Raw genomic sequence first — 57,671 nt, 5'->3', positions numbered from 1 at the left:
CAGGATGCTGGTTTGCAGGGCGTAAGGCAGTACCTGGGTAGCGGTTTGCAGCAGGGTCTGGTTGCGGATTTCGTCAAAGTCGACGAAGGACCAGCCCTGGTACGGCATGATGCCTTTCATGTACCAGCCGGCGACGATCGTCTGGCCGAGCATCAGCACCAGCAGGATATAGCGACGGATCGAACCGACGGTGCGCCAGCGCGCAGCCGGCAACACGCGTTCATCCTTCGGCGGTGCCGGAGGGTTGGTACGACCGGTCAGGCGACGCCAGCCACGCACCAGGATATTGGTGCGCCATGGCTCAGGCACGACCTTGGTCCGACGGATCGGCGGCGTGGCCTTGAGGCAAACCCGGCCGCTGGCGTCGAGCGCCAGCATTTCGGCGTCTTGCAGCTCTTCGGCGGTGTTGAGGGTCAGCCGGGCGCCCACCGACGCCTGGGCGTCGGCAGGTGCGTCGAACGTGGACGATGACAGGCGCTTGTGCAATTCACTGAAGGAATCGCAGCCCGCCAGTTCGGCGCGCTGCTCATCGGTCATCGGTAGATGCGCCAGATACTCGGCAAGAGTCTCTGGCTGGACTTGAGAATTACTCATCGGCAGGCAACTGATAGCTCCAGGTTTCGGTCAGGACTTGCTCTGTCTTGGCCTGATCCTGGGTAGGGAGTGGTGTGGCTGGGGCCGCAGCTTCCGGCTGCTTGGCGTCCTTGTCCTTGGCGTCTTTCTTCGCCGCCTTCTCGTGTTGCTTAGCCAGGACCTTATCGGCTTTCAGCACTTGGGTCGAAACCTTCTCCGGTTCAGGCGTCACGATATCCTGGACCAGGGCGGCACGCATTTCGGTCGGCTTGCCTGCGTCCTTGATCTTCATGCGCAGGGTCAGGCGCCAGCCTTGGGTGTGCGGGTTGTAGCGCACGCTGTTTTCAACGATTTCAGCGTTGTCGCCCACGCTGACCTGGCTGCGAACCGGTGCGTCAGCTAGCAGTTTCTTCAGGGACGGGCCCTCGAAGTCCACCAGGTAAGCCACGCTGCCGTCTGGCTGACGGATCAGGTTGGACTGCTTGACGTCGCCGGTGGAGCGCAGGGTCTGCTTGACCCAGGCGCTTTCAGGCGAGTGGAACTCGGCGTCTTTCAGTGTCCAGTGCAGGCGATAGGCAACGTCCAGCGGCTTGCCGGGCTCCGGCAGTTTTTCCGGGCTCCAGAAGGCAACGATGTTGTCATTGGTCTCATCGGCGGTCGGAATCTCTACCAGGTCGACGGAGCCCTTGCCCCAGTCGCCATCAGGCTCGATCCAGGCGCTTGGGCGCTTGTCGTAGTTGTCGTCGAGGTCTTCGTAGTGGCTGAAGTTGCGACCGCGTTGCAGCAGACCAAAACCACGCGGGTTTTCCACGGTGAAGTTGCTGACCGACAGGTGTTTCGGGTTGTTCAGTGGGCGCCAGATCCACTCGCCGTTGCCGGCATGGATCGACAGACCGCTGGAATCGTGCAGCTCGCGACGGTAGTTGAGGACCTTGGACGGCTGGTTGGCGCCGAACAGGAACATGCTGGTCAGCGGGGCGATGCCCAGCTTGGTGACCTTGTCACGCAGGTACATCTGGGATTTGACGTCGACGATGGTGTCGGTCCCAGGGCGCAGGATCAGGCGATAAGCGCCCGTCGCCCGTGGCGAATCCAGCAGGGCGTAGATCACCAGCTGTTTCTCGCCCGGCTTTGGACGCTCGATCCAGAACTCGGTGAAACGCGGGAATTCTTCGCCGGACGGCAACGCAGTATCGATCGCCATACCGCGGGCAGACAGGCCGTAGACCTGGTCTTTACCCACGACGCGGAAATAGCTCGCGCCGAGCATGGTCATGATTTCGTCTTGCTTGTCGCCCTTGTTGATCGGGTACAGCACACGGAAACCGGCATAACCCAGCTGTTCGGTGGCTTTAGGATCAAACTTGACGTCGCCGAAATCGAAACGAGCCGGGTCGTACTTGATTTCCTGGACGCTGTCGGCGGTGACTTCGTTGATTTTCACCGGTGTATCGAAGTGCATACCCTGGTGATAGAAGGACAGCTTGAACGGGGTGTTCTGATCGGCCCACTCGGCTTTTTCGTTGCGGAAACGAATTTTCTGGTAATCAGCGAATTTCATTTCGCGGAATTCGTTCGGCAAATTGCTGCGCGGAGCTTCGTATTTCTGCCCGGCCAGCTCTTTTGCCTTGGCCGACACATCATCCAGACTGAATGCCCACAGTTGACCCGCGCCGAACAGGCAAAACAGGGCAGAGCCCGTTACCAGTGCGTTTCGTAACCGTTTGGCAGACAATTTTGGTGCATTACAGGGACTAACAATCACGAGCAACCCTCGCCGAAAACAGATCAAAAAACCAACGGCCAGCTATCTATATGCCAGGTTGGCGAGCATTGTTCCGACTCCCATGGGGCTAAATGATTCCCCAATAGCTATCGGACAAGTCTCTACCTAAGTCAAAAATGGACCAATTAACGCTGATCCCCGTAGCGCGCGATTATCTAGTAGCCCGCGAGACAACGCATCAGGGTCAGCGAAGTATTTGTAGCGAAAACCCGGTTTTTTGGGCATCACAAGTCGTTTTCAGTACATTCACGTCTGTAACAGGAAGGTGACCGGCCCGTCATTGACCAAATGCACCTGCATATCCGCGCCAAAACGCCCTGCCGCTACCGTGCCATGCAATTGTTGCGCTTGTAACAGCAGGTAGTCGAAAAGTGCCTCGCCCAACGCCGGCGGTGCCGCTGTGGAGAAGCTGGGACGCAAGCCGCTCTTGGTATCTGCCGCCAGGGTGAACTGCGACACCAGCAGCAAACCGCCGCCAATGTCTTTCAAGGACAGGTTCATCTTGCCCTCGTCGTCGCTGAACACCCGATAGTTAAGCAGCTTATGCAGCAGCTTGTCGGCGCAGGCTGGGGTATCTGACGGCTCGACGGCCACCAGCACCAGCAAACCCTGGTCTATCGCACCGACCACCTGCCCTTCTACCTCGACCCGGGCGCCGCGCACCCGTTGCAAAAGCCCCTTCATGCTTCTTCAGGCGGTAAATCAAGCAGGCGCCGTGCCATTTCACTCGCCGCACGCACCAGCGCATCGGTGATTCCGGGCTCGGAAGCCGCATGGCCGGCCTCGCGAATGATCTGCAGCTCACTGTTGGGCCACGCCTGATGCAGCTCCCAGGCGTTGTCCAGCGGGCAGATCATATCGTAGCGGCCATGCACGATTACGCCAGGCAGATGGGCGATCTTGTGCATGTCGCGAATCAGCTGGTTGGGCTCAAGGAACGAGTTGTTGGTGAAGTAGTGGCATTCGATACGGGCGATCGACAACGCGCGCTGAGGTTCGGAGAAGCGCTCGATCAACTGCGGGTTCGGGCACAGGCCCAGCATGCGGCCTTCCCACGTGGACCAGGCCTTGGCGGCGTGCATCTGGGCGATCTGGTCATTGCCGGTCAGGCGCTTGTGGTAGGCGCTGAGCAGGTCGTGGCGCTCCTCCGCAGGGATCGGCGCAAGGTAATCCTGCCAGTAATCCGGGAACAGGCGGCTGGCGCCCGCCTGGTAGAACCATTGGATGTCCTGGGGACGGGCCAGGAAGATGCCCCGCACGATCAGGCCATGTACCCGTTCCGGGTGGGTTTGCGCGTAGGCCAGGGCCAGGGTCGAACCCCAGGAACCGCCGAACAGCACCCACTTTTCGATGCCCAGGTGCTCGCGAATCCGCTCAAGGTCGGCCACCAGGTCCCAGGTGGTGTTGTTTTCCAGGCTGGCCCGTGGGGTGGAGCGCCCGCAGCCGCGCTGATCAAAAGTAACAATTCGGTACAGATTCGGATCGAAATAGCAGCGGCTATTGGCGTCACACCCGGCGCCAGGGCCGCCGTGGATGAATACGACGGGCAAGCCTTCCGGGGAACCACTTTCGTCGACGTACAGTACGTGGGTGTCATCGACGGCCAGATCGTGCCGGGCGTAGGGTTTGATCTGCGGGTACAAAGTCTGCATTGCGCGCTCCGTAAGGGGTCGAGTTCATCCCTGGGGGGACGTCTATTATTTTGCCGTCTGGCATCATAAACCCGAATTGTGCAATGAGCATGTCCTGACGGACTTAGACCTGTGTCAGCAGAACTCCACGCAGGTAATCCAGCAGATAAGCGTACAGCCGGTCGACCTCCGGCACCTGGCCCCGGGCCCGCAGGCAGCCGTGAACCAGGCCTTTGCCGGGATACAGCAGGGCCGCCACGCCGGCGGCTTGCAGCCGCTCGGCGTAGAGCATGCCGTCGTCCCGCAGCGGGTCGAACTGGGCGACGGCGATCAAAGCCTGCGGCAACCCGCTGAAATCCGCAGCCAGCAGTGGCATGGCGTAGGGCGACGGTTTGCCCGGCCCCCGCAGGTAGAGCGCCAGGTAGCACTCGGTGTCGGCAGCGCTGAGCAGCGGCGCGTCGACGCAGTCGCGGCGGGACGGCAAGTCGGCGGGGCCGCCCAGGCCCGGGTAGATCAGGATTTGTGCCAGGGGCTGCGGCTGGTGGTCGTCCCGCAGTCCCAGGCACACGGCGGCAGCGAGGTTACCGCCGGCGCTGTCACCGGCCACCACCAGACGTTGAAGGTTGATGTGACAAGGCGCTTCACCCGCCTGGATCGCCCGCCAGACCGCACGGCAATCGTCGAAAGCCGCCGGAAACGGGTGTTCGGGGGCTAGCCGGTAATCGATGGCGATCACCAGCACCTGCAGAGCGTCGGCCAGCTCACAGCAGATAAAGTCGTGGGAATCCAGGCCACCCACCACCCAGCCGCCACCGTGCATATAAAGGATGCATGGCCAGCCGCCATCAGGTGTCGGCGTCACCGGTTGATAACTGCGTACGCCCACGCCGCCCAGGGAAACGTCCGACACCTGCAACCCTCCCGGCCGCGCCGGGGTGAACGCCTGGCACATGCGCTCGTAACCCCGGCGCAACCCAGCCAGCGAGGTGTCGTCGCTGGTGAAAGATTCGGATTTTTCGACAAAGGCGCACATCGGCGCGGAAATCGGGTAGTGGGACATGAAGGTGATCGTCCTGATATGAAGACTCAAAGCACACCACAAGACAAATGTGGGAGCTGGCTTGCCTGCGATAGCGGTGTTTCAACCAACGCCATCGTCGACTGATACACCGCTATCGCGGGCAAGCCCGGCTCCCACATTGGCTCTCTGTTGTTTGATCTATCGTGTTCGCATCAAGGTTTGAGGCTGGCCTGCACCGCCGCCACGCCGTCCTTGCCATCCAGGGTTGTCACACCCGCCAGCCAGCGCTGCAAGTCCTCGGGATTGTCACGCAGCCATTGTTTGGCAACATCCTGCGGCGTCTTGCGGTCCATGATCGGCACCATCAACTGGCTTTCCTGGGCGGCGGTGTAGGTCAGGTTCTCCAGCAGCCGGGTCACGTTGGGGCAACGTTCGGCATAATCCGGCGCCGTCACCGTGGAGACTGTGGCCATGCCCTCGTTGGCACCGAACACATCTTCGCTGCCAGTCAGGTAAGCCATTTTCATGTTGATGTTCATCGGGTGCGGCGTCCAGCCGACAAACACCACGAACTCCTTGCGGTTCACCGCCCGCTGCACTGCGGCCAGCATGCCCGCTTCACCGGACGCCACCAGCTTGAAGCCGCCCAAGCCAAAGCGGTTGCTGTCGATCATTTTCTGGATGTCGGTATTGGCACCACTGCCCGGCTCGATGCCGTAGATCTTGCCGCCCAGCTTGTCCTTGAAGCGGGCAATGTCGGCAAAGGTTTTCAGGCCCGCATCGGCGACGTACTGCGGCACTGCCAGGGTAGCCTGGGCGTCGGACAGGCTTGGCTTGTCGAACACCTTGACTTGCTTGGCAGCGAGAAACGGCGCGATGTTGTTGTCCATTGCCGGCTTCCAGTAGCCCAGGAAGATATCCAGGCGTTTGTCGCGGATACCGGCAAAGATGATTTGCTGCACGGCGCTGGTTTGCTTGCTGTCATAGCCCAGGCCGTTGAGCAGCACATCGGCCATGCCACTGGTGGCGATCACGTCGGTCCAGCTGACCACGCCCATGCGTACGACCTTGCACGAGGCCGGGTCGGCGGCCATCGCGTTGGCGCTCAGAAGGGCGGCGCCGGTGAGAATCAACAGACAACGGTTGAACAGTCTTTTCATCTATGCGGTCTCACTCGGCAGTTTTTATTGTGGGGATGGCGTCTGACGCGCCGTGCCCAACACCTTACCCAGCGAGACCTCGATCAAAGCGACCTGTGGCGACTGTGAGTTGCACTCAGGCGACTTGAGAGGTGTGTGGCTGTTGAGGGCCTCATCGCAGGCAAGCCAGCTCCCACATTTGAATATGTTTGCCATTCAAAAGGTGGGAGCCGGGCTTGCCCGCGATGGCTATCTCAACTGCGCAACCGATCACCGATAGTGCTTTTGCCCCCAGGCCAGGAACCCTTCCAGCAATTCCTTCAACACCACCCGCGTCGGCTCGGCCAGGTCGGCGCGATAACGGAAGGGCTCAAACTCTTCCATGTAGGTGCACTGCCCCAACTCCAGTTGCACCGCGTGGATGTTCTCGGCCGGGTTGCCGTAGTGCCGGGTGATGTGCCCGCCCTTGAAACGCCCGTTGAGCACATGGCTGTACTGCGGATGCCCGGCGCAGATGGCTTCCAACTGGCTGGCCAGTTGCGGGTCGCAGGCGGCGCCATTGAAGGTACCGAGGTTGAAGTCCGGCAGCTTGCCTTCGAACAGGTGCGGGATCACCGAGCGGATCGAGTGCGCATCAAACAACAGCGCATAGCCGAACTCGGCCTTGAGCCGGGCCAGCTCGTTTTGCAGGGTGCGGTGATACGGCGTCCACACCTGCTCCAGGTACGTGGCGCGTTCAGCCTTGGACGGTTCCAGGCCTTCGCGGAACAGCGGCACACCGTCGAACAGCGTCGCCGGGTACAGGCCGGTGGTGGCGCCGACGTACAGCGGCTTGTCGTCTGATGGCCGGTTCAGGTCGATGACGAAGCGCGAATACTCGGCGGCCAGGGTGCTGGCGCCCAGCGCTTCGGCGAAGTCATACAGCATGGGGATGTGCCAGTCGGTGTCCGGCAGGCTTTGCGCCTCGGGGATCAGCCCGGCTTGCACCGCCGGCGTCAGGCGCAGGCCCGCATGGGGCATGCTGATCAGCAGCGGTACGCGGCCTTGTTTGAAATTCAGAACCTTATCCACAGCGCTACTCCTCAAACGGTGACATCGGCGCCATGGCGCACGACGCGTTTATCCAGCTCGCCGCCCAGCCAGTAGGCCAGGTCGGCAGGGCGATCGATCTGCCAGGCCACAAAGTCCGCGACCTTGCCCACTTCCAGCGAGCCGTGGCTGTCACCCAGGCCCAGGGCGGTGGCCGCGTGCTGCGTGGCGCCGGCCAGGGCTTCTTCCGGGGTCATGCGGAACAGGGTGCAGGCCATGTTCAGCATCAGGCGCACCGACAACGCCGGCGAGGTGCCCGGGTTGAGGTCGCTGGCAATGGCGATCTTCACGCCGTGCTTGCGCAGGGCGTCCATCGGCGGCAACTGGGTTTCCCGCAGGAAGTAGAACGCCCCCGGCAGCAACACCGCAACGGTGCCGGAAGCGGCCATGGCGATGGCGTCTTCCTCGGTCATGAATTCCAGGTGGTCCGCCGACAGCGCCTGGTAACGCGCCGCCAGGCTGGAGCCATGCAGGGACGACAATTGTTCGGCATGCAGCTTTACCGGCAAACCGAGTTTTTGGGCGGCGATGAACACACGCTCCACCTGCTCCGGCGAAAACGCCAGGTATTCACAGAAGGCGTCGACCGCATCCACCAGGCCTTCCGCCGCCAGTGCCGGCAGCATCTCGGCGCAGATGTGGTCGATGTAGGCGTCGGCGCGGTCCACGTACTCCGGCGGCAACGCATGGGCCGCCAGGCAGGTGCTGCGCACACTGACGGGCAGATCGGCGCCGAGGCGGCGGATCACCCGCAGAATCTTGCGCTCGCTGGCCAGGTCCAGGCCGTAGCCGGACTTGATCTCGACGGTGGTCACGCCGTCGCGCAGCAAACTGCGCAGCCGTTTGTGGCCGCTGGCAAACAGCTCATCTTCGGACGCCGCGCGTGTGGCGCGCACGGTGCTGGCAATACCGCCACCGGCGGCTGCGATCTCGGCGTAGCTCACGCCTTGCAACCGCTGCTCGAACTCACCGCTGCGATTGCCACCGAACACCGTGTGGGTGTGGCAGTCGATCAGCCCGGGCGTGACCCACGCCCCCTGCAGGTCGTGGGTGGTCGCGTAGTCCGCCTTCGGCAGATCGACGCGCGGGCCGATCCACTCGATGAGCGTGCCCGAGGTAACGATGGCGGCATCCTCGATGATCGAGTAGTTGCCCTGGGCCATGGTTGCAACGTGGCAGTGTTGCCAAAGCGTTTTCATCAACGCCTCCGTTAGGTTATCGATGAGACAAAGCCGGGTCGTAGTGGACCTTGGCCGTTTGCCCGGCGGCGGGCTTGACCCACAGCAGATAGGCAACGATCAGCAGGACGATCCATACGGCGCCGACCATAAGGGCAGCCTGGGTGTCCGGGAAGTAACCCAGCACGCCGAAGATAAACAGCATGAACACGATGGCGGCCGCTGGCGCATAGGGCCAGAACGGCACCGGGAATTTCAGCTCGGCAATCTGCTCCCTGGTCATCGCGCGACGCATCGCGACCTGAGTCACCAGGATCATCAGCCACACCCACACCGTGGCGAAGGTCGCGATCGAGGCGATCACCAGGAACACGTTTTCCGGGATCAGGTAGTTGAGCACCACGCCGCCCAGCAACGCGGCGCCCATCACCACCACAGTCATCCATGGCACGCCCTGTTTCGACAGCTGGGCAAAGCCCTTGGGCGCCTGACCTTGCTGGGCCAGGCCGTACATCATGCGGCCGGCGCCGAAGATGTCGCTGTTGATGGCCGAGACGGCAGCGGAGATCACCACGATGTTGAGGATGGTCGCCGCCGAGCCTATCCCCAGGTTGCTGAAGATCTGCACGAACGGGCTGCCCTGGCTGCCGATCTGCGGCCACGGGTAGATCGCCATCAGCACAAACAACGTCAGCACGTAGAACAGCAGGATACGCAGCGGCACCGCGTTGATCGCCTTGGGGATCACGCGCTGCGGGTCCTTGGCTTCGCCCGCGGTGATACCGATGATTTCGATGCCACCAAAGGCGAACATCACCACCGCGAAGGACGCAATCAGGCCGCCCACGCCGTTAGGCAGGAAACCGCCGTGGGCCCACAGGTTGCTGAGGCCGGTGGCCGGTGCTTCGCCCGCCGAGTGAATGCCGAACAGCATGATGCCGAAGCCACCGAGGATCATCGCGACGATGGCACCGACCTTGAGCAGCGACAGCCAGAACTCCATTTCGCCAAAGACTTTGACGTTGCACAGGTTCAAGCCGCCGATCAGCAACACGATGCCCAGCACCCAGACCCAGCGCGCGACTTCGGGAAACCAGAAGCCCATGTAAATGCCAAAGGCAGTGACGTCGGCGAGGCAGACGATGATCATTTCAAAGGCGTAGGTCCAGCCGAGGATAAAGCCGGCCATCGGGCCCAGGTAGGTGCTGGCGTACTGGCCGAAGGAGCCGGACACCGGGTTGTGCACAGCCATCTCGCCCAGGGCGCGCATCACCATGAACACGGCGGCGCCGCCGATCAGGTAGGCCAGGAGTACGGCAGGACCGGCCATCTGGATCGCGGAGGCAGAGCCGTAAAAGAGCCCGGTGCCGATCGCGGAACCGAGCGCCATGAAGCGAATATGTCGGGCGGAGAGCCCGCGTTTCAAACCTTTTTCCGGGTGCATTTCTCGTCCTTAATTATTTTTATCCTGAGAAAATTCGAATCTGTAGAAGATCAAATGTGGGAGCTGTCGAGCCCCAGCGAGGCTGCGATAGCGGTGGGTCAGGCTACGAAAATGTTGTCTGTTCCGACGCCATCGCAGCCTCGCCGGGGCTCGACAGCTCCCACACTGGATCGGTGTCGCTCTTACAAGCTCGGCAACAACTTCGCCGGCACCAGCTCATTCAGGCAACGCGTCGCCAACAGTTCACTGGCGGCATTGATGTCTGGCGCAAAGAACCGGTCCTTCTCATAAAACGCCACTTTGCTGCGCAGGATCCCCCGCGCCTTTTCCAGCGCAGGCGAGGTTTTCAAGCCGTTGCGCAGGTCCAGGCCCTGGCACGCGGCCAACCATTCCACCGCCAACACACCGCGGGTGTTCTCGGCCATTTCCCACAGGCGTTTGCCCGCAGCCGGCGCCATCGACACGTGGTCTTCCTGGTTCGCCGACGTTGGCAGGCTGTCGACGCTATGGGGATGGGCCAGTGCCTTGTTCTCGCTGGCCAATGCCGCCGCCGTCACCTGGGCGATCATGAAGCCGGAGTTCACACCGCCATTGCCCACCAGGAAGGGCGGCAGTTGCGACATGTGCTTGTCCATCATCAGCGAGATGCGGCGTTCGCTCAGGGAGCCGATTTCCGCGATGGCCAGCGCCATGTTGTCTGCCGCCATGGCCACCGGTTCAGCGTGGAAGTTGCCGCCGGAAATCACGTCACCTTCTGCCGCAAACACCAGCGGGTTATCCGACACGGCGTTGGCTTCCACCACCAGCACTTCGGCCGCCTGGCGGAACTGGGTCAGGCAGGCGCCCATGACTTGTGGCTGGCAGCGCAGGGAGTACGGGTCCTGAACCTTGTCGCAGTTTTCGTGGGACTGGGACACTTCACTGCTTTCACCCAGCAGGGCGCGATACGCGGCGGCGGAGTCGATCTGGCCACGCTGGCCACGGGCCGCGTGGATACGCGCGTCGAACGGCGAGCGCGAACCCAGCACGGCTTCCACCGTCAGGGCGCCACACGCCAGGGCACCGGCGAACAGGTCTTCGCCTTCGAACAGGCCACGCAGCGCGTAAGCAGTGGAGACCTGAGTGCCGTTGAGCAGCGCCAGGCCTTCCTTGGCCGCCAGGGTCAGCGGCGTCAGGCCGGCGACTTTCAGCGCTTCGGTGGCTTCCAGCCATTCGCCCTTGTAGCGGGCCTTGCCTTCGCCCAGCAGCACCAGCGACATGTGGGCCAATGGCGCCAGGTCACCGGAGGCACCCACCGAACCTTTCAGCGGAATATGCGGGTAAACCTCGGCGTTGATCAGGGCGATCAGCGCGTCGATCACCTGCCGGCGAATCCCGGAAAAACCACGGCTCAGGCTGTTGACCTTAAGCACCATGACCAGCCGCACCAGCGCATCGCTGATGGGCTCACCGACGCCGGCGGCGTGGGACAGCACCAGGGAACGCTGGAGATTTTCCAGGTCTTCGCTGGCGATGCGGGTCGAGGCCAGCAGGCCGAAACCGGTGTTGATGCCGTAGGCGGTGCGGTTCTCGGCGAGAATCTGCTCCACGCAGGCGACACTGGCTTCGATCTGGGCCGAGGCGCTGTCATCCAGACTGAGGGTTACCGGCTGCTGGTAGATGGCCCGCAGTTGGGCAAGGCTCAGTTGGCCTGGAATCAGGTTTAGCGCAGTCACATTCATGCTCCTTTTGAGAGTGTTGTTAACTACCAGTCGCTCCGGATGCTTCCGTTATCCGCCGCTGTGCTCTTTTAGAGGATCAGCCGGCTTGGCACGCTGGTTATTGTTGGAAAAAGGTCAGTGCAAATTCGGTAACGTGTGTTGCAGCAAGTCGGTGTCTTTGAGCAGCGCGGCAGTGGCCGCGATGTCCGGCGCCAGCCAGCGGTCCTGGTCGTAGGCCGGGACATGTTCGCGCAGCAATCGCCAGGCGGTGTCGGTGCCGGCACCGAAGCGCTGTTCCTGGAGGAACTCGAACGCCTGGGCCGCCAGCAGGTACTCGATGGCGAGGATCTGGGTGACGTTTTCCAGCACCGAATGCAGCTTCAGCGCGGCGTTGGTGCCCATGCTCAGGTGATCTTCCTGCAAGCCGGAGGTGACAAAGTTGTCGAGCACCGCCGGTTGCGCCAACTGGCGGTTTTGCCCGCACAGCGAAGCGGCGACGTACTGCACGATCATCATCCCGGAGTTGACCCCGGGGTTGCTCACCAGGAACGCCGGCAGGCCACTGACGTGGGGGTTGATCAGGCGGTCCAGGCGGCGCTCGGCGATGGAGCCGATTTCAGCCATGGCGATGGCCAGCATGTCTGCCGCCAGGGCCACGGACTGCCCGTGCGGGTTGGCCTGGGAGACCACGCGGTAGTTGTCTGGCGTACCGAGCACCAGCGGGTTATCGCTGGTGCCATTGAGTTCGGTTTCGATCTGCCGGGTGGCGTGCTCCAGTTGATCGCGAGCGGCACCGTGCACCTGGGGAATCGAACGGATGCTGAGGGCGTCCTGGGTACGAATGCCTTTGCTGCTGGCGATCACTTCACTGCCATCGAGCAGCGCGCGCAGGTTGATACCCACCTGCTGCATGCCCGGGTGCGGCTTGAGGGCGATGATCTCTTCGTCGAAAGCGTCGATCTGACCGCGCTGGCCTTCGAAGCTCATGGCGCCAATCACATCGGCCCACTGCAGCAAACGGTGCGCATCGGCCAGGGCCAGACAGCTGAGGCCGGTCATGCACGGCGTGCCGTTGACCAGGCACAGGCCATCCTTTGCACCCAGCACCACCGCCTGCAAACCTTCTTCGGCGAGGGCCTGGTGCGCCGGGACGATGCGGCCCCGGTAGCTCACATTGCCAACGCCGAGCAAGGCAATGCTGATGTGGGCCATGTGGGTCAAATAGCCCACCGAGCCTTGGGACGGTACTTGCGGTGTGATGCCGTGGTTCAGCAATGCCAGCAACGAGTGCACCACCTGCGGGTGCAGGCCGGATTTGCCGTGGCTGTAGTTGATGATGGCGCAGCAGATGATCGCGCGGGTCTGTTCATCGCTCAGCGCCGGGCCGACGCCGCAGGCGTGGCTGAGCAGGGTGTTGCGCGACAGCCGGCTGAGTTGCTCGCCCTTGAGCGATACGTTGCACAAGGCGCCCAGCCCGGTGTTGACGCCATAGGCGCGCTCACCGCTGGTGACGATGCGCTGGACGATCGCCTGGGCATTGTCGATTCGCGCCCAGGCCTGGCCCGAGAGTTCGAGGACGGCGCCGTGGCGAGCCACGGCGACCACGTCCTGCCAACGCATCGGGGCGTCGGCGATGATGATTTTTTCAGCCTGGGACATCTTTGTACCTTCTCCAATTCTTGTGCAGCTTCACCGGCCGCATCGCAGGCAAGCCAGCTCCTACAGGGGAATGCATTGCAAATGTGGGAGCTGGCTTGCCTGCGATAGCGCCAGCCGGCTCACCACACGATCCGGGTCAGACCACAGCAGCCCGCCGCTGAACAAACCGGTCCACATATTCATCCGCCGGCGAATGCAGGATTTCCCGGGGCGTGCCGACCTGGATCAGCTTGCCGTCCTTGAGAATCGCAATGCGGTTGCCGATGCGCACGGCCTCGTCGAGGTCGTGGGTGATGAAGACGATGGTCTTGTGCAGGGTCTTTTGCAGCTCCAGCAACTGGTCCTGCATCTCGGCGCGAATCAGCGGGTCGAGGGCGCTGAACGCTTCGTCCATCAGGATGATGTCGGTGTCGGCCGCCAGGGCGCGAGCCAGGCCCACCCGTTGGCGCATGCCGCCGGACAGCTGGTGCGGGTATTTGTTTTCGTAGCCTTTGAGGCCTACGGTTTCGATCCAGTGCAGCGCACGCTCGGTGCACACTTGCTTGGTTTCGCCGCGCACTTTCAGGCCGTAGGCAACGTTGTCCACCACGCTTTTGTGGGGCAGCAGGCCGAAGCTCTGGAACACCATGCTGATCTTGTGCCGGCGGAATTGGCGCAGGGCTTCCATGTCCAGTTGCAGGATGTCTTCGCCGTCCACCAGGATCGCGCCGCTGGTGGGGTCGATCAGGCGGTTGAAGTGGCGCACCAGGGTCGACTTGCCGGAACCCGACAGGCCCATGATCACGAAGATCTCGCCCGTGCCGATGCTCAGGGACAGGTCGTTCACACCCACCACGCAACCGGTGTCGGCCAGCACCTGGTCCTTGGTCTTGCCCTGGCCGATCAGCGCCAGTGCTTCCTTGGAACGGTTGCCGAAGATCTTGAATACGTTTTTGACTTCAATCTTGCTGACGGTAGTCATTTGCTCGCCTCATGCCGTGGACGACCATAGGCCTGGGTAATGCGGTCGATGACCACTGCGAGAATCACAATCGCCAGGCCGGCTTCAAGGCCACGCCCGACGTTAAGCGTCTGGATGCCGACGAGTACGTCTTCACCCAGGCCACGGGCACCGATCATCGAGGCGATCACCACCATCGACAGGGCCATCATGGTGGTCTGGTTGATCCCGGCCATGATGCTCGGCAGGGCCAGCGGCAGTTGCACACCAAACAGTTGCTGCCAGCGGTTGGCACCGAAGGCGTTGATCGCTTCCATGACTTCACCGTCCACCTGGCGAATGCCCAGGTCGGTCAGGCGAATCAGCGGCGGCGCGGCGTAGATCACCGTGGCGAAAATCGCCGGCACCTTGCCCAGGCCGAACAGCATCAACACCGGGATCAGGTACACGAAGCTGGGCATGGTTTGCATGATGTCCAGCAGCGGCATCAATACCGAGCGCAGGCGGTTGCTGCGGGCCGACAGAATCCCCAGGGGAATGCCGATCAGCACCGAGATCACCGTGGCCACCATCATCAGCGCGAGGGTTTGCATCAGCTTGTCCCACAGGCCAACGGCGCCCACCAGGAACAGCAAACCGACGATCACCGCCGTGGTGACCACCTTGCGCGTGGCGTGCCAGGCAATGCCGCCGACAATCGCCAGCATCAACCACCAGGGCGCTGCGCGCAGCACGCCTTCCAGGTTGACGATGGCCCACAACAAGGTGTCGGAGATGTGCCGGAACACATCACCGTAGTTGGTCACCAGCGAATCAACCCAACTGTTGACCCAATCGGCGATGGAAAACGTAAAACTCTCAGGAAACATAGTGTGCTCTCGATCCAGTGGATTGTGGCCGGGCGTCCGGTTGCCTGTGAGGGCAACCGGAAACGCTCAACCTACAAGGCCGCGTCGATTTTCTTGGCTGCGTCGTCGCTCACCCATGCGTGCCAGACTTCAGGATGTTCCTTGAGGAAAATTTTCGCCAGTTTTGGTGATTCAATTCGCTCTTTGGTCATGCGTGCCAGGTTCTGGTTCAGCAGGTCGATTGGCAGGTTGACCTTCTCCAATACGGCCACCAGTTCCGGGGCTTGTTCGTGGAACGCCTTGGACAGCCCGACCTTGATGGTCACGCTTTTATCCACACCGGGCTTCTCTTCGAGCTTCACCAGGTCGACCTGGCCCATCAACGGCGTTGGCGACCAGTAGTAGAACAGGATCGGCTCGCCGCGCTTGTAGCTCGACAACACCGCCGCATCCAGCGCGGGGCCGGTGCCTGGGCGGAAGTTGGTGTAGGTGCTTTCCAGGCCATAGCTTTTCAGCATTTCGCTGTTGTCCAGCTCACAGGTCCAGCCGGCCGGGCAGTTGTAGAAACGGCCCTTGGATGGCTCTTCCTGGTCCTTGAACACCGCAGCGTATTTGGCCAGGTCGGCGATGTTTTTCAGGTCCGGCGCCTTGGGTTCCAGCTTGCGCTTGGCATCGCCTTCGATCACGTAACGCGGCACGTACCAGCCTTCGATGGCACCCACGACTGGAGCCCCGACACCAACGACTTTGCCGGCCTTCTCGGCCTTGTTCCAGACTTCGCTGCGGCCAACCCACTCCTCGGCGAATACCTGGATGTCATTGCTGCTCAGGGCGTTTTCCATGGTGATGGAGTTGCCCGGCAGGCTGTCGGTTTTGCAGTCGTAGCCTTTTTCCAGAACGGTTTGCAGGATGTCGGTGAGCAACATGCCGCTTTCCCAGTTCAGGCCGGCGAATTTCACCGGTTTGCCGGATTCGCACCAACCCGCCGCCTGAGCGCCAGCAGAAGCCAGCAAGCCTGCAGAGAACAAAGTGGCCAGCAGGGTCTTATTCATTTTCATTGTTGTGACGCTCCCAATCTTGAAATGGATTACGGCAGTCAGTAGGCATCCTGCCCTGTCCACGTCCCATCAGGCCTGTGCAGCAAGCCCGTTTGTCGTTGGTGCAGCGCCCTGCTCTACCGGCAGGATCAGTCGTTCAGGTATTGCGCTGTGCCACTTTTTCGCGGCCCAGTAGTAAAGCGCAGCCGGCACCACCAGGCCGATGATCCAGGAGATATCGGTGTCGCCGAGGCTGGCAACCAGTGGTCCGGTGTAGAAGTGCGTCGAGATGAACGGCATCTGGATCAGCACGCCAAACACGTAGATGCTGATGCCCATCACGTTCCAGCGACCGTAGCGGCCGTCGGGGTTGGACAGTGCCGGGATGTCGTAGCGTTCTTTGGTGATGCAGTAGAAATCCACCAGGTTGATCGCACTCCAGGGCGTGAAAAACGCCAGCAGGAACAGGATGAACGCAGAGAAATCCTTGAGGAACGAGTCCTTGCCCAGCAACGCCAGCGCGGCGGCAATCGACACCATCACGAAGATGTACAACAGGCGCGTGCCACTGCCGATATGGCGGCTGCCACGGAAGCCACTGATGATCGTCGCGATCGACATGAAGCTGCCGTAGGCATTCAGGGTGGTGACGGTGACCTTGCCGAAGGCGATGCTGAAATACAGCAGCGCCGCGACGATCCCGGTGCCGCCCAGGCCGACGATGAATGACACTTCGTGATGAGCGAATTGCGAGCCGGCCAGGGCCGCCGCAAACACGCCGAACACCATCGACGCCTGCGCACCGATCACCGAGCCCAGGCCCACGGCCCAGAAGGTTTTCGACGCCTTGGTGCTGCGCGGCAAGTAACGCGAGTAATCCGCCACATACGGGCCAAACGCAATCTGCCAGGACGCCGACAGGGAAATCGCCAGCAGGAAACTGCTGAGGGAAAAATGCTTGTTGCCCAGCAACGCACCGATGTCGTTACCGGCCAGCAATTTGTAGAACAGGTAGACGAAAGCCACCACCCCCAGCACGCTGGCAACCCGGCCGATGCCGTGGATGACCCGGTAGCCGAAGATTGTGAAGACCATGATCAGCCCCGCGAACAGCACGATGCCCACCCAGTCTTCAACGTGGAGCAACTGCGCCACGGCCTGCCCCGCCAGCAACGAACCGCTGGCGGAAAAACCGATGTACATCAGGCACACCAGCACCAGCGGGATCACCGCGCCATACACGCCAAACTGCACGCGGCTGGAGATCATCTGCGGCAAGCCCAGTTGCGGGCCTTGCGCAGCATGCAGCGCCATGACGCCGCCGCCCAGCAGTTGACCGATCAACAGACCGACCAACGACCAGAACACATCACCGCCCAGCACCACGGCCAGGGCCCCGGTGACAATCGCGGTGATTTGCAGGTTGGCACCCAACCACAGGGTGAACTGACTCAATAGACGGCCGTGTCTTTCCGCTTCCGGGATGTAGTCGATCGAACGCCTTTCGATCAACGGGGTGGTGCTTGCACGAGCGTCATTTACAGCCATTGTTGTTCAACCTCTGATGGATTGTTTTTTGGGTGGTGCTGGCTTACTTGATCATCGGCAGGTTCAGGCCCTGCTCTTTGGCGCAGTCGATCGCGATCTGGTAGCCGGCATCGGCATGACGCATCACGCCGGTGGCCGGGTCGTTGTGCAACACGCGAGCAATACGCTCGGCAGCTTCGTCGGTACCGTCGCAGACAATCACCATGCCCGAGTGCTGGGAGAAGCCCATGCCGACGCCGCCGCCGTGATGCAACGAAACCCAGGTCGCGCCGCTGGCGGTGTTGAGCAAGGCGTTGAGCAGTGGCCAGTCGGACACGGCATCGGAACCGTCCTGCATCGATTCGGTTTCACGGTTGGGACTGGCCACCGAGCCGGAGTCCAGGTGGTCGCGGCCGATCACGACCGGTGCCGACAGCTCGCCGCTGCGCACCATTTCGTTGAACGCCAGGCCCAGCTTGGCGCGCTGGCCCAGGCCAACCCAGCAGATACGCGCCGGCAGCCCCTGGAAGCTGATGCGCTCGCGGGCCATGTCCAGCCAGTTGTGCAGGTGGGCGTCGTCCGGGATCAGCTCTTTGACTTTGGCGTCGGTCTTGTAGATATCTTGCGGGTCGCCCGACAGCGCAGCCCAACGGAACGGGCCGATGCCACGGCAGAACAGCGGACGGATGTAGGCCGGTACGAAACCCGGGAAGTCGAAGGCGTTTTCCACGCCCTCTTCCTGGGCCATCTGGCGGATGTTGTTGCCGTAGTCGAAGGTCGGGATGCCTTGCTTCTGGAACTCAAGCATGGCTTTGACGTGCACGGCCATGGACTGTTTGGCGGCCTTGATCACGGCGGCCGGCTCAGTCTTGGCGCGGGCGCGGTATTCGTCCCAGGTCCAGCCGGCGGGCAGGTAACCGTTCAGCGGGTCGTGGGCGCTCGTCTGGTCGGTGACCATGTCCGGGCGCACGCCACGCTTGACCAGTTCCGGCAGGATTTCCGCCGCGTTGCCCAGCAGGGCGATGGAGATCGCGCGGCCTTCCTTGGTGTATTTGGCGATGCGCGCCAGGGCGTCGTCGAGGTCTGTGGCTTGCTCGTCGACATAACGGCTGTTCAAGCGGAAGTCGATGCTGACCTGCTGGCATTCGATGTTCAGCGAGCAGGCACCGGCCAGGGTCGCGGCCAGTGGCTGGGCGCCGCCCATGCCGCCGAGGCCGGCAGTCAGGACCCAACGGCCCTTGAGGTCATCGTTGTAATGCTGGCGACCGGCTTCGACAAAGGTTTCGTAGGTGCCCTGAACGATGCCCTGGCTGCCGATGTAGATCCAGCTGCCGGCGGTCATCTGGCCGTACATTGCCAGGCCCTTGGCATCCAGTTCGTTGAAGTGTTCCCAGCTCGCCCAGTGCGGCACCAGGTTGGAGTTGGCGATCAGCACGCGCGGGGCGTTGCTGTGGGTCTTGAACACGCCGACGGGTTTGCCGGATTGCACCAGCAGGGTTTCGTCGTCATTGAGGTGGGTCAGGCTTTCGACGATCTGGTCGTAGCATTCCCAGTTGCGCGCGGCGCGGCCAATGCCGCCGTACACCACCAGCTCTTTCGGGTTTTCGGCAACCTGTGGGTCGAGGTTGTTCATCAGCATGCGCAGCGGCGCTTCAGTCAGCCAGCTTTTGGCGGTCAGCGTGTTGCCGCGTGCGGCACGGATTTCAACGTCACGGTACTTGGTAGGCTTGGTCACAAAAAATTCCTCAACGATCAATGCGCGAACATGATTGGTGCGAAGAGGATGTCCATGGACTCTTACGCACACATCTTTACTTGTACATACAAGCATATGCAATCAAGCGGCCAACTTTGCGCGCAAGGTTTGAAGATTTTTCCGGGATGAGGGTGAAAGCCTTAGAAAATAAGGCTTCGCTGCTTGATGAATTTTCTTACAGAGGATTTTTACAACGCGGGAGACTAGTCACCGAGGCAGGGCTTTGCGCCATGCTGGGGCGTTCGGTAACAAGTTGGTGCGGGAAGAGGGAAACAACATGTGGGGGGAAGAACCCCCACCTGTTCAAGCGGCTGCAGTCAGTTCGATGACACAGCAACGGCCGGTGACGCTGACGTCCAGCAGCCCGGTGTTACCGTCCACTTGCAGGCAGTCGTGACGGTTCAGCCGCTCACCGAGCACCTTCACCTCATCGGCCACACTGAATACCAGCACGGTGTGCGCGGCACTGAAGAAGCGCTGCGTACCGTCCATCCACTGCAACCGCGCCTGATAGCGCTGCGGTGAATAGATCAGGTTGAAATCGCGGATCGGGCCGCCGATCAATCGGCAGGACACCTGGCTGTCACCCTTGAACGGGAACGGCTGCAGCGGTAACAACCCACGCTGTTCCTCGCCATCCACCGTCAGCACCATGCCTGAACCTTGCAGCACGGTGATGATGCGCTGGTACCCGGCGAAGGTGGAGAACCCGCCCGACTCGGCAATATCGGCAATCGACAGGCGCCAGCCAAAACCGTCCAGGCCCTCACCTGCATCACGGGTGATTTCTTCAGTGCTGCCCCCGCCGTTTTTCCATGGCATACGGACGTAATCGGTGGCGCGCCAGACTTTCATCGAACTCATTTACTGAAACGTCCTTCCAGGCTATGACGGGAACCGGGGTGGATCAAACGCGCGGCCGTTACCGGCTGGCGGCCCGACCAGGTGCGGCGGCGAATCAACAGGCACGGCTCGCTGGTTTCGATTTGCAGCAGCTTGCACTCATGGGCATCGGCGAGGATCGCTTCCACCACGTGCTCGCCTTCGGTCAGCGGCGCCACCTGATTGAGGTAGGCATAAGGGGTTTGCTGGGTGAAATCCTGCTGCAGGTATTCCGGCGCTACCAGGGCGTTGACGAAACGGTCTTCGATTTGCACCGGAATGTCGTTTTCGTAGTGCACGATCAGCGAGTGGAACACCCGTCCGCCTTCGCGCATTTCCAGGGCGACGGCGCGCTCGGAACCGGCCGCTTCCTCACCGAGGGTGATGACTTTGCACGTATGGCGATGACCGCGGGAGGCGATCTCATCGGCAATGTTGTGCACCTCAAACAGGGCCGACTGGCTCTTGGGCTCGGCGACAAATGTGCCCACGCCCTGCATGCGTACCAGCAGGCCTTCGGCCGTCAACTCGCGCAGGGCGCGGTTGATGGTCATGCGGCTGAAGCCCAGTTGGTTGACCAGCTCGCTTTCCGACGGCACGCGGTAGTGCGGCGGCCAGTTGCCGTTGAGAATCTGCTGGCTGATCATCTGTTTGACGCGGGCATACAAGGGCGCCGGACTTTCGTCCATGTGGGCAGCCAGTGAAGACTTGGCGGGCGGAGTCGGCACAGGAAATCCTTGCAGGTGAAAAAGAAGCATAGCTTGCCGGAGTTTACCGAGCAGGCAAACGTCTGTATATGTATATACAAATAAACACACGACCGGGGTGCCTTAATCATGTCCGCTTTCTTTGCCGAACGCGCGCTGCTGCCTAATGGATGGGCCAATGATGTACGTCTTGAAGTCAGCGCCGACGGCCTGCTGACCCAGGTGGAGCCCAACGCCAGTGCAGACGGTGCCGAACGGCTGAGAGGCCCGGTGTTGGCGGGCATGCCGAACCTGCATTCCCATGCGTTCCAGCGGGCAATGGCCGGCCTGGCGGAAGTGGCCGGCAACCCGAATGACAGCTTCTGGACCTGGCGCGACTTGATGTATCGCATGGTGGGCAAGATCAGCCCCGACCAACTGCAGGTCATTGCGCGCCAGCTGTATATCGAGATGCTCAAGGCCGGCTACACCTCGGTGGCCGAATTTCACTACGTGCACCACGACGTCAGCGGCCAGCCCTATGCCGACCCTGCGGAGTTGTCGCGACAAATCAGCCAGGCGGCCGCCAGCAGCGGTATCGGCCTGACGTTGTTGCCGGTGCTGTACAGCCATTCCGGTTTCGGCGGCCAGGCACCCAATGAAGGCCAGCGGCGCTTTATCAACAGCACCGAGCACTACCTGAACCTGCAAGCACGCCTGCAACCGATTCTGGCCGCGCAACCGGCGCAGCAGCTGGGCCTGTGCTTCCACTCGCTGCGCGCCGTCACGCCACAACAGATCAGCGAAGTGCTGGCCGCCAGCGACAAGGCCTGTCCGGTGCACATCCATATCGCCGAGCAGCAAAAGGAAGTCGACGACTGCCTGGCCTGGAGCGGCAAGCGTCCGCTGCAATGGCTGTATGACAATGTTGAAGTGGATCGGCGCTGGTGCCTGGTGCACGCCACCCATGCCAACCCGGAAGAAGTGACGTTGATGGCCAAGAGCCGGGCGATCGCCGGGCTGTGCCTGACCACTGAGGCCAACCTGGGCGACGGGATTTTCCCGGCGGTGGATTTCCTGGCCCAAGGCGGGCGCATGGGGATTGGTTCCGACAGCCACGTATCACTGAGCGTGGTGGAAGAACTGCGCTGGCTGGAATATGGGCAGCGCCTGCGGGACCAGCGGCGCAACCGGCTGTATCGCAGCGATCAGCCCATGGTCGGCCGTACGCTGTTCGATGCCGCGCTGGACGGCGGGGCCGAAGCGCTGGGGCAACCGATTGGGCGCCTGGAAGTGGGCAAGCGTGCCGATTGGCTGGTACTGGATGGCAACGATCCGTACCTGGCGACGGCGAACGAAGACGGGATTCTAAATCGCTGGCTGTTTGCCGGCGGTGATCGCCAGGTGCGGGACGTGCTGGTCAACGGGAAGTGGGTGATTCGCGACGGGCATCACGCGGCTGAAGAAGACAGCAGCCGGGCGTTTACCCAGGTCTTGCGGGATTTGTTGGGCTAACTGACGACACATAACAAAATGTGGGAGCTGGCTTGCCTGCGATAGCCGTTGTGAATCCAACACCGCTATCGCAGGCAAGCCAGCTCCCACATTGGAAGGGTAGCGCTCTTCAGTTACTGCGAAGTCTTTGCCATCTGCTTGTCCGACGTCCGCCAGATCAACCGGGTAGTGTCATACCCCTGTTGCCGCGCCCTGCTCAGCAGGTCTTCGCGGGTGTCGGCGCTGACAGTCGGCGTGCGGGACAACAACCACATGTAGCGCCGGCTCGGGCTGCCGACAATGGCAGTCTTGTAGTCATCGCTGACGTACAGCACCCAGTAATCGCCCTTGGCCACGCCCGGCAACAGCGAGGTGAACCAGTTATTGAATTCGACCCACAGTTTGTCAGTCTTGCCGGCGACCTGCGGCGTTGCTGTGCCCTTGGCTTCCTGCCACTTCCATTCAGGCGTCAGGCAGCGGTTGAACACCGACATGTTGCCATCGGGCAACAACGTGTAGCGGGCTTCGGACTGCGCACAATTGCGCTGGAAGTACATCGGCAGACGGGCCAACTCATACCAGGTGCCCTGGTAACGCTTGAGGTTCACGCTGCCGACCGTCTTGGGTTGCAGATCATCGCCAGAATGGCTGGCGCAGCCCGCCAAAAACAGGCTGGCGCAGAGGTATAAAACGAAACGCATCATGTTGTTTTTCTCCCGCAGGCTTTCGCCCCGGTTTACTTCAGGCCTTGCCCGGAAAAAATCAGTACTTTGTCACCGGCGTATTGCACGCTGATAAAGCTGTTTTTATCGCCCCAGGTGCAACTGGACATACCCAGCGCGCCAGAACAATCAGTCGGCTTACCCAGCAACGACTCAACCTCGGCCTTGGCCATGCCGGCCGACAGTTTTGCGTAATTTTCTTGAGTGACCTTGCTGCAAGCGGCCAGAAGCACGCAAAACGACAACAGGGCGAGACGGCGTAACGACATGGAAAAACTCCTGGAGAGACGAAGCAGCTTGGGGGTCTGCCAGAAGCTTAGAAGGGAAAAGAGGTGTCTGGTTCCCGACGAGCGAAAACAAAAAAGCCCCTTGTGGTGAGCGGGCTTGCCCCGCGCTGGGCTGCGAAGCAGCCCCCGATAAAGGGCATTGCCTCGTGTCAGAAAAAACGAAGAGTCGGGGTTTAGGGGTGCTACGCACCCCAAAGCGGGACAAGCCCGCTCACCACACAGAGCAGATGCTTACCGCAGGGCTTTACGCCTTGTGGTAACCAGTCACACGCTCAACTTCTTCCTTCGAACCCAGGAACACCGCCACACGCTGGTGCAGGCCTTCAGGCTGGATGTCGAGGATGCGCTGGTGGCCGTCGGTGGACGCGCCGCCCGCCTGCTCAACCAGGAACGACATCGGGTTGGCTTCGTACATCAGGCGCAGTTTGCCCGGCTTGGACGGCTCGCGGCTGTCACGTGGGTACATGAACAGGCCACCACGGGTCAGGATGCGGTGCACGTCGGCAACCATCGCAGCCACCCAGCGCATGTTGAAGTTCTTCTTCAACGGGCCTTCTTCGCCTTCCATCAACTCGTTCACGTAGCGCTGTACCGGCGCTTCCCAGTGACGCTGGTTAGACATGTTGATGGCGAATTCCTGGGTGCTCGCCGGGATGGAGATGTCTTCGTGGGTCAGCACGAAGCTGCCCATTTCACGGTCCAGGGTAAAGCCCTTGACGCCGTCGCCCAGGGTCAGCACCAGCATGGTTTGCGGGCCGTAGATCGCATAACCGGCAGCGACCTGCTCGGTGCCTGGCTGCAGGAAGGCCTTTTCGTTCAGGGCTTCGTTCTGGCTCAGGTATTCGCTCGGGCAACGCAGTACCGAGAAGATGGTGCCGACCGGTGCGTTGATGTCGATGTTCGACGAACCGTCCAGCGGGTCGAATACCAACAGGTACGCACCTTTCGGGTACTTGCCCGGGATCTGGTAGGCATTGTCCATTTCTTCGGACGCCATGCCGGCCAGGTGGCCGCCCCATTCGTTGGCTTCGAGCAGGATTTCGTTGGAAATCACGTCGAGCTTCTTCTGCACTTCGCCTTGTACGTTTTCAGTGCCCATGCTGCCCAGGACACCGCCCAGCGCGCCTTTGGAGACGGCGTGGCTGATTTCCTTGCAAGCACGCGCCACCACTTCGATAAGGAAGCGCAGATCGGCAGGCGTGTTGTTGCTGCGGGTCTGCTCGATCAAATAGCGACTCAGGGTAACGCGGGACATGGAAGGCTCCGGAAATGGGGGGCTAAAAACCCGCGCAGTTTAACGCGAGTCGGGGCGTATTTCCTCATATGAGAGGATTTAAACCCAATAGAGTTCATGGACTTTATTTAACGTGCCACCGGCGGCTTGCGCAGCAAACTGTAGGCCATGGCGCCCAACGCCGCCACACCGAGCAACAGCACGGCCCAAAGACCGAGCTTTTTCCAGTTCGGCCCGGCATCAATAGGCGCCGCAACCGCGGGCGATGTCACCACCACCGCCCCCGCCGCCTTGGCCTGCCCAAGCCCTGCGAGGCGTTCGACGCTGTAATCCGGAATCAACGTCGACAGCGGCAAGTTCGCCCCCTTCACCGACGGGTTGCCCAAGGCCAGGGTGAACGGCGGCTCGCCCCGCGCCAGGAACACCAACTGCGTGGCGCGCACTGCAAAGCTCAAGGTCGGCGCCTCCACTCCCAGGCCACCGCCGCGCTCATCCACGTCGAGCTTGAGTTGCGCAACGGCCTGGCCCGGCAGCTGCAATTCGTTCTGTAAAACGTCCTGGCCATTTTGCGTCAGCCGGTAGAGCAAACCGCTGCTCAAGGGCTGCCAGGCCTGACTGCTTTCCCGGCGACCCGACAAGGTGACTGGCGCGAGGCTGTTGGGTTGGCTCAAGTCGATACGCAAACGTTCGACGTTCAGCGCATTGGGCAACTGCCAGCTGTATTCGCCGGCCTTGAGACGGGTACCCGACAGTGGCTGCGACCACACCAGCGGCAACGGCAAGCTATGGGCACTGACGCTCTCCAACTGCGCCGATGTCAGCGCCGGTGCGGCCTGGCCTTTCCACAGCAGGCGCAGATAACGCGCCGATTGCCCTGGCAAACTCACTTCATGCTGCTCGACGCGCTCATCGGCAAACGACAGCCGCGCCACCTGCCCTTCGCCCCACGAGCGCCAGTGCTGCAAGTCGTCGCTGGCTTCGATGCTGAAGCGCTGGAAGCCGTCGCGCTCGCTGGTCCAGTCGAGGATCAGCTGCTGCAACGGCGCCTTGATCCCGCTGGCATCGAGCAACCAGCCGCGCAGCACTTCTTCGCCCGCTTCCAGCTGGCTCGGCGGCTGCACCTGCACCAGCGTGCCGGTGGAGGTGGACTGCACACGCACACTGGGCACGGCTTCAGCGGAGTCGGCCGCGGCGTACAGCGGGAACCACTTCACGTTGGACAGGCTGCGGCTTTCGGTGCTTTGCGCCGACTGCCGCGCCAGCGCGTAGGCCTGGGGCTCGCCGGCGGCGTTGAACACCCGCACGTCACTCAGGTCGGCCTGGCGGGCGCTCAATTGCACCGCCAGCGGCAGTTCCAGGCGGTACCACGGGCCTTCGCCGCTGACTGTCAGCGGCACCCGCGTGGTGAAATCGGCCGGGGTTTCCTGGGCCAAGGCCGAACACGTTGTGCACAACCCCAACAGCACCACACTCAGCTTGCCCATCAAGAGGCCACTCCTTCAGATTCAACCACCGGTTCGGCACGCTTGGGTGGCAACGGGGCGAAATAGCCCACCACCAGCAACAGCCCGCCCACACCGATAAACGATACGATCCGCGCCAGCCCGCCACGGTTGCTCAGCTCGACGAAGAACAATTTGGCGACCACCACTGCAATCAACACCGCACCGATCAGCCACACCTCACGCCGATGGCGCAGATGCCCACCGATCATCAGGCTCAGGGCAATCAGGGTCCAGATAATCGACAGCCCGGCCTGCACCAGCATCGACTCCAGCAACGCATCCAGATGGAACGGCACGCCGCCCCAATGGTGAGCCGTGCGCATCACCAGGGCGGTGAAGAAGGCGAACAACGACACACCGGCGACCGCCTGGGCGATCAGCTCGGCGCGTGGCCCGCGCTGGGGTGCGGCGCTGCGGGACCACAGGTACACACCCAGCAGCGCGAACAGCAATCCAACATCCAGCGGGTTAAGCAGCGGCACATACGGCAGCGGCTCGGCGGTGCCGTCGCTGAAGATATTTGCCAGCCAGAACCAGCCCAACATCAACACCGCCAGAGGCAACGCGGCATACAACCGGTACTCGCGCGGGTACGCCGACACCGGCCACGGCCAACTGCGCGGCACAGCGGCCAGTACCAGGTACAGGCTCGGCAGAATCGCCCACCCCAGCCAGCGCCAGGCGTTGTATTCCTCGGACAGCAGCAACAGGCCGTAGCGCAGCTCCAGCGCCAGCACGCCGATCAGCAGCCAGCAGCCGAGCACGTGCGCGGCGCTCAAAGCTTTCTCCGGGATGACCAAGGCCAGGCGCCGCAGTGACACGAAGTGCACCGCAAATACCGCCACCCACGCCAGCCACGCGAAATTCGCCGCCGGGTGATAACGTGAGCCCCACGAGCCCAGCAACACCACGCCCGCCGCCGGCATCAACAGCGTGCACAACAAGCCCAGCGACGCCCATTGCAGGCGCCGGGCCAACACCGCCCAGATCGCCACACTCACGGCCGCCACCGCCAGCAGCCAGGTGCCTTGCAGCATCGGTGGCGCAAAACGCAGCACTTCGCTGACCAAAGCCAAGGTCCACCAGGCCGCGCCCCACACCAGCAGCACGTCGGACAGCCGCTGCAAACTCAACGCCTCGAACACCGGCGCATGAGGCCGGCGCTGCAAGCGCCAGGCACCGACCAGCGCCGCCAGCCCGAGCACCATCGGCGTCCAGAAACCGCTATGGCCCAAAGGACGCAAGCCTTCGCGGGTCAGTGGCCCGAGCAAGTCCGGCACCGCGATCAGGAACGAAGCGCCACCGATGATTTGCAGCAACAACCCGAAGACAAAACTGACCCGCTGCTGCAGGTAGAGGCTCAGCCAGATAATCAACAAACCACTGGCCGCCCACACGCCACTGGCGGTCTCCCACGGCAGCACGAACAGCACCGCGAGGTTGATCAGCACCAACCCGGCCAACAGCACCACCGACAGGCCGCGCAACAACCGCACATCGCTGCGCACCATGCTGTCCCGCGCCGCCAGCAGCATGCCGCCGATCAAGGCCAGGCCAATCAGCGATGCGGTGAGCAGCCCGCTCCAGCCGGCACTGAACACGGCGCCGGAATCAGCGCCCGCCTGAAGGCGCAACAGGAAAAGCGCGCCACCGAGCAATTGCACGGCAAACGCAGTAAAGAGGAACGTGCGCGAGCCGATGCGCAGGCCGACCAGCAAGGTTGCAAGGCCGGCAATTGCCCAACTGATGGCCGTGCCTTGGGTCAACAGCAGCAACGGCGCCAGCAGGTACAGGAAGCCCAGGCCGACACTGGCCAATACCGGCAAACCACGACGCTCCCACTGCGCCGACTGCTCGGCCGGAGCCTTGCGCAGTTGGTGGAAACTGAACAGCAACGCCACGCCCAGCAGCAGAGCGCCCAGCGGTGCGCCATCCAATAGACGGGTGTCGCCAACCCGCAACTCGCTGAGGAACGCGAGCGCCGAGCCGACCTGCAACAGCAAGCCAAACGCCCGCGCCAAAGGTCGCTGCTGGCGCAAGCCGAGCCAGAAAATCCCGGCGCCTTCCACGGCCCAGGCCGCCGCCGTCCAGCGTGCGTCGAGGCCCAGGGGAATCGCCAGGCTGGCGAAGATCACACCCAATGCCAGGCAGGTTTCCGCCAGCAGCAAGGCGCGCCCGCCACTCAGCAAACGGGCCAGGCCCATGTAAATAATGCCCAGGCCCAGCGCGCTGAACGCCGCGGCAAATTCCAGGTGCTGCACCAGCGCAAACTGCAAACCGAAGCCCACCAGCGGCGGACCGAACAGCATGCTGCCGTCGACGTAATCGCCCTTGGCCGCCGACCAGCGCAACAGTGCGCCACGGCTGTCATCGTCCGGCGCGTCGCTCATCTCCAACAGCTTGCGCCGGGCGAACAACAGGCCAATGCCGAGGTACATCAGGAAAAACAGAATCAGGAAAGGCTCGGTGCTCCACAGCAGTTCCGGCGTGTAGGAGCGCATGCCCCAGGCGAAGCCGATGCCGAAGGTGCCGACGAAACCGATCAGGTTGAGCAGGCGCCAGGCCTTGAACCAGGCGATGGCGAGGATGCCCGCGTTCAGCAGCGCGAAATAGCTGAACAGCGCCACATGGTTGCCGGCGCCGGTGGACGTGAGGATCGGTGCCGCAAAACCGCCGAGGGCAGCGGCGCAAGCCAGGCCGAGGGCGTCCTGGGTAATTGCCAGAATCGCCGAAAACACCGTGACCGCCACCAGCAACCCCAGTGCGGCGCCGGGATCGAGCAGCGGGTGCAGGCGCATGGCAGCGAACACTGTCAGGTACAACACGGCGATGCCGGTGCCTTGCAGCATCAACCCGTAATTGCTGTTGCGCAGCCGCAGCCACCACCCCAGGCCCAGCAAGGCCAACGCACAACCGGCAACGCCCGCATAACGCAGCTCGATCGGCACCACCATGCCTTCAGTGGCATAGCGCAGCAGGAAGGCCAGGCCAAGGAACAGCAGCACCACGCCGACCCGCAGCACGGTGTTGCCGCCGAACAGCCAGTTGCGTGCGCCGCTGATGGCGCGCTCGATGAAGTTGGGGCCACGAGGTACCGCAGGCGCAGCAGGTTGCTCAGGAATGCGTTCGCTCGGCTCAGCCCGCCAGACGTCAGCCGGCAATGGCTGGCTGGGCTCGGCCGCTACCGTTGCGTACGCAGGTTCCAATTCGGCGGGTAATTCCCAGACGAGTTCGGGCGACGCCGTTACCGGCGGCGGCGCTTCGACAAGGATCGGTTCGGGGGTTTCAACGGCAGCCGGCCTTTCCAGCAAGGCCAGGCGTTGCTCGACGACTTCCAGGGCGTTGCGGGCAGACTCCAGCTGACGGCCTTGCTCCTCCGTACGCGAGGCGAGCATCGACAGGCGGATCGCCTGGCCAATGCCCAAGCCAAGCAGCGCACCAATGCCCGCATCACTGAACGACTCGTCGAGCGTCCAGCCGAGCACCAGGCCAATCAGCATGAAAATCCATTGCATGGTCGATATCCCTAAGCAAACCGAGACCTAGTATATCGACACGGGCCCCATGTGGCAGCGGGACTTGCTGTGGCGAGCGGGCTTGCCCTCTCACCACAGCAAGCCCGCTCCCACATTTTGTATTGCGGTGTCTAATCCAACGCTTTCCAGATCTCCGTCGCGTATTCGCGGATGGTCCGGTCCGACGAGAACCAGCCCATGCGCGCGGTGTTGAGCACCGCCGAGCGCCACCATTCCTTGGAATCGTGCCAGTGCGCCTCGACCCGCGCTTGGGCATCCCAGTAGGAATCGAAGTCGGCACAGACCAGGAAGCGGTCGTAGTCGATCAGCGAGTCCACCAACCCGGCATAGCGGCCCGGATCATCCGGCGAGAACACCCCGCCGCGAATCGCTTGCAGCACATCGTTCAAGCGATGGGACGCGGCGATTTCCGGCCCGGCATTGAACTCACCGGCGTGTTTGCGCGCTTCTACCTGCTGGGCGCTGAGGCCGAAGATAAACATGTGGTCGGCACCCACGCGCTCGTGCATCTCGACGTTGGCACCGTCCATGGTGCCGATAGTCAGCGCGCCGTTAAGGCCGAATTTCATGTTACTGGTGCCGGACGCTTCAAACCCGGCGGTGGAAATCTGCTCCGACAGGTCGGCCGCCGGAATGATGCTTTCCGCCAGGCTGACGTTGTAGTTGGGCAGGAACACCACCTTGAGCAACCCGCGCACCGTCGGGTCGTTGTTGACGGTACGGGCGATGTCGTTGGTCAGCTTGATGATCAGCTTGGCCTGGTGATAACTGGCCGCCGCCTTGCCGGCAAAAATCTTCACCCGAGGGACCCAGTCGGTGCCCGGCTCGGCACGAATCGCCTGGTACAGCGCGACGGTGTGCAGCAGGTTCAACAGCTGGCGCTTGTACTCGTGGATCCGCTTGACCTGCACATCAAACATCGCCGCCGGGTTGACCGAAATCCCCAGGCGCTCGTGAATGATGTCGGCCAGTGCCCGTTTACTGTGCAGGCGCTGTTCGGCGAAGGCCTTGCGGAAGGCTTGTTTCTCGGCGAACGGTTCCAGGTCCACCAGACGCTGCTCCGGGTTATCCAGTACGTCCGGACCCAGGGCTTCCACCAGCATTGCGGTGAGTTTGGGGTTGGCCTGGTACAGCCAGCGGCGGAAGGTAATGCCGTTGGTTTTGTTATTGATCCGGTCCGGGTAGAGCTTGTGCAGTTCGGAGAACACCGTACTGCGCATCAGTTGGGTATGCAGGCCGGACACGCCGTTGACGCTGTGGGAACCGAGGAACGCCAGGTTGCCCATGCGCACGCGGCGGCCGTTGTCTTCCTCGATCAGCGACACGGCGCGCAGCACGTCGAAGTCGTGGATGCCCTTGGCCCGCAGCGAGTCGATATGTTGAGCGTTGATCAGGTAGATGATCTGCATGTGCCGCGGCAGCATGCGTTCCATCAAGCCCACCGGCCAGGTCTCCAACGCCTCGGGCAGCAAGGTGTGGTTGGTGTACGACAGGGTCTCGACGGTGACATCCCAGGCGGCATCCCACGGGATATCGTGCAGGTCCACCAACTGGCGCATCAACTCGGCCACCGCGATCGATGGGTGCGTGTCGTTGAGCTGGATGGCCGCGTGTTCGCCCAGGCTCAGGACCGAGCCGTGCATGTTTTTGTGGCGACGCAGCAAATCCTGCAGCGAGGCGGAGACGAAGAAGTATTCCTGGCGCAGGCGCAGTTCCTGCCCTGCTTCGGTGCTGTCGGCCGGGTAAAGCACCCGGGAGATGCTTTCGGCACGGGCTACCTCGGCCACGGCACCCAGGTGATCACCGGCGTTGAAGCGCTCCAGGTGCAGGTCTTCCACGGCCCGGGCGCGCCACAGGCGCAAGGTGTTGACGCTGGCGCCGCGCCAGCCGACCACCGGGGTGTCGTAGGCTACCGCACGCACGGTTTCATTCGGCGACCAGACCTGGATCGACTTGCCGGACGCGTCCAGCAGGGTTTCCACGCCGCCGCCAAAGCCGATCGGGTAGATCACTTCGGCGCGCTCGAACTCCCACGGGTTGCCGAAATCCAGCCAGCGCTCGGTTTGCTCCTGCTGCCAGCCATCGACAATCGCCTGGCGGAACAGCCCGTGTTCATAACGAATGCCATAACCGTGGCCGGCAATGCCCAGGGTCGACATGCTTTCCATAAAGCATGCAGCCAGGCGGCCAAGGCCACCGTTGCCCAGGGCCGCGTCGGGCTCCAGCAGGCGAATGCGCTCCATGTCCACACCCAACTCGCTCATGGCCTCACGGGCCACGTCGAGCAGGCCGAGGTTGCTCAGGCTGTCGTAGAGCAGACGGCCGATCAGGAATTCCAGCGAGAGGTAGTAAACCCGCTTCTGCCCCTTGCGATAGATGTGCCGCGTGTGGTCCATCCAGTGGTCGACCATATGGTCGCGGGCGGCCAGTGCAATGGCTTCGAACCAGTCGTGGTCGAAGGCGTGATCGGGGTCCTTGCCCACCGCATAGGTAAGTTTGGTCAAGACGGCATCGCGAAATGCGGCTACCTCTGCTTCTCGTACAAGCGGTTCCTGAGACATCGATGCGACCTCGGGCGAGATAGAAGGAGTTGCTAGAGCCTAGACGGTCTGACAGACCGTAGACGCTCTGGTTCGGCAGTTTTTTAACTCATTCACCTTTGCGGGAATTTGATGCAGGGGCCGTGCCCGTTTGTTGCCCGACACTGCCTTCGAGCTGAAACCCGGAAGATATTGTTCAAAAAAACACCAATTCCGGTATGATCCCGCGCCGGATAACACCCCTCTTGGAAACCTGATGAAGCCTCAACTGATCGCCGCCGCGGAACTCGACCGTCTCGAGACCTGGCAGAAATACTCAAGCCACATGTGTGGCGGCTGTGTGTCGAGCTGCTGCACCCTGCCGGTTGAGGTGAAGATCAAGGACCTGATCCGTATCGGCATCGTCGATGAGTTCGAGCGTGGCGACCCGCCGAAGAACATCGCCAAGCGCTTGCAGAAAGAAGGCATCGTCGAGCGCTTCAACGCCAAATCCGAGATCTTTACCCTGCAGCGCATGAGCAACAACGATTGCCTGTACCTGGATCGTAAGAGCCGCTTCTGCACTATTTATGACAAGCGCCCGGATACTTGCCGCAATCACCCGAAAATCGGACCGCGTCCTGGGTATTGCGCGTACAAGCCGAAGGAAGTGGTGCGCGAGACCAAGTTCAAGACCCTCGACAAGTTCTGATCCAGATTTTTGTGGGGCCTTGAGGGCCCTATCGCAGGCAAGCCAGCTCCCACAGTTGAATGTGTTCACATATCAAAATGTGGGAGCCGGGCTTGCCCGCGATGAGGCCGTCGCAGTCGCTACAGCTATTGCAGGCATAAAAAAACGCCCCCGGCCTTTCGACCGGGGGCGTTTTTCATTCAGCCTGAGCTAACTCAGTTCTTGGCTTTCTTGGCAGCGCGGGTACGCTCGCCTTCGTCCAGGATCTTCTTACGCAGGCGGATCGACTTAGGCGTCACTTCGCACAGCTCGTCGTCCTGGATGAATTCCAGGGCCTGTTCCAGGGTGAAGCGAACAGGTGGAACCAGAGCGATGGTTTCGTCTTTGCCCGAAGCACGCATGTTGTCGAGCTTCTTGCCTTTGGTTGGGTTGACGCCCATGTCGTTGTCACGGCTGTTCAGACCAACGATCTGACCGTTGTAGATCTCTTGACCGTGTTCAACGAACAGCTTGCCACGCGCCTGGAGGGTTTCCAGGGAGTAGGTCAGCGCCTTGCCGGTTTCTACCGATACCAGAACACCGTTCTGACGACCGGACATGTCGCCGGACTTCATGGTGTCGTAGCGATCGAAGATCGAGGTCAGGATGCCAGCGCCGTTGGTCAGGGTCAGGAACTGGTTACGGAAACCGATCAGACCACGAGCAGGGATGTTGTATTCCAGACGCACACGGCCTTTGCCATCCGGCACCATGTTGGTCAGGTCGCCCTTACGCAGGCCCATCTCTTCCATGACCTTGCCCTGGGATTCTTCAGGGGTGTCGATGGTGACGTTTTCAAACGGTTCCTGCTTCACGCCGTCAACCTGACGGATGATCACTTCAGGACGACCAACGCCCATTTCGAAGCCTTCGCGACGCATGGTTTCGATCAGTACCGAGAGGTGCAGCTCACCACGGCCGGAAACCTTGAACTTGTCAGCCGAGTCGCCTTCTTCAACGCGCAGAGCAACGTTGTACAGCAGCTCTTTGTCCAGACGTTCCTTGATGTTACGGGAAGTCACGAACTTGCCTTCTTTACCGCAGAAAGGCGAGTCGTTTACCTGGAAGGTCATGGAAACGGTTGGCTCGTCAACGGTCAGAGGCTTCATCGCCTCGACGTTGTCCGGCTGGCACAGGGTGTCGGAGATGAACAGCGAGTCCATACCGCTCACGCACACGATGTCACCGGCAAACGCTTCTTCAACGTCGATACGGTGCAGACCGTGGTGACCCATCAGCTTCAGGATACGGCCGTTGCGTTTCTTGCCGTCGGCGCCGATGGCGACAACCGGAGTGTTCGGCTTGACGCTGCCACGAGCGATGCGGCCAACACCGATAACACCCAGGAAACTGTTGTAGTCCAGTGCCGAGATTTGCATCTGGAACGGGCCTTCACGGTCAACTTTCGGCGCAGGTACGTTGTCGACGATCGACTGGTACAGCGGGGTCATGTCTTCAGCCATGTCGGTGTGTTCCAGACCGGCAATGCCGTTCAGGGCCGAGGCGTAGACGACTTTGAAGTCCAGCTGTTCTTCGGTGGCACCCAGGTTGTCGAACAGGTCGAAGATCTGGTCCAGAACCCAGTCCGGACGCGCGCCTGGACGGTCAACCTTGTTGATGCACACGATCGGACGCAGGCCGGCTTCGAAAGCCTTCTTGGTCACGAAACGGGTTTGCGGCATAGGGCCGTCTTGGGCGTCAACCAGCAGCAGAACGGAGTCAACCATCGACATTACGCGTTCAACTTCGCCGCCGAAGTCGGCGTGGCCCGGGGTGTCCACGATGTTGATGTGGTAGCCGTTCCAGTTGATGGCGGTGTTTTTCGCCAGAATGGTAATACCGCGCTCTTTCTCCTGGTCGTTGGAGTCCATCACGCGCTCGTCGTTGAGCTCGTTGCGCTCCAGGGTGCCGGATTGACGCAAGAGTTTGTCTACCAGGGTGGTCTTACCATGGTCAACGTGGGCAATGATGGCGATGTTGCGTAGATTTTCGATCACTTGTGTATCTCGATCAGAGGATTCGGTGTGCTGACAGGTCGTGGCAGCGATTAACAGTAGAGTCAGGCCTTGCCGTTACAGCTTGACGGCAGAGTCGGGGGGCCGGTGACGCAGGCCACAGGCAAACAGCCCCGGGCTCTTAGCTCGGTCGATAAACGCGCACATTGGCATGCCCCTCACTGAGCAAATGGTGGGCATGCAGGCGACTCATCACGCCTTTGTCGCAATACAACAGGTACTGACGGCTGTCATCCAGTTCCTTGAAACGCGCATTCAATGCATAGAACGGCAGCGTTTGTACGTCGATGCCAGCAATTTCCAGCGGCTCGTCTTCAGCGGCATCCGGGTGACGGATGTCGATGATGATCTGACCGGCCAGAGCCTCGCTGACTTCTTCGATCTGCAAATCCTGGCCCAATTCGTCGATAACCCGATCGATCGGCACCAGCTTGGCGTTCTCCAGCGCACGCTCGAGAACCGCCATGTCGAACTGTTGTTCTTCGTACTCCACGCGGTTGCGCTTGGCGTGGGTCTTGGGGTTCACCGAGATGACCCCGCAATATTCCGGCATGTGCTTGGCGAAATCCGCCGTGCCGATCTGGGTCGCCAGGTCGATGATGTCTTGCTTGTGACTGGCGATCAGCGGGCGCAATACCAGCTTCTCCGTCACAGAGTCGATCAACGACAGGTTCGGCAGGGTCTGGCTGGACACCTGGGAAATCGCTTCACCGGTCACCAGTGCGTCGATTTCCAGCCGATCCGCGATTCGGGACGCAGCGCGCAACATCATACGCTTCAATACTACGCCCATATGACTGTTATCGACTTTCCCGAGAATTTCTCCCAGGACTTCCTCGAACGGTACGCTGACAAAGAGCACCCGTTGCGAGCTGCCGTACTTCTTCCAGATGTAATGCGCGACTTCCATCACGCCCAATTCGTGTGCACGCCCGCCCAGGTTAAAGAAGCAGAAGTGGCTCATCAGCCCGCGGCGCATGATCTGGTAGGCCGCAACGGTGGAATCGAAACCGCCGGACATCAATACCAGGGTCTGTTCCAGGGCACCCAGCGGGTAGCCGCCGATGCTGTCGTGCTGGCTGTGGATCACAAACAACCGTTGGTCGCGAATTTCCATCCGCACTTCAATTTGCGGCTCTTTCAGGGAAATTCCGGCTGCGCCGCACTCGCGACGCAGCTTGCTGCCAACGTATTTCTCGACATCCATGGAGCTGAACGGGTGCTTGCCGGCACGTTTGCAACGCACCGAAAACACCTTGCCTGCCAGCACATCACCGTAGTGCTGTTTGCACTTTTCGGTGATGTCGTCGAAGTCGCCCAGCGGGTACTCGTCGACCTGCAGGAAATGCGCGATGCCCGGCACGCAGCTCAGGCGCTCGGTCATGTCCTTCAAGGCCTTGGGGTCGGTCAGGCGGGTTTCCAGCTCGAGATTGTCCCACACACCGTTCACCACCACAGCCGGGTCCAGATCGCGGAGCACGGCACGGATGTTCTTGGCCAATTGACGGATGAAACGCATCCGTACCGGTCGGCTCTTGATGGTGATCTCGGGGAAGACTTTAACGATTAATTTCATGAAAACAGCGCGCGCAGGCCCAGCCGAAAAAGGGGGGCGCGGATTATAGCGGAAATCGCTCAAGGTTTAACCAGTTAATATGCAATCGACCTTTCGCGCACCAAAACGGGTCATTAATGAAAAATCACGCTACATTGCGGTGCGCAATTTATTCCGTTTCAGCGGATTGCACCTTTATAGGGGCGTTTTTGTGGCAAAAAACCCATGTCGGGGCACTGGCATGCAATTTGCTCTCTTGTGAGGCAGGTTGCCTTGGTCGAGTATTCGCGCCGGCATCACCCACATTCTAAGGGCTAACTCCACTACCCCAGCCCGAAGCCACCCGGAGGACACTATGTCGAAGTCGGTTCAACTCATCAAAGATCATGACGTCAAATGGATTGATCTGCGCTTCACGGACACAAAAGGCACTCAGCACCACGTGACCATGCCGGCTCGCGACGCGCTGGATGACGCCTTCTTCGAAGAAGGCAAAATGTTCGACGGCTCCTCCATTGCCGGCTGGAAAGGCATCGAAGCTTCCGACATGATCCTGATGCCGGACGACAGCACCGCCGTACTCGACCCGTTCACCGAAGACCCAACGCTGATCATCGTCTGCGACGTGATCGAGCCTTCGACCATGCAAGGCTACGACCGTGACCCACGTGCGATCGCCAAGCGTGCCGAGGAATACCTGAAGTCGACCGGTATCGGCGACACCGTATTCGTAGGTCCGGAACCAGAATTCTTCATCTTTGATTCGGTCAAGTTCAAGTCCGACATCTCCGGCTCCATGTTCAAAATCTTCTCCGAACAAGGTTCGTGGATGTCCGACCAGGACGTGGAAGGCGGCAACAAAGGCCACCGTCCAGGCATCAAAGGCGGCTACTTCCCGGTTCCTCCGTTCGACCACGACCACGAAATCCGTACCTCCATGTGCAACGCCATGGAAGAAATGGGCCTGGTCATCGAAGTTCACCACCACGAAGTGGCGACTGCCGGCCAGAACGAAATCGGTGTGAAGTTCAACACCCTGGTGGCCAAGGCTGACGAAGTTCAGACCCTGAAGTACTGCGTACACAACGTGGCTGATGCCTACGGCCGTACCGCTACCTTCATGCCTAAGCCTCTGTACGGCGATAACGGTTCGGGTATGCACGTTCACCTGTCCATCGCCAAAGAAGGCAAGAACACCTTCGCTGGCGAAGGTTATGCCGGCCTGTCCGACACTGCCCTGTACTTCATCGGCGGTATCATCAAGCACGGTAAGGCCCTGAACGGCTTCACCAACCCGTCGACCAACTCCTACAAGCGTCTGGTCCCAGGTTTCGAAGCTCCGGTAATGCTGGCCTACTCCGCTCGCAACCGTTCCGCTTCGATCCGTATTCCTTACGTGTCCAGCCCTCGCGCTCGCCGTATCGAAGCCCGCTTCCCGGATCCGGCAGCCAACCCGTACCTGGCCTTCGCTGCCCTGGTAATGGCCGGCCTGGACGGTATCCAGAACAAGATCCACCCTGGCGACGCCGCCGACAAAAACTTGTACGACCTGCCGCCTGAAGAGGCCAAAGAGATCCCACAAGTGTGCGGCAGCCTGAAAGAAGCCCTGGAAGAGCTGGACAAGGGCCGTGCGTTCCTGACCAAAGGCGGCGTGTTCAGCGACGACTTTATCGATGCCTACATCGCCCTGAAAAGCGAAGAAGAAATCAAGGTCCGCACCTTCGTACACCCACTGGAATACGAGCTGTACTACAGCTGCTGATCCGGTAGCGCCGCTTAACGCGGCGTGATGAAAAAGGCCTCCTTCGGGAGGTCTTTTTTTTGCCCGCAAAACCCCGTGGGAGCGGGCTTGCCCGCGAAAAGCTCAAGGACGCCGCATTTCTTCAATATTTACGGGTTATCGTTAACGACCATCGCGAGCAAGCTCGCTCCTACAAAAGAGGGATCTGCCTTGAAACTCAACCTTGGGTTCATCTTGCTGGCTATCAGCGCCAATGTATTGGCCGCACCACCCACCCTCGCCCCGCTACTCGACAGCATCGCCGAACGCCTGGCGATCGCCGACCAGGTGGCCCTGAGCAAATGGGACAGCCACAAGCCCGTCGAGGACCGCCCACGGGAGCGGGACGTGATCGCCAGCGTCGTCGCCCAGGCGCCGAGTTACAAACTGGCACCGGCGCAAGCCGAGCAGTTTTTCTCGGCCCAGATCGAGGCGAACAAACTGGTGCAATACGTCCACTTGTCCGACTGGCAACTGCAAGGCAAGGCGCCTGACGACCCGCGCCCTGATTTGGTCGGCCAGATCCGCCCTAAACTGGACCTGCTGCAAAAACGCCTGCTGCAACAGCTGGCGGACTTCACCCCGGAGCGCACCAACCCGCAGTGTCCGCAATGGCTGGCCCAGGCTAATCACGCGCCTGCACATGACCCGCTGCACCAACTGGCGATGATCCGCGCCACCGCCGAGCTGTGCCTCTACAAAGGCTGAACACCAGGAAAGCCTTTTGGCTTTCCTGAACAGACTTTTCAAAACCGCACTATATTGGTGCGATACGCTGCACCCTTCCCACTTACGCAACCCATTTTGGTTCGAAACTTCCCGCTGAAGCTGGCAGAACGCCACAGTTTCGCGCCTTAAGCCCCCATTTCAGGGCTTTAACGCTTCTTTTCGGAGCTTTGGTTTGGTTTTTGCATTTTCCTTGTATCAGCGTGTGCCTCAAGCCCGCGCCTTGCTCCAAAAGAGGTCCTAATGACCATCAGCGACGCACTGCACCGCCTGCTACTCGACAACCTGACCACCGCGACCATTCTGCTCAATGACGAACTGCGCCTTGAGTACATGAACCCGGCGGCGGAGATGCTGCTGGCCATCAGCGGACAGCGCAGCCATGGGCAATTCATCAGCGAACTGTTCACCGAGTCGGCTGAAGCCTTGAGTTCGTTGCGCCAGGCCGTGGAGCAGGCGCACCCGTTCACCAAACGCGAAGCGATGCTCACCGCCCTCACCGGCCAGACCCTGACCGTCGACTACGCGGTCACGCCGATCCTGAGCCACGGCGCCACCTTGCTGCTGCTGGAGGTGCATCCCCGGGATCGCCTGCTGCGCATCACCAAGGAAGAAGCGCAACTGTCCAAGCAGGAAACCAGCAAGATGCTGGTGCGCGGCCTGGCCCATGAGATCAAGAACCCGCTGGGCGGGATTCGCGGCGCCGCACAGTTGCTGGCCCGCGAGCTGCCGGACGAGAACCTCAAGGACTACACCAACGTCATCATTGAGGAAGCCGACCGCCTGCGTAACCTGGTAGACCGCATGCTCGGCTCCAACAAACTTCCGTCGCTGGCGATGACCAACGTGCATGAAGTGCTGGAACGCGTTTGCCAGTTGGTAGAGGCCGAAAGCCAGGGCTGCATCACCTTGGTGCGCGACTACGACCCAAGCATTCCCGATGTATTGATCGACCGCGAGCAGATGATCCAGGCGGTGCTCAATATCGTGCGCAACGCCATGCAGGCCATCAGCAGCCAGAACGAACTGCGCCTGGGCCGCATCAGCCTGCGCACCCGCGCGTTGCGCCAGTTCACCATCGGCCACGTGCGCCATCGCCTGGTGACCAAGGTCGAGATCATCGACAACGGCCCGGGTATCCCGGCCGAACTGCAGGAAACCATCTTTTTCCCAATGGTCAGCGGCCGCCCGGACGGTACCGGGCTGGGCCTGGCCATTACCCAGAACATCATCAGCCAGCACCAGGGTTTGATCGAGTGTGAGAGCCATCCCGGCCACACCACCTTCTCGATCTTTCTGCCACTGGAACAAGGAGCCCCATCGACATGAGCCGTAGTGAAACTGTCTGGATCGTCGATGACGACCGTTCTATCCGCTGGGTCCTGGAGAAAGCCTTGCAACAGGAAGGCATGACCACCCAGAGCTTCGACAGCGCCGACGGGGTGATGAGCCGCCTGGCTCGCCAGCAGCCCGATGTGATCATCTCCGACATCCGCATGCCCGGCGCCAGTGGCCTGGACTTGCTGGCGCGGATACGCGAGCAGCACCCGCGCTTGCCGGTGATCATCATGACCGCGCACTCGGACCTGGACAGCGCTGTCGCCTCCTATCAGGGTGGCGCCTTTGAATACCTGCCGAAACCGTTCGACGTGGACGAAGCGGTGGCCCTGGTAAAACGCGCCAACCAGCACGCCCAGGAACAACAAAACCAGGAAGCCCCGCCGGCCCTGACCCGTACCCCGGAAATCATCGGCGAAGCCCCGGCGATGCAGGAAGTGTTTCGCGCCATCGGGCGCTTGAGCCACTCCAACATCACCGTGCTGATCAACGGCGAGTCGGGTACCGGTAAAGAGCTGGTGGCCCACGCCCTGCACCGTCACAGCCCACGGGCGGCGTCGCCGTTTATCGCGCTGAACATGGCGGCGATTCCGAAGGACTTGATGGAGTCGGAACTGTTCGGCCATGAAAAAGGCGCGTTCACCGGCGCGGCCAACCTGCGCCGGGGCCGTTTTGAACAGGCCGATGGCGGCACGCTGTTCCTCGATGAAATCGGCGACATGCCGGCCGACACCCAGACGCGCCTGCTGCGGGTACTGGCAGACGGCGAGTTTTATCGCGTAGGCGGGCATACGCCGGTCAAGGTCGACGTACGCATCATCGCGGCGACCCACCAGAACCTGGAAACCCTGGTGCATGCCGGGAAATTCCGTGAAGACTTGTTCCACCGCCTGAACGTGATCCGCATCCACATCCCACGGATGTCGGACCGCCGCGAAGACATCCCGACCCTCGCGCGTCACTTCCTCAGCCGCGCCGCCCAGGAGCTGGCCGTCGAGCCGAAGCTGCTGAAAAGCGAGACCGAGGAATACCTGAAGAACCTGCCATGGCCGGGCAACGTGCGTCAGTTGGAGAACACCTGCCGCTGGATCACGGTGATGGCTTCGGGGCGCGAAGTGCACATCAGCGACCTGCCGCCGGAGCTGCTGAGCCTGCCTCAGGATTCGGCACCGGTGACCAACTGGGAGCAGGCCCTGCGCCAGTGGGCCGACCAGGCGTTGGCACGTGGCCAGTCGAACCTGCTGGACAGCGCTGTGCCGGCCTTCGAGCGGATCATGATCGAAACCGCCCTCAAGCATACCGCCGGTCGTCGTCGCGACGCCGCCGTGCTGCTGGGCTGGGGCCGCAACACCCTGACTCGCAAGATCAAGGAGCTGGGGATGAAGGTCGACGGCGGCGATGATGATGAGGGCGATGAGGGCTGAACGTGCACCGCTTCAATGCACCACGAACCGGCATCGCGCACGGATGCAACGCCTGAAACACATGCCTTGTTAAATAAATATTAAAAGCTGAAAACGCCAAAGCCCCGTATTCCGGGGCTTTGCGCTTTCTGAAGAAATTTTTTGGCACAACTTCACAACTCTGGCACGCGCCCTGCAATAACCCTGTTACTACCCAGTTTCGGGGACCTTGGTACAGGCAGGCCGAGAATCCCCTCTTTACACCCGGGGTGCTTGATGCGGATCGCGTCGCGCCCCACACCCGTTTCGGGAACCTCGGTACAGGCAGGCCGGGGATTCCCTCTTTAACACCGAAGCCTTTGGCTTCACCCCGTTTTGGGAGCCCTGGTACAGGCAGGCCGGGAACTCCCTTCTTTACACCCGGGGCTTATGAGGCAATGCGCCCATAGCCCCAGCCCGTTTTGGGAACCTTGGTACAGGCAGGCCGGGGATTCCCTCTTTTATTCCTCCCGGAGATGGATCTCCAGCCGCCAGCGCCCCTCGACCTTCTCCCCCGACCACTCCCCGCGCAATGGCCGAGCCGCCACCAGGTTCAGCAGCAAGCCGCCATCGGTCTTGCGCACGCGCCAGTTCACATCCTTGTCATTGACCTTCAGTTGCCCGCCCTGAGCCTTGCCCAGCGCGTCGAACAACAGCGCCACGGTGCCGTCGATATGTTCGCCGTGCAGCTTGGGCTCGCTGTTGAACCACACCACCAGGCCATCAGCGGCAGGCTCCACCTGCTGCAGCTCAACCGGGTCGGGCGTGGTCAGCCGGCCGATCATCAGGCCCACCATCAAGCCGACAATCGCCAACGAGCCTAAAACCCGTGGCAGAAGCTTCGGTCGCGGGTCGTCTTCAGGGGTAGAATGCAGCGCATCTTTGCCTTCGGAGCCGTGCATGTTTCACGTCATCCTTTTTCAACCAGAAATTCCGCCGAATACCGGCAACGTTATCAGGCTGTGCGCCAACAGTGGCTGCCACCTGCATTTGATCGAACCGTTGGGCTTCGACATGGACGACAAGCGCCTGCGCCGCGCCGGGCTCGACTACCACGAGTACGCCACCCTGCAGCGCCACGCCGACCTCGCCAGTTGCCTGGAAAGCCTGAACCACCCACGGTTGTTCGCGTTTACCACCAAGGGCTCGCGGCCGTTCCATGATGCCAGCTTTGCCGAAGGCGACGCCTTCCTGTTCGGCCCGGAAAGCCGGGGCCTGCCGGCAGAGGTGCTCGACGCCCTGCCCGACGGCCACCGCCTGCGCCTGCCGATGCGCGAAGGCTGCCGCAGCCTGAATCTGTCCAACACCGTGGCCGTCGCCGTCTACGAAGGTTGGCGGCAACTCGGTTTCAAGTAACGCATATAACAAATGTGGGAGCGGGCTTGTGTGGGAGCCGAGCTTGCCCGCGATACAAACACCTCGGTGTGTCAGTCACACCGCGGTGATGCTATCGCAGGCAAGCCAGCTCCCACACAAGCCCGCTCCCACATTTAGTCCTGCGTCGGGTTCGAAATTACTGAACCGTTGGCGAACCTTCCTGTTGCATGCGCTGCAGCTCTTGCGCATACAGGGCATCGAAGTTCACCGGAGCCAGCATCAGCGCCGGGAACGAGCCACGGGTGACCAGGCTGTCCAGGGTCTCACGGGCATACGGGAACAGGATGTTCGGGCAGAACGCGCCCAGGGTGTGGCTCATGGACGCTTCGTCCAGGCCCTGGATCAGGAAGATGCCGGCCTGTTGCACTTCAGCGATGAAGGCCACTTCTTCGCCGTTCTTGACGGTCACCGACAAGGTCAGCACGACCTCGTGGAAGTCGCCTTCCAGGGCCTTTTGACGGGTGTTCAGGTCCAGTGCGACGCTCGGGGTCCATTCCTGACGGAAGATGGCCGGGCTTTTTGGCGCTTCGAACGACAAGTCGCGTACGTAAATACGCTGCAGGGAAAATTGTGGGCCTTGAGCCTCTTCTGCTGCCGCTTCGGTGTTCTGTTGGTCAGTCATCGCAGATCCTTCGTGATCTTGGGGTCTTTTAGGGGTTGTGAGTCAGACGTGAAGCAGCGCATCCAGTTTACCGGCGCGCTCGAGTGCGAACAGGTCATCGCATCCACCGACATGCTTGTCACCGATCCAGATCTGCGGCACGGACGTGCGTCCCGCTTTCTTGGTCATCTCGGCGCGCACCTGGGGCTTGCCATCAACCTTGATCTCTTCGAAGGCAATGCCCTTTTTCTCAAGCAGGGCCTTGGCTCGCATGCAATAAGGGCAATAATCGCTGGAATAAACGACAACCTGGCTCATATCACTTCACCAGCGGCAGGTTATCGCCACGCCAGCTGGAGATACCACCCGACAGTTTGGCCGCGTTGAAACCGGATTTCAGCATCTCGCGGGCGTGGGTGCCGGAGTGCTGGCCTTGGGCGTCGACCAGGATGATGGTCTTGGCCTTGTGCTTTTCCAGCTCGGCCAGGCGCGAAATCAGCTTGTCCTGGGGAATGTTCAGCGCGCCGACAATATGACCGGCGGCGAAATCCTTGGCGGGACGAATGTCCACCACTACAGCCTCATCCTTGTTGACCAGAGCGGTCAGCTCGGACGTGCTGAGGCTGCGGCCACCGCGGCTCATTTCGTGAGCGATCAGCAGCGCCAGCAGTACGACGAACGCACCAGCGAGCAAATAGTGGGTAGTGGCAAATGCAATCAGGTGATCAACCATCAAGGAGGTTCCAGGGCGTTAAAATGGCGGTAAGTATACACAGCCGTCATGGTCGGCCAACCCCCGTAAAGCGGTGACGTGGTCGGAACTTCGCTTTAAACTGCCACTCCCTTTTCAATTGCCTTCATTCATTACCGCCGCGAGAGGATCTATGACTACTACGCCTAAACCTTTGGTCCTGATAATTCTCGATGGCTTCGGACACAGTGAAAGCCACCATGACAACGCTGTGTACTCGGCCAGGAAGCCAGTACTGGACCGTCTGAGCGCTACCGTACCGAACGGCCTGATCTCCGGGTCGGGCATGGATGTTGGCCTGCCGGACGGCCAGATGGGCAACTCGGAAGTCGGGCACATGAACCTAGGTGCCGGACGAGTGGTCTATCAAGACTTCACCCGCGTGACCAAAGCGATCCGCGACGGCGAATTTTTCGAGAACCCGACCATCTGCGCGGCGGTGGACAAAGCGGTCAAGGCCGGCAAGGCCGTGCACTTCATGGGCCTGCTGTCGGACGGCGGCGTCCACAGTCACCAGGACCACCTGATCGCCATGGCCGAACTGGCCTTCAAGCGCGGTGCCGAGAAAATCTACCTGCACGCCTTCCTCGACGGTCGCGATACCCCGCCGAAAAGCGCCCAGTCCTCCATCGAACTGCTGGACGAAACCTTCAAGACCCTCGGCAAAGGCCGTATCGCCAGCCTGGTGGGCCGTTACTTCGCGATGGACCGTGACAACCGCTGGGACCGCGTGGCACAAGCCTACAACCTGATCGTCGACGGCCAGGCCGAATTCAACGCCGCCACCGCCCAGGAAGGCCTGGAAGCCGCTTACGCCCGTGGCGAGAGCGACGAATTCGTCAAGGCCACCACTATCGGTGAGCCGGTCAAGGTCGAAGACGGCGACGCCGTGGTGTTCATGAACTTCCGCGCCGACCGTGCCCGCGAGCTGAGCCATGTGTTTGTCGATGACGGCTTCAAGGACTTCGAGCGCGCCCGCCAGCCGAAAGTCGAATTCGTGATGCTGACCCAATACGCCGGCAACATCCCGGCCCCGTCGGCATTCGCCCCGGGCAGCCTGGAAAACGTGCTGGGCGATTACCTGGCGAAAAACGGCAAGACCCAACTGCGCATTGCCGAAACCGAGAAATACGCCCACGTGACCTTCTTCTTCTCCGGCGGTCGCGAAGAACCGTTCCCGGGTGAAGAACGCATCCTGATCCCGTCGCCAAAAGTCGCCACCTACGACCTGCAGCCGGAAATGAGTGCCCCGGAAGTCACGGACAAAATCGTCGACGCCATCGAGCACCAGCGTTATGACGTGATCGTGGTCAACTACGCCAACGGTGACATGGTGGGCCACAGCGGCAACCTGGAAGCGGCGGTGAAAGCCGTGGAATGCCTGGACCTGTGCGTCGGCCGCATCGTCGACGCCCTGGACAAGGTGGGCGGCGAAGCGCTGATCACCGCCGACCACGGCAACTGTGAGCAAATGTCCGACGAATCCACCGGCCAGGCCCACACCGCCCACACCACCGAGCCGGTGCCGTTCATCTACGTTGGCAAGCGCGACCTGAAAGTGCGTGACGGCGGTGTGCTGGCCGACGTGGCACCGACCATGCTGATGCTGATGGGGCTGGAGAAGCCGAAAGAGATGACTGGCACTTCGATATTGGTTTAATAGCAAAACCGCCCGATTAAATCGCCCGAAACGGCTTTTTATGACGAACGCCTCAAAGCAGTTGGCTTTGAGGCGTTTTTTTTGCAGCGCTTGGCGGGCATACTAGGCCGTCCCTTTCCCTGGTGTCGCCCGCCTCTATGCTTCGCGCCTTGATTACCCTCGCTCTTGTCTGCCTGCTCCAACCGGCGTTTGCCGATGAGCGCGCACAAACCCAACAACAGTTGGACGCTACGCGTCAGGACATTACCGAGCTGAAGAAACTGCTCGGAAAGCTCCAGGAAGAGAAATCCGGCGTGCAGAAAGACCTGCGCGGCACGGAAACCGAGATGGGCAAGCTCGAGAAGCAGGTCCAGGAGCTGCAAAAAGAACTAAAGAAGAGCGAGTCGGAACTGGAGCGACTCGACGGTGAGAAAAAAAAACTCCAGAGCGCCCGCGTTGAACAGCAACGCCTGATCGCAATCCAGGCCCGCGCCGCCTACCAGAATGGCCGCCAGGAATACCTCAAGCTGCTGCTCAACCAGCAGAACCCGGAAAAATTCGCCCGCACCCTCACCTACTACGACTACCTGAGCAAGGCCCGTATGGAGCAATTGAAAAGCTTCAACGAGACCCTGCGCCAGTTGGCCAATGTCGAAACAGAAATCGCCAACCAGCAGTCGCAGTTGCTCGACCAGAAAAGCAGCCTCGACAGCCAGCGCGACGAGCTGGACAAGGTTCGCAAGGAGCGCCAGCAAGCACTGGCCAAGCTGAATGACGACGTAAAGGCCCGCGATGCCAAGCTCAAGAATCGCGAGCAAGACCAGGCCGACCTGGCCAAAGTCCTGAAAACCATCGAGGAAACCCTGGCTCGCCAGGCTCGCGAGGCCGAAGAAGCGCGGCAAAAAGCGCTGATCGCCCAGCAGGAAGCCGAAAAAAAGCGCGAGCGTGAGGCCGCCGAGGCCCTGGCCACTGATGCCCCGGCCCCGCGCAAAACGGCGCGTGCAGCGCCTGGCCCGCTGGTTTCCAGCGCCGGCGAATCCTTCGGCGGACCTTTTGCTTCAGCCCGGGGCAAACTTCCATGGCCAGTTGATGGTCGATTACTGGCACGCTTTGGTGAAACCCGTGGCGATGACACCCGCGCCAAGTGGGACGGTGTGATGATCAGTGCCGGTGCCGGCACCCAGGTCCACGCCATCCACGGCGGCCGTGTGGTGTTCGCCGATTGGCTGCGTGGCGCAGGTTTGTTGGTGATTCTTGACCACGGTAATGGCTATTTGAGCCTTTACGGCCACAATCAAACTTTGCTTAAAGCGGCAGGTGATGTTGTAAAAGCCGGTGAATCCATCTCCACTGTCGGTAACAGTGGTGGCCAGGACACTCCGGCGCTGTACTTCGCTATTCGTCAGCAGGGCCGCCCGAGCGACCCAGCACAATGGTGCCGCACCCAAGGATAAGGGTCGCATCTACATTAGGAGTTCGTTCGACATGCTGCATTTGTCCCGCCTCACATCGCTGGCCCTGACGATCGCCCTGGTGATCGGCGCGCCTTTGGCATTCGCCGACCAGACCGCCCAGTCAGCTACGGCCGCGACCACCAAGGCCCCGCTGCCGCTGGACGAGTTGCGCACCTTTGCCGAGGTCATGGACCGGATCAAGGCTGCCTATGTCGAGCCGGTGGACGACAAGACCCTGCTGGAAAATGCCATCAAGGGCATGCTCAGCAACCTTGACCCGCACTCCGCCTACCTGGGCCCGGAAGATTTCGCCGAGCTGCAGGAAAGCACCAGTGGTGAATTCGGTGGCCTGGGCATTGAAGTCGGCGCCGAAGACGGCCAGATCAAAGTGGTCTCGCCAATTGATGACACGCCAGCGTCCAAGGCCGGGATCCAGGCAGGCGACCTGATCGTCAAGATCAACGGCCAGCCGACCCGCGGCCAGACCATGACCGAAGCCGTCGACAAGATGCGCGGCAAGATCGGCCAGAAAATCACCCTGACCCTGGTGCGCGACGGCGGCAACCCGTTTGACGTGACCCTGGCGCGCGCGACCATCACGGTCAAGAGCGTGAAAAGCCAGCTGCTGGAGTCGGGCTACGGTTACATCCGTATCACCCAGTTCCAGGTCAAGACCGGCGACGAAGTGGCCAAGGCCCTGGCCAAGCTGCGTAAAGACAACGGCAAGAAACTCAGCGGCATCGTGCTCGACCTGCGCAACAACCCGGGCGGGGTGTTGCAGGCGGCGGTGGAAGTGGTCGACCACTTCATCACCAAGGGCCTGATCGTCTACACCAAGGGCCGTATCGCCAACTCCGAACTGCGCTTCTCGGCCACCGGCAACGACCTCAGCGAAGGCGTGCCAATGGTTGTGCTGATCAACGGCGGCAGCGCCTCGGCTTCGGAAATCGTCGCCGGCGCCCTGCAAGACCAGAAACGCGGCGTGCTGATGGGCACCACCAGCTTCGGCAAAGGCTCGGTGCAAACCGTGCTGCCGCTGAACAACGAGCGCGCCTTGAAGATCACCACCGCGTTGTACTACACGCCGAATGGCCGCTCGATCCAGGCCCAGGGCATCGTGCCGGACATCGAAGTGCGCAAGGCCAAGATCACCAACGAGGCCGACAGCGAGTTCTACAAGGAAGCGGACCTGCAAGGTCACCTGGGCAACGGCAACGGCGGCGCCGACCAGCCTACCGGCAGCGGCTCGAAAGCCAAGCCGATGCCACAGGACGACGATTACCAGTTGGCCCAGGCACTGAGCCTGCTCAAGGGCCTGAGCATTACGCGCAGCCGTTGATATGCGTCGTGGCCTGATCATCGCTTTGCTGTGCTGTCTGGCGGGAGTTGCCCAAGGCAACCCCGCCAGTACCGCCCCCGCTGAACACAAAGCCTACCTGACCCTGATCATCGACGACCTCGGGCAAAACCTGCCCCGGGATCGTCGCGTGCTCGCCCTGCCCGGCCCTGTGACCACGGCGATCATGCCCGACACACCCCACGCCGCCGAATTCGCCCGCGAAGCCCACAAGGCCGGCAAGATCGTCATCCTGCACATGCCCATGGACCCGGCCACCGGCCCATTCGCGTGGCACCCTGACCTGCCCATCGAAGAACTGGGCAAACGCCTGGACGCCGCCTTCAAGGCCGTGCCCTACACCGCCGGCATCAACAACCACATGGGCAGCCGCATGACAGCGCAGCCCGAGGCCATGGCCTGGCTGATGGGTGAATTGCAGCGGCGCCACAAGTTCTTCGTCGACAGCCGCACCAGCGCCAAGACCGTGGCGGCCGCCGAAGCGCAGAAGATCGGCCTGGCCAGCGTTTCGCGAGATGTGTTCCTCGATGACGAACGCACCGAAGCGGCCATCACCACCCAGCTGCAAACCGCGATCAAGCTGGCCCACAAACAGGGTTCGGCCGTGATGATCGGCCACCCTTATCCACAGACGCTGGCGGTGCTGGAACGCGAGCTGCCCAAGCTCAAGGCCCAGGGCATCGAGTGGATCGATATCAAGTTGATGATCAGCCTGCGCAGCAATCGCGCGATGGCTGGGCACGGCAAAGACGGTACGTATCGCTGACCCCGTGATGCGGGGCCACCGCTCTATATAGCTACCGCTTTGCGCCTCCCGTTTTATTCAATAGTTGCAGCGCAGCCAAACAGGCCATGCCGACGCAGACCTGCAACTTTTTATAAAATTGGGAAGATAAACCATGCAACCCATACGCTTTAAAGACCTGCTGATCAATTTCACCACAGAGTTCGATCTGCTCTGGAGCGCCAAAGACTCAGGCGCCGATAACGCCGCCACGTTTTGGCGCCCCAACACAACGGCCGACTCGCTGAACAGCTTTTCTTCACTGGGTGACGTCGTCGCCAGCGACTATCGCACGATCAATAACCGAAAATTCGTTGCCGTGGTCAGCGAGTCAGACCCCGTGAACGGGACTGCCCTTCGGGCGCCGGTGGGTTTTACTTTGATCTGGAAAAATTCCGGCAAGAAGACCCGCTCCGAGGTTTCCGTATGGAAACCGGTGCCCCCCGAAGGGTATGTAGCCATGGGAATGGTCTGCTGCATCGGTTACGACAAACCCACACTGAATGCGGTGCGCTGCGTCAGGGCGGATCTGGCGGTCGATGCCTATATCGGCAACCCGATATGGAACGACAAGGGCAGCGGCGCTCGCATGGACTTCAGCGCGTGGGACGTTCACACCCCCGACGCCGAGCCCGAGACAGCCTACATCGCCACCGGCACCTTTTACGGGACTGACGGATGGACCAGGCCGTCTTTCGGTGCCAGGCCCTACGCCCTGCGCATGGAACTGGCCAGCCAGGAAAGCGCTCTGCCTGCGCCACCCGCGCCGTTTGCTTCGGTGGAAACGGAGCCGTCTCCCGCGGTCTGCGAGCTGCCATGGTTCGCCGTAAAGGACAGCAACCTCACGCCGCTTGAACAACTGCATCACTCGCCACGCTATCGACTGGAAAGAACCGACCGGTATCTCTCTGTCGGCCTTGGGCAGAACACAACGCCCCAGGGCAAAACGTTCAACTGGACGGCACACAGGGGCGAGGCCGGTGACAACTCCATCGACTTTACAGCGGTGACGGGCATTCAGCTGGCGTATGAATGGTCATCGACGTCCCGCCCGGTGATGTTTTCTGCGCACTTGAGCAAACCCTTCACCCATACCACGCAATCGGCCAAGGGCTGGGGCACTTCGACGCCGCTGGAAGTCGCGGCCTATGTGCCGGCAAACCAGACCATCGCCGCCTACGTCATCCGCAGCGAATATAAGCTGTATCGACAGGACGGCAGCCAGTTGGCGGCCACCGTCAGCTACACCAACGGCGACACTGTGTACTTCAGCGAATCATCTGCATCGATACCTGAGGGCAACGAACAGGCGCCCGTCCTGACCCTGCCCGTTGAGCCAGTGCCTGCGCTGCCTTCAGTCGAACCGGCGTTAGAGATAACGCCCCATGATGTCATCGACAACGCCCTCTTCCCGTAACTGATCCAGTGCCTTCTGAAGCTTGGCCACCACTTCATCCGGCACATTTTTGTTCAGTGCCAGGTACAGCTCGGCGCTATTGAAACGCAGCACGGTCTTGAGCCCCGTCACCCCGACCTGGCGCGCCAGGTAACGGCCCGCCGGGTCACCGGTGGCCCACAGGTCGATCTGGCCCTCCAGCAGTTTTTGCGCGTTGTCCTGGTCGCGCAGCACGATCACCGGTTTGAGGCCTTGCTTTTCAAGGGTCTCGGCAATGGCATCGCCCTTGTAGGCGCCGATTTTGTAGCGACGGGCCTGCTCAAGGTCGGTCAACTGGATCTTGCTGTCAGCCTTGGCCAGCAGCACCCAATCATCCGGGCCGATGGGGCCGACCCATTTGAACAGCGCTTCACGGTCCGGCAGGCGCGCCATCACGAACACGCCGTAGCCGGGTTTTTCCAGGGCGAGCTTGTAGATCCGCTCCCAAGGGAAGCGCAGAGTCAGGTTGTAGGAGATGCCGGCACGCTGGAAGGTCTCGCGGACGATGTCCACGGCGATGCCTTCGATGTTCTCTTCCTTGGCGAAGTTCTTGCCGTTTTTCGCCATGTTGTACGGCGGGAAGTTCTCCGTCAGCAACACCAGGGAAGCGCTGTCAGTCGGTTCGTCGGCGTGGGCTGAGCCCGCCAAAAGAATGGAGGTACTGGCGAGGGCGAGCAGCAGGTCTTTGAACATGAAAGTTACCGGAATCCATGGCAAGCCCAGAGAGTGCCGCGAGCCTGCCATGGTGTCCAGTGACGTTTAGCGTACGACGATACCGCGCGCCGCCATGTAGGCCTTGGCCTCGGGAACGGTGTATTCGCCGAAGTGGAAAATACTCGCCGCCAGCACCGCGCTGGCGTGGCCTTCGATCACGCCGTCGGCCAGGTGCTGCAGGTTGCCGACGCCACCGGAAGCGATTACCGGGATGCCCAGGGCATCGCTGATGGCGCGGGTCACGCCCAGGTCGAAGCCGTTTTTCATGCCGTCCTGGTCCATGCTGGTCAGCAGGATTTCACCGGCGCCCAGGGCTTCCATCTTCATCGCCCACTGCACCGCATCCAGCCCGGTTGGCTTGCGCCCGCCGTGGGTGAAGATCTCCCAGCGCGGGGTTTCGCCCGGACCGGAGACTTTCTTGGCGTCGATGGCCACCACGATGCATTGCGAGCCGAAGTGCTGCGCGGCTTCGCCGACAAACTCCGGGTTGAACACAGCGGCAGTGTTGATCGAGACCTTGTCTGCACCGGCGTTCAGCAGGTTGCGGATGTCCTGCACGGTGCGCACGCCGCCGCCCACGGTCAGCGGGATAAACACCTGGCTGGCCATGCGCTCGACGGTATGCAGCGTGGTGTCGCGACCGTCGACGCTGGCGGTGATGTCGAGAAAGGTAATCTCGTCAGCACCCTGTTCGTCGTAGCGACGGGCGATCTCCACCGGGTCGCCGGCGTCACGGATGTTCTCGAACTTGACGCCCTTGACCACGCGACCGTTGTCGACGTCCAGGCAAGGGATGATGCGTTTGGCCAGCGCCATGGTCAGTCCTCAGCCTTTGTAGGCGTCGCAGTAAGCCTGGGCTTCAGCAACGTCCAGGGTGCCTTCATAGATCGCGCGGCCGGTGATGGCGCCGATGATCCCTGGCGCCTTCGCGTCCAGCAGCGACTTGATGTCGCCCAGGTTGTGGATACCGCCGGAAGCGATCACCGGGATCTTCGTGGCGGCAGCCAACGCAGCGGTGAACGGTACGTTGCAGCCCTGCATCATGCCGTCTTTGGCGATGTCGGTATAAACGATGGCGGAGACACCGTCGGCTTCAAACTGCTTGGCCAGGTCAATCACTTGAACGGTGCTGATCTCGGCCCAGCCATCGGTGGCGACGAAACCGTCTTTGGCGTCCAGGCCCACGATCACCTTGCCGGGGAACGCACGGCAGGCTTCGGCAACGAAGGCCGGGTCTTTGACCGCCTTGGTGCCGATGATCACGTAGCTCACGCCCGCTTTCACGTAGTGCTCGATGGTTTCCAGGGAACGGATGCCGCCGCCGATCTGGATCGGCAGGTTCGGGTAGCGCTTGGCGATCGCAGTGACGACTTCACCGTTGACCGGCTGGCCTTCGAACGCACCGTTCAGGTCCACCAGATGCAGGCGACGGCAACCGCCTTCTACCCACTTGGCAGCCATGCTCACCGGGTCATCGGAGAACACCGTGGAATCTTCCATGCGGCCCTGGCGCAGACGTACGCAGGCACCGTCCTTGAGATCGATAGCGGGAATAATCAGCATCTGGCAAACCTTATTCGATATTCAGCGTTGCTCGGGAAATCAGGGTTTCTCGAGCGCCCACAAGTCGCTTTCGATGCTTTCGAACCTTTCTTTAAGGTGCGTCTGCACATCGAAAATCGCCCTGTTGTAATAGTGCGGAGCAATTTCAGTGGTGAACAGTTCGAGGATTTCTGCAACCTCGAACGAGCCGAGCTTGAGCTCGAAGCGGTCTTCCATGAAACGCTTGATCTTGTCGGTGGCCTCACTCTCCTGCTGGGGAGTGAGGTTCAAGATCGGCGGCTTGACCTTCTTGGCCATTACCAGCGCCCGTCCCACGCGGCGAAGTTCTGCAGCAATTGCAGGCCATGGGTATGGCTCTTCTCCGGGTGGAACTGCACGGCAAAGCGCGAACCGTCGGCCAGGGCCGCGGCGAAGTCGACGCCATAGTGCCCGCCACCCACCACCTGGCGCGGGTTACCGGCGGCGATGTAGTAGCTGTGCACGAAGTAGAAACGCGCCAGGTCCGGCACTTCGTGCCACAGCGGGTGATCCACGGTCTGGCGTACTTCGTTCCAACCCATGTGCGGCACCTTCAGGTGCTCGCCGTCTTCGTGCAGGTCCTTGCCGAAGAACTTCACCTGGCCAGGGAACAGACCGATGCAGTCGACGCCGTCGTTCTCTTCACTGCTGTCGAGCAAGGCTTGCATGCCCACGCAGATGCCAAGGAACGGCCGGTCCTGGCTGACTTCACGCACCAGGCTGTCGAAGCCCAGGCGGCGAATCTCGGCCATGCAGTCGCGAATCGCGCCAACACCCGGGAAAACCACCCGGTCGGCTTCGCGAATCACGTCGGCATCGCTGGTGATCAGCACCTTGCCGGCACCTACGTGTTCGAGGGCCTTGGCCACCGAGTGCAGGTTACCCATGCCGTAATCGATAACCGCGACCGTCTGCATTACAGAACGCCCTTGGTCGACGGCATCTGCCCGGCCATGCGGTCATCCAGCTCCACAGCCATGCGCAGGGCGCGACCGAAGGCTTTGAACACGGTCTCGATCTGGTGGTGGGTATTGGTGCCACGCAGGTTGTCGATGTGCAGGCTGACCAGGGCGTGGTTGACGAAGCCCTGGAAGAATTCCTGGAACAGGTCGACGTCAAAGCCGCCGACGGTGGCGCGGGTGTACGGCACGTGCATCTGCAGGCCCGGGCGGCCGGAGAAGTCGATGACCACACGCGACAGTGCCTCATCCAGCGGGACGTAGGCGTGGCCGTAGCGACGGATGCCTTTCTTGTCGCCGATGGCTTTGGCAAATGCCTGGCCCAACGTGATACCGACGTCTTCCACCGTGTGGTGGTCGTCGATATGCAGGTCGCCCTTGCTGACGATATCCAGGTCGATCAGCCCGTGACGGGCGATCTGGTCCAGCATGTGCTCAAGAAAAGGTACACCGATATCAAATCGGGCCTTTCCGGTGCCATCCAGGTTAATCGAGGCTTTGATCTGGGTTTCCAGAGTGTCGCGCTCGACGGACGCCTTACGTTCGGCCATCACCAGCTCCGCAAAATCATTGGGCGAAAAAGGCAGCCATTATAGGGGCGCGGGCGCTAAACAGAAACATCGGAGGGGATAAGACTGATGGAGTGTCGAGGATAGACATGTCAGTACAAGTGTGGGAGCAGCTTTGTGTGGGAGCGGGCTTGCTCGCGAAAGCGGTGTGTCAGCCAAACATGGGCTGACTGATCCATCGCATTCGCGAGCAAGCCCGCTCCCACACAAGCCCGCTCCCACAAGGGTTACGCGGTGTTAGTGGAACAGTACTGCGGTTTTCTGCAGGGTGACCCACACGCCCCACGCCAGGGGAATACCCACCACCAGCCAGGCGGCTACCGCCAGCGGCACGCTGCCGGAGGAGGCTTTCCATTCCAGCACGGTGCTGGAATCGGCGCCCTTGTCGTGGCCCAGCGCCTGTTCGGCAGCCAGTTCCGCGTCGGTCATGAAGTACTTGTCTGCCACCGGCCGTACCAGCAGGTTGCAGATAAAGCCCAGCACCAGCAGGCCGGCGAGGATGTACAAGGTGATGTCGTAGGCGGCAGCGCGTTCAACGCCGATGCTCAACTGATACTCACGCAGGTAGTTCACCAGCACCGGACCCAACACGCCCGCCGCTGCCCATGCCGTCAGCAGACGACCGTGGATCGCACCCACCATTTGCGTACCGAACAGGTCCGCCAGGTAAGCCGGTACCGTCGCAAAACCACCGCCGTACATCGACAGGATGATGCAGAACGCGGCCACGAACAGCGCGACGTTGCCCAGGTGACCGAGGTTCGGGATCAGCGCGTACAGGGCAAACCCCAGGGCAAAGAACACGAAATAGGTGTTTTTACGGCCCAGGTAGTCGGAGAACGACGCCCAGAAGAACCGGCCACCGATGTTGAACAGGCTCAACAGACCGGTAAAGCCGGCGGCGATGGCCGCGATGGAAGCCAGTTGACCGGCATCCAGCTGGCCAAACGTCAGGCCGTTACCCAGCAACTTGCCGCCGAACACTTCCTGCAGCAGCGGCGAAGCCATGCCGAGGATGCCGATACCGGCCGACACGTTCAGGCACAGCACCAGCCACACCAGGCGAAATTGCGGGGTTTTCCAGGCCACGTTCACGTGCACGTGACGGTGGGTGATCATCGCGTTGCTGGCTTTCTTCGCCGGGGCAGTCCAGCCCTCGGGCTTCCAGCCGGTCGGCGGAACGCGGTAGGACAAGGCGCCGCCAATCATGAACACGAAGTAGATCACCGCCATGACCACGAAGCTCTGCCACACGCCAACGCTGGTCGGCGAGGCAAAGTGACCCATCAGCGCGGCTGCCAACGGGGCGCCAACCATCGCGCCGCCGCCGAAGCCCATGATCGCCATGCCGGTAGCCATGCCGCGCTTGTCCGGGAACCACTTGATCAGGGTCGACACCGGCGAGATGTAGCCCAGGCCCAGGCCGATACCGCCAATGACCCCGGAGCCGATCCACATCAGCCAGATCTGGTGGGTATAAATCCCCAATGCCGAGATCAGCAGGCCGCCACACCAGCACAAGGCCGACACGACGCCAGCCTTACGTGGCCCGGCATGTTCCAGCCAGCCGCCCCAGATCGCTGCCGAGCAGCCCAGGAAGATGAAGAACAGGGTGTAGATCCAGCCCAGCATGGAGATGGGCCAGTCGCATTGGGACGAGAAGACCTGGCTGATAAAGCTCATGTCCGGCGCGCAGGCGACCGGTGCGGTGATGCCCAGCGCCTTGGACAGTGGCAACCAGAACACCGAGAAGCCATAAGCCATGCCGATGCACAAGTGGATGGCCAGGGCGGCCGGTGGTACCAGCCAACGGTTGAACCCGGGCTTGGCGATAATGCGCTCCTTGGACAGGAACGCAGGCTGTGCGGCGGTATGGCCTGCCGCAGTGCTAGTGCTCATTGGTGTTTCCCCCAGTTATTAGTATGTGTCCGTCGGGCACTCTCTCCCTCGGCCTTACACGCAAGGCGTGGCCGTTTTGTTGAGTAAAGCTCCTTTTGACGCGACGTTTAGCCGCAGAAGGCGGACGAACAGGCGAAGATTAGCATCTGTGGATGACAGAAAAACCAAACTGATATCACCTTTTTCGGGATATCTGATTTGTCTGGCGCCAAAATTCCGTTTTCCGGCCTCTAGATACAATGTAACTATCCGCGAACTGACGTAAGCCTTCGGGCGTTATACTCTGCGGCTAAATTTTGAAATCGACATACAAGGACTCGCCCATGAAAGCGTTCGGCAAAATCCTGGGTCTGGTACTTCTCGGGCTGTTGCTGATCATTGTGGCTCTAGGCTTTGCCCTGACCCATCTCTTCGATCCCAACGACTATAAAGACGAGATTCGCCAGATTGCCCGCGACAAGGCCCACATCGAGCTGACGCTCAATGGCGACATCGGGTGGAGCCTGTTCCCCTGGCTCGGCCTTGAATTGCACGAGGCCAGCGTTGCGACCCTGACCAACCCGACCCAACCGTTTGCCGATTTGCAGATGCTCGGCCTGTCGGTGCGTGTACTGCCGCTGCTGCGCCGTGAAGTGCAGATGAGCGATGTGCGTGTCGAAGGCCTGAACCTGCGCCTGAACAAAGATGTGCATGGCCATGGCAACTGGGAAGACATCGGCAAGAATGTGCCGGACCCGAGCACGCCCGCCAGCACGCCTGCCGTCGCTGAAGT

General features: G+C 61.3%; 49 protein-coding genes and 1 pseudogene (2 of these 50 cut by a window edge). 13 read left to right on the top strand and 37 right to left on the bottom strand.

Annotated features, from left to right (window positions below):
- The 18 genes and pseudogenes from mdoH to hutC form a co-directional block, all read right to left on the bottom strand.
- Positions 1-594 (bottom strand): annotated as a pseudogene (gene mdoH, locus P3C29_RS15725) (glucans biosynthesis glucosyltransferase MdoH) (its annotated part extends 1,979 nt beyond the left edge of the window); the annotation flags it as partial.
- Entirely contained in the window at positions 587-2,338 is a 1,752-nt protein-coding gene (locus P3C29_RS15720; protein ID WP_275964881.1) for a glucan biosynthesis protein G, read from the bottom strand. The gene P3C29_RS15720 and the pseudogene mdoH, both read right to left, overlap by 8 nt.
- Positions 2,339-2,605: 267 nt before the next feature.
- Positions 2,606-3,043, bottom strand: a complete 438-nt coding sequence (dtd, locus tag P3C29_RS15715) for a D-aminoacyl-tRNA deacylase (protein ID WP_169386573.1) — start codon at positions 3,041-3,043, stop codon at positions 2,606-2,608.
- Entirely contained in the window at positions 3,040-4,011 is a 972-nt protein-coding gene (gene pip, locus P3C29_RS15710; RefSeq protein ID WP_275964880.1) for a prolyl aminopeptidase, read from the bottom strand. Before pip ends, dtd begins: the two co-directional genes overlap by 4 nt.
- 103 nt (positions 4,012-4,114) lie before the next feature.
- The gene (locus P3C29_RS15705; RefSeq protein ID WP_275964879.1) at positions 4,115-5,050 is read right to left on the bottom strand and encodes an alpha/beta hydrolase; all 936 of its coding nucleotides are present in this window, start codon (positions 5,048-5,050) and stop codon (positions 4,115-4,117) included.
- A 173-nt stretch (positions 5,051-5,223) separates the two neighbouring features.
- Positions 5,224-6,171 (bottom strand): choline ABC transporter substrate-binding protein, encoded by a 948-nt coding sequence (locus tag P3C29_RS15700; RefSeq protein ID WP_169386574.1) that lies wholly within the window; start codon positions 6,169-6,171, stop codon positions 5,224-5,226.
- 249 nt (positions 6,172-6,420) lie between these two features.
- Positions 6,421-7,221 (bottom strand): N-formylglutamate deformylase, encoded by an 801-nt coding sequence (gene hutG / locus P3C29_RS15695; protein ID WP_275964878.1) that lies wholly within the window; start codon positions 7,219-7,221, stop codon positions 6,421-6,423.
- Between the two features lie 11 nt (positions 7,222-7,232).
- Complete coding sequence (gene hutI / locus P3C29_RS15690) at positions 7,233-8,438, bottom strand: imidazolonepropionase (protein WP_275964877.1); 1,206 nt, start codon at positions 8,436-8,438, stop codon at positions 7,233-7,235.
- A 16-nt stretch (positions 8,439-8,454) separates the two neighbouring features.
- Positions 8,455-9,861, bottom strand: coding sequence for an amino acid permease (locus tag P3C29_RS15685; protein ID WP_275964876.1), 1,407 nt, complete (start codon positions 9,859-9,861; stop codon positions 8,455-8,457).
- A 182-nt stretch (positions 9,862-10,043) separates the two neighbouring features.
- Positions 10,044-11,582 carry a histidine ammonia-lyase gene (hutH, locus tag P3C29_RS15680; RefSeq protein WP_085984627.1) on the bottom strand — a complete coding sequence of 513 codons (1,539 nt, stop codon included), beginning with the start codon at positions 11,580-11,582 and terminating at the stop codon, positions 10,044-10,046.
- Between the two features lie 114 nt (positions 11,583-11,696).
- Positions 11,697-13,220: a histidine ammonia-lyase gene (hutH, locus tag P3C29_RS15675; RefSeq protein ID WP_275964875.1), complete on the bottom strand. Its 1,524-nt coding sequence runs from the start codon at positions 13,218-13,220 to the stop codon at positions 11,697-11,699.
- 136 nt (positions 13,221-13,356) lie between these two features.
- The gene (locus P3C29_RS15670) at positions 13,357-14,181 is read right to left on the bottom strand and encodes a glycine betaine/L-proline ABC transporter ATP-binding protein (protein WP_177041058.1); all 825 of its coding nucleotides are present in this window, start codon (positions 14,179-14,181) and stop codon (positions 13,357-13,359) included.
- Complete coding sequence (locus tag P3C29_RS15665; protein ID WP_017478193.1) at positions 14,178-15,029, bottom strand: proline/glycine betaine ABC transporter permease; 852 nt, start codon at positions 15,027-15,029, stop codon at positions 14,178-14,180. Before P3C29_RS15665 ends, P3C29_RS15670 begins: the two co-directional genes overlap by 4 nt.
- 71 nt (positions 15,030-15,100) lie before the next feature.
- Positions 15,101-16,066, bottom strand: a complete 966-nt coding sequence (locus P3C29_RS15660) for an ABC transporter substrate-binding protein (RefSeq protein WP_201125942.1) — start codon at positions 16,064-16,066, stop codon at positions 15,101-15,103.
- A 69-nt stretch (positions 16,067-16,135) separates the two neighbouring features.
- The gene (locus P3C29_RS15655) at positions 16,136-17,593 is read right to left on the bottom strand and encodes a cytosine permease (RefSeq protein ID WP_275964874.1); all 1,458 of its coding nucleotides are present in this window, start codon (positions 17,591-17,593) and stop codon (positions 16,136-16,138) included.
- A 43-nt stretch (positions 17,594-17,636) separates the two neighbouring features.
- Positions 17,637-19,307, bottom strand: coding sequence for a urocanate hydratase (gene hutU / locus P3C29_RS15650; RefSeq protein WP_201125940.1), 1,671 nt, complete (start codon positions 19,305-19,307; stop codon positions 17,637-17,639).
- Positions 19,308-19,631: 324 nt separating this feature from the next.
- A complete protein-coding gene (locus P3C29_RS15645) occupies positions 19,632-20,192 on the bottom strand; it encodes a HutD family protein (RefSeq protein ID WP_201125939.1) in 561 nt (186 codons plus the stop codon).
- Positions 20,189-20,968, bottom strand: coding sequence for a histidine utilization repressor (gene hutC, locus P3C29_RS15640; RefSeq protein ID WP_201125938.1), 780 nt, complete (start codon positions 20,966-20,968; stop codon positions 20,189-20,191). Before hutC ends, P3C29_RS15645 begins: the two co-directional genes overlap by 4 nt.
- Positions 20,969-21,046: 78 nt before the next feature.
- On the opposite strand from hutC, the gene P3C29_RS15635 reads away from it, so the two are divergent.
- Positions 21,047-22,411, top strand: coding sequence for a formimidoylglutamate deiminase (locus tag P3C29_RS15635; protein ID WP_275964873.1), 1,365 nt, complete (start codon positions 21,047-21,049; stop codon positions 22,409-22,411).
- A gap of 113 nt (positions 22,412-22,524) precedes the next feature.
- On the opposite strand, the gene P3C29_RS15630 is transcribed toward P3C29_RS15635, so the two are convergent.
- From P3C29_RS15630 to P3C29_RS15605, 6 genes are all read right to left on the bottom strand, one after another.
- Positions 22,525-23,094: a lipocalin family protein gene (locus P3C29_RS15630; RefSeq protein WP_003217984.1), complete on the bottom strand. Its 570-nt coding sequence runs from the start codon at positions 23,092-23,094 to the stop codon at positions 22,525-22,527.
- A 32-nt stretch (positions 23,095-23,126) separates the two neighbouring features.
- Positions 23,127-23,381 (bottom strand): hypothetical protein, encoded by a 255-nt coding sequence (locus P3C29_RS15625; protein WP_010169120.1) that lies wholly within the window; start codon positions 23,379-23,381, stop codon positions 23,127-23,129.
- A gap of 262 nt (positions 23,382-23,643) precedes the next feature.
- Positions 23,644-24,654 (bottom strand): class 1 fructose-bisphosphatase, encoded by a 1,011-nt coding sequence (locus tag P3C29_RS15620; RefSeq protein WP_010169114.1) that lies wholly within the window; start codon positions 24,652-24,654, stop codon positions 23,644-23,646.
- A gap of 107 nt (positions 24,655-24,761) precedes the next feature.
- A complete protein-coding gene (locus P3C29_RS15615) occupies positions 24,762-26,117 on the bottom strand; it encodes a DUF3999 domain-containing protein (protein WP_275964872.1) in 1,356 nt (451 codons plus the stop codon).
- Entirely contained in the window at positions 26,117-29,653 is a 3,537-nt protein-coding gene (locus P3C29_RS15610) for a DUF2339 domain-containing protein (RefSeq protein ID WP_275964871.1), read from the bottom strand. Before P3C29_RS15610 ends, P3C29_RS15615 begins: the two co-directional genes overlap by 1 nt.
- Positions 29,654-29,784: 131 nt before the next feature.
- Positions 29,785-32,235, bottom strand: a complete 2,451-nt coding sequence (locus tag P3C29_RS15605; protein ID WP_010169111.1) for a glycogen/starch/alpha-glucan phosphorylase — start codon at positions 32,233-32,235, stop codon at positions 29,785-29,787.
- Positions 32,236-32,470: 235 nt separating this feature from the next.
- On the opposite strand from P3C29_RS15605, the gene P3C29_RS15600 reads away from it, so the two are divergent.
- Positions 32,471-32,905, top strand: a complete 435-nt coding sequence (locus tag P3C29_RS15600) for a YkgJ family cysteine cluster protein (RefSeq protein WP_017478181.1) — start codon at positions 32,471-32,473, stop codon at positions 32,903-32,905.
- Between the two features lie 194 nt (positions 32,906-33,099).
- On the opposite strand, the gene typA is transcribed toward P3C29_RS15600, so the two are convergent.
- Together typA and thiI are read right to left on the bottom strand one after the other, a co-directional pair.
- The gene (gene typA, locus P3C29_RS15595; RefSeq protein WP_003217997.1) at positions 33,100-34,920 is read right to left on the bottom strand and encodes a translational GTPase TypA; all 1,821 of its coding nucleotides are present in this window, start codon (positions 34,918-34,920) and stop codon (positions 33,100-33,102) included.
- Positions 34,921-35,059: 139 nt separating this feature from the next.
- Complete coding sequence (gene thiI / locus P3C29_RS15590) at positions 35,060-36,514, bottom strand: tRNA uracil 4-sulfurtransferase ThiI (RefSeq protein ID WP_023659343.1); 1,455 nt, start codon at positions 36,512-36,514, stop codon at positions 35,060-35,062.
- A 334-nt stretch (positions 36,515-36,848) separates the two neighbouring features.
- Between thiI and glnA the strand changes: the two genes are divergently transcribed.
- The 4 genes from glnA to ntrC all read left to right on the top strand — a co-directional run bounded on the left by glnA (position 36,849) and on the right by ntrC (position 41,761).
- Positions 36,849-38,255, top strand: coding sequence for a glutamate--ammonia ligase (glnA, locus tag P3C29_RS15585; protein WP_003217999.1), 1,407 nt, complete (start codon positions 36,849-36,851; stop codon positions 38,253-38,255).
- A gap of 189 nt (positions 38,256-38,444) precedes the next feature.
- Entirely contained in the window at positions 38,445-38,981 is a 537-nt protein-coding gene (locus P3C29_RS15580) for a chorismate mutase (protein ID WP_275964870.1), read from the top strand.
- A 261-nt stretch (positions 38,982-39,242) separates the two neighbouring features.
- Complete coding sequence (glnL, locus tag P3C29_RS15575) at positions 39,243-40,328, top strand: nitrogen regulation protein NR(II) (RefSeq protein WP_003218001.1); 1,086 nt, start codon at positions 39,243-39,245, stop codon at positions 40,326-40,328.
- A complete protein-coding gene (ntrC, locus tag P3C29_RS15570) occupies positions 40,325-41,761 on the top strand; it encodes a nitrogen regulation protein NR(I) (RefSeq protein WP_003218003.1) in 1,437 nt (478 codons plus the stop codon). The genes glnL and ntrC overlap by 4 nt, the downstream gene beginning before the upstream one ends.
- Positions 41,762-42,240: 479 nt before the next feature.
- Here ntrC and P3C29_RS15565 read toward each other — a convergent pair whose 3' ends face one another.
- A complete protein-coding gene (locus P3C29_RS15565) occupies positions 42,241-42,681 on the bottom strand; it encodes a hypothetical protein (protein ID WP_010169104.1) in 441 nt (146 codons plus the stop codon).
- On the opposite strand from P3C29_RS15565, the gene P3C29_RS15560 reads away from it, so the two are divergent.
- Complete coding sequence (locus P3C29_RS15560; protein WP_169386586.1) at positions 42,680-43,135, top strand: tRNA (cytidine(34)-2'-O)-methyltransferase; 456 nt, start codon at positions 42,680-42,682, stop codon at positions 43,133-43,135. The two genes, P3C29_RS15565 and P3C29_RS15560, sit on opposite strands and share 2 nt — an antisense overlap.
- A 157-nt stretch (positions 43,136-43,292) precedes the next feature.
- Here P3C29_RS15560 and secB read toward each other — a convergent pair whose 3' ends face one another.
- The 3 genes from secB to P3C29_RS15545 are packed head-to-tail and all read right to left on the bottom strand — an operon-like array spanning position 43,293 to position 44,490.
- Positions 43,293-43,778 (bottom strand): protein-export chaperone SecB, encoded by a 486-nt coding sequence (secB, locus tag P3C29_RS15555; protein ID WP_003218009.1) that lies wholly within the window; start codon positions 43,776-43,778, stop codon positions 43,293-43,295.
- 42 nt (positions 43,779-43,820) lie between these two features.
- On the bottom strand, positions 43,821-44,075 hold the full coding sequence (grxC, locus tag P3C29_RS15550; RefSeq protein ID WP_010169095.1) for a glutaredoxin 3: 255 nt from the start codon (positions 44,073-44,075) through the stop codon (positions 43,821-43,823).
- A gap of 1 nt (position 44,076) precedes the next feature.
- A complete protein-coding gene (locus P3C29_RS15545; protein ID WP_010169093.1) occupies positions 44,077-44,490 on the bottom strand; it encodes a rhodanese-like domain-containing protein in 414 nt (137 codons plus the stop codon).
- A 151-nt stretch (positions 44,491-44,641) separates the two neighbouring features.
- On the opposite strand from P3C29_RS15545, the gene gpmI reads away from it, so the two are divergent.
- From gpmI to P3C29_RS15520, 5 genes are all read left to right on the top strand, one after another.
- On the top strand, positions 44,642-46,168 hold the full coding sequence (gpmI, locus tag P3C29_RS15540; protein ID WP_275964869.1) for a 2,3-bisphosphoglycerate-independent phosphoglycerate mutase: 1,527 nt from the start codon (positions 44,642-44,644) through the stop codon (positions 46,166-46,168).
- A 137-nt stretch (positions 46,169-46,305) separates the two neighbouring features.
- Positions 46,306-47,601 carry a murein hydrolase activator EnvC gene (locus tag P3C29_RS15535; protein ID WP_275964868.1) on the top strand — a complete coding sequence of 432 codons (1,296 nt, stop codon included), beginning with the start codon at positions 46,306-46,308 and terminating at the stop codon, positions 47,599-47,601.
- Between the two features lie 31 nt (positions 47,602-47,632).
- Positions 47,633-48,940, top strand: coding sequence for a S41 family peptidase (locus P3C29_RS15530; RefSeq protein ID WP_010169088.1), 1,308 nt, complete (start codon positions 47,633-47,635; stop codon positions 48,938-48,940).
- Between the two features lies 1 nt (position 48,941).
- Complete coding sequence (locus tag P3C29_RS15525; RefSeq protein ID WP_201125930.1) at positions 48,942-49,724, top strand: divergent polysaccharide deacetylase family protein; 783 nt, start codon at positions 48,942-48,944, stop codon at positions 49,722-49,724.
- Positions 49,725-49,857: 133 nt separating this feature from the next.
- Positions 49,858-51,159 carry a Vps62-related protein gene (locus P3C29_RS15520; RefSeq protein WP_275964867.1) on the top strand — a complete coding sequence of 434 codons (1,302 nt, stop codon included), beginning with the start codon at positions 49,858-49,860 and terminating at the stop codon, positions 51,157-51,159.
- Here the strand turns inward: P3C29_RS15520 and P3C29_RS15515 are convergent.
- The 7 genes from P3C29_RS15515 to P3C29_RS15485 form a co-directional block, all read right to left on the bottom strand.
- On the bottom strand, positions 51,112-51,870 hold the full coding sequence (locus tag P3C29_RS15515) for an ABC transporter substrate-binding protein (protein WP_275964866.1): 759 nt from the start codon (positions 51,868-51,870) through the stop codon (positions 51,112-51,114). The genes P3C29_RS15520 and P3C29_RS15515 overlap by 48 nt on opposite strands.
- Before the next feature lie 66 nt (positions 51,871-51,936).
- The gene (gene hisF, locus P3C29_RS15510) at positions 51,937-52,707 is read right to left on the bottom strand and encodes an imidazole glycerol phosphate synthase subunit HisF (protein WP_003218030.1); all 771 of its coding nucleotides are present in this window, start codon (positions 52,705-52,707) and stop codon (positions 51,937-51,939) included.
- A 9-nt stretch (positions 52,708-52,716) separates the two neighbouring features.
- Entirely contained in the window at positions 52,717-53,454 is a 738-nt protein-coding gene (gene hisA / locus P3C29_RS15505) for a 1-(5-phosphoribosyl)-5-[(5-phosphoribosylamino)methylideneamino]imidazole-4-carboxamide isomerase (protein ID WP_010169075.1), read from the bottom strand.
- Between the two features lie 39 nt (positions 53,455-53,493).
- Positions 53,494-53,751 (bottom strand): DUF2164 domain-containing protein, encoded by a 258-nt coding sequence (locus P3C29_RS15500; protein ID WP_003218033.1) that lies wholly within the window; start codon positions 53,749-53,751, stop codon positions 53,494-53,496.
- Positions 53,751-54,389 carry an imidazole glycerol phosphate synthase subunit HisH gene (gene hisH, locus P3C29_RS15495; RefSeq protein WP_003218034.1) on the bottom strand — a complete coding sequence of 213 codons (639 nt, stop codon included), beginning with the start codon at positions 54,387-54,389 and terminating at the stop codon, positions 53,751-53,753. Before hisH ends, P3C29_RS15500 begins: the two co-directional genes overlap by 1 nt.
- Entirely contained in the window at positions 54,389-54,982 is a 594-nt protein-coding gene (gene hisB, locus P3C29_RS15490; protein ID WP_003218037.1) for an imidazoleglycerol-phosphate dehydratase HisB, read from the bottom strand. Before hisB ends, hisH begins: the two co-directional genes overlap by 1 nt.
- A gap of 255 nt (positions 54,983-55,237) precedes the next feature.
- Complete coding sequence (locus P3C29_RS15485) at positions 55,238-56,899, bottom strand: OFA family MFS transporter (RefSeq protein WP_010169062.1); 1,662 nt, start codon at positions 56,897-56,899, stop codon at positions 55,238-55,240.
- Between the two features lie 323 nt (positions 56,900-57,222).
- Between P3C29_RS15485 and P3C29_RS15480 the strand changes: the two genes are divergently transcribed.
- Positions 57,223-57,671, top strand: the start of a protein-coding gene (locus tag P3C29_RS15480; protein WP_201125927.1) for an AsmA family protein. Its footprint extends 1,768 nt past the window's final position; only the first 449 of its 2,217 coding nucleotides appear in the window; the start codon lies at positions 57,223-57,225; its stop codon lies beyond the right edge, outside the window.

It is taken from the genome of Pseudomonas sp. 1912-s, assembly GCF_029269205.1.
In the GTDB taxonomy this organism is placed as follows: Bacteria; Pseudomonadota; Gammaproteobacteria; order Pseudomonadales; family Pseudomonadaceae; genus Aquipseudomonas.
The sequence above is the reverse complement of the archived record's forward strand: the minus strand, read 5'-3'. Positions and strand labels throughout refer to the sequence as shown.

Excerpts from the sequence above, each read along its gene's own strand:
- dtd (WP_169386573.1), bottom strand. The coding sequence starts at position 3,043 with ATGAAGGGGCTTTTGCAACGGGTGCGCGGCGCCCGGGTCGAGGTAGAA.
- pip (WP_275964880.1), bottom strand. The coding sequence starts at position 4,011 with ATGCAGACTTTGTACCCGCAGATCAAACCCTACGCCCGGCACGATCTG.
- P3C29_RS15705 (WP_275964879.1), bottom strand. The coding sequence starts at position 5,050 with ATGTCCCACTACCCGATTTCCGCGCCGATGTGCGCCTTTGTCGAAAAA.
- P3C29_RS15700 (WP_169386574.1), bottom strand. The coding sequence starts at position 6,171 with ATGAAAAGACTGTTCAACCGTTGTCTGTTGATTCTCACCGGCGCCGCC.
- hutI (WP_275964877.1), bottom strand. The coding sequence starts at position 8,438 with ATGAAAACGCTTTGGCAACACTGCCACGTTGCAACCATGGCCCAGGGC.
- P3C29_RS15685 (WP_275964876.1), bottom strand. The coding sequence starts at position 9,861 with ATGCACCCGGAAAAAGGTTTGAAACGCGGGCTCTCCGCCCGACATATT.
- hutH (WP_085984627.1), bottom strand. The coding sequence starts at position 11,582 with ATGAATGTGACTGCGCTAAACCTGATTCCAGGCCAACTGAGCCTTGCC.
- hutH (WP_275964875.1), bottom strand. The coding sequence starts at position 13,220 with ATGTCCCAGGCTGAAAAAATCATCATCGCCGACGCCCCGATGCGTTGG.
- P3C29_RS15670 (WP_177041058.1), bottom strand. The coding sequence starts at position 14,181 with ATGACTACCGTCAGCAAGATTGAAGTCAAAAACGTATTCAAGATCTTC.
- P3C29_RS15665 (WP_017478193.1), bottom strand. The coding sequence starts at position 15,029 with ATGTTTCCTGAGAGTTTTACGTTTTCCATCGCCGATTGGGTCAACAGT.
- P3C29_RS15660 (WP_201125942.1), bottom strand. The coding sequence starts at position 16,066 with ATGAAAATGAATAAGACCCTGCTGGCCACTTTGTTCTCTGCAGGCTTG.
- P3C29_RS15655 (WP_275964874.1), bottom strand. The coding sequence starts at position 17,593 with ATGGCTGTAAATGACGCTCGTGCAAGCACCACCCCGTTGATCGAAAGG.
- P3C29_RS15645 (WP_201125939.1), bottom strand. The coding sequence starts at position 20,192 with ATGAGTTCGATGAAAGTCTGGCGCGCCACCGATTACGTCCGTATGCCA.
- hutC (WP_201125938.1), bottom strand. The coding sequence starts at position 20,968 with ATGCTTCTTTTTCACCTGCAAGGATTTCCTGTGCCGACTCCGCCCGCC.
- P3C29_RS15635 (WP_275964873.1), top strand. The coding sequence starts at position 21,047 with ATGTCCGCTTTCTTTGCCGAACGCGCGCTGCTGCCTAATGGATGGGCC.
- P3C29_RS15630 (WP_003217984.1), bottom strand. The coding sequence starts at position 23,094 with ATGATGCGTTTCGTTTTATACCTCTGCGCCAGCCTGTTTTTGGCGGGC.
- P3C29_RS15625 (WP_010169120.1), bottom strand. The coding sequence starts at position 23,381 with ATGTCGTTACGCCGTCTCGCCCTGTTGTCGTTTTGCGTGCTTCTGGCC.
- P3C29_RS15620 (WP_010169114.1), bottom strand. The coding sequence starts at position 24,654 with ATGTCCCGCGTTACCCTGAGTCGCTATTTGATCGAGCAGACCCGCAGC.
- P3C29_RS15615 (WP_275964872.1), bottom strand. The coding sequence starts at position 26,117 with ATGGGCAAGCTGAGTGTGGTGCTGTTGGGGTTGTGCACAACGTGTTCG.
- P3C29_RS15610 (WP_275964871.1), bottom strand. The coding sequence starts at position 29,653 with ATGCAATGGATTTTCATGCTGATTGGCCTGGTGCTCGGCTGGACGCTC.
- P3C29_RS15605 (WP_010169111.1), bottom strand. The coding sequence starts at position 32,235 with ATGTCTCAGGAACCGCTTGTACGAGAAGCAGAGGTAGCCGCATTTCGC.
- P3C29_RS15600 (WP_017478181.1), top strand. The coding sequence starts at position 32,471 with ATGAAGCCTCAACTGATCGCCGCCGCGGAACTCGACCGTCTCGAGACC.
- thiI (WP_023659343.1), bottom strand. The coding sequence starts at position 36,514 with ATGAAATTAATCGTTAAAGTCTTCCCCGAGATCACCATCAAGAGCCGA.
- glnA (WP_003217999.1), top strand. The coding sequence starts at position 36,849 with ATGTCGAAGTCGGTTCAACTCATCAAAGATCATGACGTCAAATGGATT.
- glnL (WP_003218001.1), top strand. The coding sequence starts at position 39,243 with ATGACCATCAGCGACGCACTGCACCGCCTGCTACTCGACAACCTGACC.
- ntrC (WP_003218003.1), top strand. The coding sequence starts at position 40,325 with ATGAGCCGTAGTGAAACTGTCTGGATCGTCGATGACGACCGTTCTATC.
- P3C29_RS15560 (WP_169386586.1), top strand. The coding sequence starts at position 42,680 with ATGTTTCACGTCATCCTTTTTCAACCAGAAATTCCGCCGAATACCGGC.
- P3C29_RS15565 (WP_010169104.1), bottom strand. The coding sequence starts at position 42,681 with ATGCACGGCTCCGAAGGCAAAGATGCGCTGCATTCTACCCCTGAAGAC.
- secB (WP_003218009.1), bottom strand. The coding sequence starts at position 43,778 with ATGACTGACCAACAGAACACCGAAGCGGCAGCAGAAGAGGCTCAAGGC.
- grxC (WP_010169095.1), bottom strand. The coding sequence starts at position 44,075 with ATGAGCCAGGTTGTCGTTTATTCCAGCGATTATTGCCCTTATTGCATG.
- P3C29_RS15545 (WP_010169093.1), bottom strand. The coding sequence starts at position 44,490 with ATGGTTGATCACCTGATTGCATTTGCCACTACCCACTATTTGCTCGCT.
- gpmI (WP_275964869.1), top strand. The coding sequence starts at position 44,642 with ATGACTACTACGCCTAAACCTTTGGTCCTGATAATTCTCGATGGCTTC.
- P3C29_RS15535 (WP_275964868.1), top strand. The coding sequence starts at position 46,306 with ATGCTTCGCGCCTTGATTACCCTCGCTCTTGTCTGCCTGCTCCAACCG.
- P3C29_RS15530 (WP_010169088.1), top strand. The coding sequence starts at position 47,633 with ATGCTGCATTTGTCCCGCCTCACATCGCTGGCCCTGACGATCGCCCTG.
- P3C29_RS15525 (WP_201125930.1), top strand. The coding sequence starts at position 48,942 with ATGCGTCGTGGCCTGATCATCGCTTTGCTGTGCTGTCTGGCGGGAGTT.
- P3C29_RS15520 (WP_275964867.1), top strand. The coding sequence starts at position 49,858 with ATGCAACCCATACGCTTTAAAGACCTGCTGATCAATTTCACCACAGAG.
- P3C29_RS15515 (WP_275964866.1), bottom strand. The coding sequence starts at position 51,870 with ATGTTCAAAGACCTGCTGCTCGCCCTCGCCAGTACCTCCATTCTTTTG.
- hisF (WP_003218030.1), bottom strand. The coding sequence starts at position 52,707 with ATGGCGCTGGCCAAACGCATCATCCCTTGCCTGGACGTCGACAACGGT.
- hisA (WP_010169075.1), bottom strand. The coding sequence starts at position 53,454 with ATGCTGATTATTCCCGCTATCGATCTCAAGGACGGTGCCTGCGTACGT.
- P3C29_RS15500 (WP_003218033.1), bottom strand. The coding sequence starts at position 53,751 with ATGGCCAAGAAGGTCAAGCCGCCGATCTTGAACCTCACTCCCCAGCAG.
- hisH (WP_003218034.1), bottom strand. The coding sequence starts at position 54,389 with ATGCAGACGGTCGCGGTTATCGATTACGGCATGGGTAACCTGCACTCG.
- hisB (WP_003218037.1), bottom strand. The coding sequence starts at position 54,982 with ATGGCCGAACGTAAGGCGTCCGTCGAGCGCGACACTCTGGAAACCCAG.
- P3C29_RS15485 (WP_010169062.1), bottom strand. The coding sequence starts at position 56,899 with ATGAGCACTAGCACTGCGGCAGGCCATACCGCCGCACAGCCTGCGTTC.